Below are 55,337 nucleotides of genomic sequence, written 5' to 3' on the forward strand. Positions count from 1 at the left end.
TGTATTAATAAAAACGGCTATATTTGCATTTAACGAAGTTTTGTTCGTTTCATAATAAATATATAAAGCTTTTAAAAAAACGCGGAGCGTCTTTTTTTTATACAAATTCACTCTATTAAGAAAATCTTATCGTTAATTAAATAACCGGCCCCATGTTTGTGGTCCAACAATTCCATCAACAGTAATACCTTCACTTTGTTGGAATTCTCTGACCGCACGTTCAGTCACTGGACCATACAGCCCATCTACTGGAACCCCTAGTTCCCTTTGTACGCGTTTTACATCATCACCTTGCACAAAAGGTCTCCTTAATGTTAATAATCTCTCATATCGAGCAGCTGTGTTTCTTACACGGTCTAACGCTCTCCATGTTTGTGGACCTACTATCCCATCAACAGTTAAATTTTCCCGCCGTTGAAACTCTCTTACTCTACGATCTGTTTCTGGTCCGAATAAGCCATCGACCATTGCCCCTGTTTTCCGCTGAACTTCTTGAACATCCTCTCCACGCATAACAGGAATAACATAGCGAAGAAGTCTTCGCGATTCATTAGTAAAACTAGGTTCACGATAATCTGGCTCATCTGTAGGGGAGCCGTGCTCAATTTGGTCTATTGGTGTTTGTGCATCACGTAAAGCTGCTCTCGTTTCTGGACCAACAATACCATCTACGCCGATATTCGCGCTTCGTTGAAATCGAACAACACCATCATAAGTAAGCGGTCCAAAAATGCCATCAATCGGCCCTGCATCAAATCCTAACTCTGTTAATCGCTCTTGAAGCGCCCTCACATCATCGCCTTGGTCTCCTCTAGATAAAAAACTCCGTTGTCTTGCCCCTGCGACATATGTTCGTGAAGGAATCGCCCCTTGTGGCAAGTCTCCTCGACGATTGTATAAAGCATTACGAAATCCGTTCATGCTAACAGACGGACAAGGCTTCCATGAATATCCAGGAAATTCAATATGTCCTAACACATCTTCAATCGCTAAGTTTAATTCATCAATTAAAGACAATGTTAAATCAAGGGTTGCATTTCGTTGAGCAGCTTCTAATGATTGAGTACGAAAGTCTCCAACCATACAAATCCCAACCGCTCTTCCATTACTATTTCCGACGTGATAACTGACAACTTCTAAATCATGACATTTGCTAATCGAGCCATCTTTATCAACAACATAATGATATCCAATACCAGGCCAGCCAAGTTGATTTACATGGTATCTGGCAAAAGCTTCAGCACTTCCAGATGTTGTCGCACTATGGTGAATGGCTATGTTTGTAATAGCTGAACGTGAACGACGACGATAATTACGGCTATTATGACGAGCTAATGAATTTCGCTTATCGATTATATTCATATTATCACCTCATACTATATATATAGGCGATGCCCCAAAGAGGTGATAATGAAAAAGAAAAAAGTACAAACTCTAGCCCTACTTTTTAAAATCCCTCACTACTTCAATATTGTAAACATTAAAAAAAGGAGTGCTATTCAACTATGGATAGCATTCCTTTTCTCTTACTTCGTATTACCAATATTATTCTTTAATTCCTAATACACGGTTCACACGTTTCGTTAACATTTTCATTCCGCCACCACCTGCTTGAAAATGGCGTAATTGACCTTCTTCATCAAACACATAGTATGCTGGTACATATTCATTTTCAAACGCATCGGTGATTTTATGTTGATTATCAACCGCAATCGTTTGGGTAATATCATGTTCAGCGGCCACAGCTTTAATTTGTTCAAGGTCTAAATCTTTTTCTGAACGTGGCATATGAATCGCAATGACATTCAACTTATCTTGATATGCATCACGAAATTCATTTACATTTGGCATTGCTTCTTTACAAAGTCCACAAGACACAGACCAAAAGTGGATAAGTGTCGGCTTATTCCCGATTAACTCTTCTCGTTTCACTTCTCCATTAAGCCATTCTGTTGCTCCAGATAGTTCAGGTAATTGTGAGCGTAATTTAAGTGCCATTTCTAGTCCCTCCATTGTTCAATTAGCAAAAAAGGTCTAACAAAATGCTAGACCCTCATTCGCTTTAATTTCAATTATTCTAGATTATACGTTTAATGTTTCTTGACCAGGTTTCCAGTTTGCTGGGCAAAGTCCACCTGTTTGTAGTGCTTGAAGAACTCGAAGTGTCTCATCCACATCACGACCGATGTTATTATGATTAACAACGGAATACATTAATTCGCCTTCTGGACTAATGATGAATAATCCACGAAGAGCAATACCTTCTTCTTCAATTAATACACCATAATCACGAGAAACTTGGTGGTTCGTATCTGCAGCTAATGGATACGCTAAATCACCTAGACCATTTTCGTCACGAGCTGTGTTAATCCATGCTTTGTGCGTATGAACCGTATCTGTAGAAACCCCAATTACTTCTGCATCTAAATCTTCAAACTCATCATAACGATCGCTTAAAGACGTAATTTCAGTTGGACAAACAAAAGTAAAATCCATTGGGTAAAAAAATAATACCGTCCACTTTTCATTTTTCATGTTTTCCTCGAGACTTACTTTACCAAATTCCTTGTTTGGTAACACTGCTTCCATTTCAAAACGAGGAGCTTGCTTTGCAACCATTCGCTTATCTGACATATGTACATACCTCCTAAAAAAACTTGTCATATTACATTGATATTATAAGAGAAGGGTTTTTGTTAGTCAATGATAGTTAAAATTGTCTGAATGTGCTAATGATGCCCAATTTTATAATTATCACTATATAATTATATCCAGTAACAACAGTTATAAACAGTAATCTAGTAGTATATTCGCATTTTTTTCTCTTAAAGATTTAACTTGAGATTTTTTCATTTTTAATGTGTTACAATTTTTTTAACTTTGTTTTAGTTTAGTAAAAGTCGAACCGTTTGAAAACAAAAAAAATTGGGTAATGTTTTAAAGTAGATTGGAGTGGATACCTATGTTTGAAAGTGAAATTGTTATTAATTTTCTTAGTGGAGCCGTCCTAATTATTGGACAACTCCTATTAACGATTATTGTCTTTTTTATTGCAAGATCTATCGGAAACAAAGTGATTTCACGTGCGTTTTCAAAGATGGCAGAACAACGAAATGTAACACAAGGTCGGATTATTACCCTTGAAAAATTATCAAAAAACGCCTTGTCTTATACGTTATTTTTTGTATTTGTCACTATCGTATTAACGATATTCGATTTAAATCCTGCTGGTTTAATTGCCGGTGCTGGTGTTATTGGATTGGCTGTTGGTTTTGGAGCCCAAGGATTAGTGAGCGATGTAGTAACCGGATTTTTTCTATTATTAGAACGTCAAGTTGATGTAGAAGATTATGTTACGATTGGTGGATTAGACGGGATTGTTGAAGAGGTCGGGATCCGAACGACCAAAATTCGTGGGTTTGATGGCACTCTCCATTATATTCCTAACCGTGAAATAGGAAGTGTCAGTAATCACTCTCGAGGAAATATGCGAGCCCTTGTTGATATTAGCATTTCTTATGATGATGACATTACAAAGGCGATGGACGTATTGCAAACGGTTTGTGATAAGCTCGCTTTAGAAATGGAAGAAATTGTTGAAGGGCCAGATGTTGTTGGTGTTCAAGCTCTCGGTAGTTCAGATGTAGTATTACGAATCGTATCAAAAACAACAAATATGAACCAATGGGCCGTTGAAAGGCGATTACGGAAAGAAATTAAAGAAGCATTCGATGCAAATGGGATCGAAATTCCTTTTCCGCATCAAGTTAATATTACGAAAAGTCAATAAAAGTCAGGATGTCACAAAGAGTTATCTCTTTGTGGCACTTTTTTTTTAAAAGAGTTTCTAATTGGATTTCAGGTGAAATGCCTACACATCTACAATTTCATTTCATATTGTATACTATATTGGGACAATTTCAGGGAGGAATTGATATGGAAATCAATCAATCAAGTCAACAAAAATTAATTGAAATGGTCGTAGACAATGTATTGAAAAAGCATGATGTAAAAACAAAGTCTGTGAATTTAGATGATGAAGAAAAGGAAAAAATTAAAGGCATCGTATTTGATATACAAAAAGAAGTAGAAGGTTTCTTAGAGAATCAACAAAAAGCAAAAACAGAAAAGGATTTTGAACAACAAATAGATTCGACACCTACTTTAGAGCAACCACAACCAGAAGCTCCAGTCCGAAAGCAATTTATGAGTGACAATGACGTTAGTTCAGTTAAGACATTTGTAAACAAAAAAGATAATTAAATGTCTATGGCCATTCTCAGAGTTGAGAATGGTCATTCTTTATTCTTTCATTAAAAATGTGCATTTACACTAGGGTATATGTCCACTCCGTCTCACCTATCCCTACATATGCTGAATTAGAAACTGAAAGGAGGAATTTAAAAAAATGAACCAAGAAGTATATCGCTCATCTGACCGAAAAGAAAAAAAATGGTCTGCATTAGATCCAAAAACTTCTCATCCACTATGCCCTTCTCCAAAAGAGGAGGACGTTGCGCAAGAAGCTACTCAAGCAAATAAAACACTACAGCTCTCTGAAGAATATATTTTAATTAAAGATTCTTGTGATGTAACGGTGACAACAACAGATACAAAAGCCGCTGTTTCACTCCAAGCATCATTACAAGCGGCGATTGCGATTGTCATTAGCATTTCAATTGCAGACAGTGCGACTGCAGAACGCATTACACAAGAGCTTTTACAAACAGCAAAAGTAAAACAAATGACGTACCAAAAAACAATTATCGAAAATTCTCGTAACGTTGATGTAACGACAACAGACACACAAGCAGCTATCAACATCCAACTATTACTTCAACTTTTACTCGCATTACTTGTTAAACTTGATATTTTATAAACAAGTAATGTAAATGTTTGGTTGCTTCTTTCACAAAAACATAAGCAGGCTTTTTTCGCCTGCTTATGTTTCATTTTTCGGTCATTATTGGCTTTGTTGAATGCGAGCTTCAACCGTTTGACAAATCTCTTCAGCTGTTTTTCCATCTGCTGTAATAACAGAACCATTTGTAACTGTATTTTGGATTCCCATCACATTTTGGTCTTGTCCAGTTATGACGCAGCAGTCACAACCTTGCGCATCTTGTTCTTGTTTTAATTGAATAACATCATACCCTCTAGCTTGAAGTTCTTGTTGAACGTCAGTTAATGATTGCTCGACACCGATTCGTGGCATCAAAAACACCTCCAAATGTATAAGTAAATATCTTGTATGTTACACTGTTAGTATGGATTATTGAAAGTAAACTATACAATTTTTACATATGAATGAGAAAAAGAAAAGTCCGTTAAGAAAGGACGAATAACCTTTTTAATGGACTTAGAACGTTTTACATATTAGACTGCTTATACGTAATATAAGAAATTAAATGTTCAATGGCTGTTTCAATTGCCTTTTCATCAGGGTTTAATTTTGCATCATGTAAACCGTATGCACTATTCACACCTAACCAAAACATAAACCCTGGTATCTCTTCTAGAAAATACCCAAAATCTTCGCCTGTCATTGCTTCTTGACACTCGATAACAGTTATATTTTCCGCCTTTTTACTAAACTCGATAAACTCTCTGGTTAACGTAGTATCATTATACACTTGACAGTAGTTAGCTCCATAGTCAATTGTTGCTTTACAAGAAAAACCAACTTCGACACCCGATACTAACGCTTCTATTCTGGCTTTTACTTTTTCCATAGACTGAAGCGAAAGAGTACGGATCGTCCCTTCAATCCTAGATTTTTCAGCGATAATATTTTGCTTTGTTCCCCCACTAATCTTTCCAATTGTGACCACGGCAGAGTCTAGCGGGTCGATATTTCTTGAAACAATCGTTTGGAGTTGGGTTACTAAGTGTGCCGCACAAACGACCATGTCATTTGCTGTATGCGGATAGGCAGCATGCCCTCCTTTCCCATGGAGGTCAATAAATAACTCGGACGTATTCGCAAAGAGTAGCCCTTCTTTTGTTGCTATTGTACCAACAGGATATTCTGGTGCGATATGCAAAGCAATCATTTGAGTCGGTCGCCATTTGGCGAACTCTTCACTCTCTAACATCGGCTTGGCACCACCTGGGCCTTCTTCTGCTGGCTGGAAAATAAATAATAAGCTTTCTTTCGGACGATGCTTAGCAAAATGAGTTAATAACCCAAGTGCAATACTCATATGAAAATCATGCCCACAAGCATGCATATTCCCTGGATGATGAGAAGTGAAGGCATACCCTGTTTCTTCTTCAATTGGTAACCCATCAATATCTGCACGATAGCCAATGACACCAGTCGGTTCAGTTCCCTCCACCTTTACAAGTATTCCTGTTTTCCATGTATTCACTTCAATAAATTGTTGTGGAAGCTGTTTAATATAGTTTAATAAATATTGTTGAGTTTTCACTTCCTGGAACCCTAATTCAGGAATTTCGTGAAGTTGTCTTCGAATTTGGACAAATTGCTCAAATCGGCCCATTATACAGTCTCCTTTTGAATTGTCTCGACATTGGCAAGGAATCTATCAATAAACTCGTCGACTTCTTCCCTTTTTAATGTTAGAGGAGGCAATAATCGCATAATCGTTTGTTGCGTCACATCTACTAAGAACCCATCAGCTAGCATTTGTTTTTGTAACTGTTTCGTTTTTTCTGGAGAAAGTCGTGTAACAACCCCTAACATCATCCCTTTTCCACGAATACTGTCAATAACTTCAGGATACGTATCTTTTATCACTTGAAGCTTATCCCATAAATATTCACTTTGTACATTTGCTTCTTCTAATAGCCCTTTTTCTAGTAAAACGCGAAAAACAGTATTTCCTAACGCTGCGCTTAACGGAGACGGAGCAAACGTAGTTCCGTGATCACCCGGCTGAAACAAGTGAGCTAACGACTCAGAGACAATAATTCCTCCTAAAGGAAGACCACCGCCTATCCCTTTAGCAAACAATATTAGATCTGGTGAAACATTCGCATACTGATAAGCAAATAACTTTCCTGTTCGACCAATCCCAGTTTGGATTTCATCCATACAAAACAGAACCCCATATTGTTTGCATAACTGAGCTACATCCGTTAAATATTTAACATCAAGAGGAACAATTCCACCAGAACCGAGAACAGGCTCCATTATAATTGCGGCCGGCTGTTCTTTTTCCATAACCATTTCAAGCTGCTTTAAATCATGTGGTGGTACTTCATATACTGGTGTTGAAGTCACCGGAAAGTCCTGATATACACCTGGCTGTCTCGTCAGTTTCAACGCTCCTAATGTTCGGCCATGGAAACTTTTTTCTAATACGATGACACCAGCTTTCGGTTCTTTTTGTTCTTTTGTCCACTTATGTACAAGCTTTATAGCTGCTTCTGTCGCTTCTGCACCGGAATTTGTAAAAAACACTTTGCCATTTGGTAATGTATGCGTCACTAAACGTTCTGCTAACTCAATCGCTGGCTTGTTCAAAAAAACATTTGAGATATGTAAAAACTTTTCTGCTTGTTCTTTTATCGTTTGAACGATGTCAGGGTGAGAATGGCCAAGCACATTAACAGCAAGTCCTGTAAACAAGTCTAAATATTGATTTCCCTCTGTATCAAATAAATAATTTCCTTCACCTTTTTCTATCGCAATTGGCATTCGATTATATGTTGCCATCATATACGTCGCATCACGCTCTTGCCAGTTCGTCAATTCATTACACCTTCCTTTTCTATTTAATAAGAGGATGTCCCAAAAGGTTCTTTCACCCTTTGGGACATCCTTAATTGTTTAGTTATCTTCGTTTAAACGGCGTAATTCTTGTTTAATTTCAGTTTTGCCTTTTGTTTTTTCATCAATTTCTTTAATGACACGTGCTGGCGTACCCGCTACAACAGTGTTTGGAGGTACATCTTCTGTTACAATAGCGCCTGCTGCAACAACAGCGCCTGCTCCAACGGTTACTCCTTCTAAAATAACAGCATTTGCTCCAACTACGACATTGTCTTCAATGACAACTGGCTTTGCAGAAGGTGGTTCAATTACACCAGCTAAAACAGAGCCTGCACCAATATGACAATTTTTCCCTACTGTTGCACGTCCACCAAGAACAACATTCATGTCAATCATTGTGCCTTCTCCAATGACAGAGCCAATATTAATACTTGCCCCCATCATAATAACGGCATTATTTCCAATTTCTACTTGGTCACGAATAATTGCACCAGGCTCAATTCTCGCTTGAATATTTTTCATATCAAGAAGAGGAATCGCAGAATTGCGTCGGTCATTTTCCACAACATAGTCTTCAATTTTTGCTTCATTTGCTTTTATAGCAGCTTCAATTTCTTTCCACTCACCAAACAATACGCCCGTATTTCCATTTATGAACGATTTTGTTTCTGCTCCAAAGTCAATTCCTTGTAATTCACCTTTAATATGTACTTTTACAGGAGTTTTCTTTTCACTATTCGAAATAAATTGAATAATTTCGTTTGCATCCATCATTTTCATCTGTTTGTTCCTCCAATGTCAATATTTATTCTCTTCTTATAATAGTGATAGATTAGAAAAAATGCAATCCGTAAGCCGTATTATGACCGAAAAACTTCTAAGTCATCCTAGTGAAGAAAAAAAGCTGTTTTCACAGCTCGTAATGGACATCTTTTCCGCTATTTTTCGAATCAATCACGTTTGTCATGTGCTATCGGACATCTTTTCCGTTACATAAGTCATTTGACATATCTTTCCCTTTATTTCAGCTCATTAACGGAACAGATGTCCGTTAAAAATAGAAAACATTCCTTTTTTAATGATATAACGGAATAAATGTCCGTAATGATAACAGACAATTTCGTTATAATAGAAAAGTGTCTGAAAGCAGAATGCCATCTTCATCTGCATATACATAGTGGCCCGGTTCCCAACAGACACCAGCAAAAGACAGAGGGACTTGAGTTTCTCCTTCTCCTTTTTTTATACTTTTAAATGGGTTCGTACCAATCGCAAATAGACTAGTATCCATGTTATTAATCATCGCACTATCCCGGATACAACCATATATAATAACACCTGCTAGCTTCCTTTTAACCGCAATATCAGCTAAATTATCTCCCATTAAAGCACAACGCGTCGACCCACCACCATCAACAACAAGGACACTATGTTCTGGAATTGCTTCAAGTGCTCGTTTCACTAACACATTGTCTTCATATACTTTTACGGTATAAATTGGCCCGAAAAAAGCCGATTTCTTTCCATATTGTCGAAAAAGTGGATCAGCCACTTTCAGTTTATCACGAAACTCATCACAAAGATCCGCTGTTTGAAATTGCCTACTCATTTTTTATTCCTCCTTATACTAAAACTTGCCTTTTTTGGCATAGTTGTTATTCACACAGTCGCAAAAAAGAAAGTAGGGAAAATTAATCCCCTACTTTTCCCGCTTATTTTTGAAACTGAGCTTCTTCTGTTGATCCTTTTAATGCAGTTGTTGATGATGTACCACCAGAAACAACTTGTGCTACTTCATCAAAATAACCTGTTCCAACTTCACGTTGGTGGCGAGTCGCTGTATATCCATTTACTTCACTAGCAAATTCCGCTTGTTGTAGCTCTGAATATGCACCCATTCCTCTTTCTTTATAACCACGCGCAAGCTCAAACATGCTATGGTTTAACGCATGGAATCCTGCTAACGTTACAAACTGGAACTTATAACCCATTTTCCCTAGTTCAACTTGATATTTCTCAATCGTTTCTTTATCAAGATTTGCTTCCCAGTTAAATGATGGTGAGCAATTGTAGGCTAACATTTTTCCAGGGAATTTAGCGTGAATCGCATCTGCAAATTGTTTTGCTTCTTCTAAGCTTGGTTTTGACGTTTCGCACCAGATTAAGTCAGCATATGGTGCATAAGCTAATCCACGAGCAATCGCTTGGTCAATTCCCGCATTTGTACGGTAGAATCCTTCTGCTGTTCGCTCACCTGTAATAAATGGAGCATCAACAGGGTCAATATCACTTGTAATTAAATCAGCTGCATCCGCATCTGTTCGAGCAATAAGAACAGTAGGAACACCACTAACATCAGCAGCTAGACGAGCTGATACTAAATTACGAATAGCCGTTTGTGTTGGGATTAATACTTTTCCACCTAAATGTCCACACTTTTTCTCAGAAGCTAATTGGTCTTCAAAGTGAACGCCTGAAGCACCGCCTTCAATCATTCCTTTCATTAATTCAAAAACATTTAACTGACCACCAAAACCAGCTTCAGCATCAGCAACAATTGGAGCAAAATAATCAACATCACCATTGCCTTCCATATGTTGAATTTGGTCAGCACGTTGCAATGAGTTATTAATTCTTTTGACAACTTGAGGAACACTATTTGCCGGATATAAACTTTGGTCTGGATACATTTGTCCTGCAATGTTAGCATCTGCTGCAACTTGCCATCCGCTTAAGTAAATCGCTTTTAGGCCTGCCTTTACTTGTTGAACAGCCTGCCCCCCTGTTAGGGCACCTAACGCATTAATATAAGGCTCATTATTGATTAAGTTCCAAAGTTTTTCAGACCCTCTTCTAGCTAACGTATGTTCAATTTGAACAGAACCACGAAGTCGTACAACGTCATCAGCACTATAAGGTCTTTCAATCCCTAACCATCTTTCATTCGTATCCCAATCAAATTGCAATTCTTTCACTTGTTCTTCTCTTGTCGTATTGTTTGTCATATACTCCATCTCCCTTTTCATCTTTTTTATTATTGAATACACTCATAACCAGGAACTGTTAAAAACTCTTCAAACTCATCATTTTCAATAAGTGAGATAAATAATTGACTTGCCTCATCAAATCTTCCGCTCTGGTAGACCCCAACCCCCAGATTTTCTTTGATTTTTTCCAATTCTTCTTTTTGTAATTGGTGTACAAGTTCTAATGTCACTTTTTCTCCTGTATTTAAAACACCTTTAGGATGACGAATCCATTGCCATACTTGCGCTCTTGATATTTCCGCTGTTGCTGCGTCTTCCATTAAGTTATTGATTGGAGCAGCCCCGTGCCCGCGCAACCAATATTCGATATATTGAATTCCAACACTAATGTTTGTTCTAAGTCCGTCCTCTGTAATCGTGCCTTCAGGTATTTCAATTAAATCTTCGGCACTTACATTGACATCCTCACGTTTTTTATCAATTTGATTTGGTGTTGGCATATACTTGTCGAATACTTCTTTCGCTACAGGAACTAACGCGGGATGTGCAACCCATGTTCCATCATGTCCGTTTGTTGCTTCTCTTTCTTTATCTGCGCGAACTTTTGCAAACGCTTCTTCATTCGCTTTCTCATCATTTTTCACTGGGATTTGCGCAGCCATCCCCCCTATAGCTGGAGCGTTTCTTCTATGACATGTTTTAATCGCTAATGTCGAATACGCTTTCATAAAAGGGACAGTCATAGTCACTTGTGAACGGTCTGGTAAAATGACGTCCGGATGATTTCGAAATCTCTTTAAGTAACTAAAAATATAATCCCATCTTCCACAATTTAACCCTGCTGAATGTTCTTTTAATTCGTATAAAATTTCATCCATTTCAAACGCTGCCATAATCGTTTCGATTAATACAGTTGCTTTAATTGTTCCTTCAGGGATAGAAAGCTCTCGTTGAGCATATACAAAAATGTCATTCCACAATCTAGCTTCTAGGTGACTTTCAAGTTTCGGCAAGTAAAAGTAAGGTCCTGAACCATTTTCAATCAATGTTTTTGCATTATGATAAAAATAAAGTCCAAAATCTACTAAACTACCTGAAATCGGTATTCCATCAAACGTAATTTGCTTTTCTACTAAGTGCAATCCTCTAGGACGAACAACTAAAGTCGCAATTTCATCTTTAAGTTTGTATTCTTTCTGAGTTGCTTCATTAACAAAACGAATGTTTTTTCGAATCGCATCACGCAAATTGATTTGTCCATTCATATTGTTGTCCCATGTTGGTGAGTTGGCATCTTCAAAATCCGCCATAAACACTTTTGCACCAGAGTTTAAAGCGTTAATAATCATTTTGCGGTCCACTGGTCCTGTAATTTCCACACGGCGATCTAGCAAATCCGATGGCAATGGAGCAATTTCCCACTCACTTTTTCTGATCGTCTCTGTTTCGGGCAAAAAGTTTGGCATGATCCCTTTATCAATTTCTAGCTGTCGTACTTGCCTTCTCTTTAGGAGTTCAACTCGTCTTTTATCAAATCTCCGAACCAATTTTTCTACGAACAAAAGAGCTTCTGGCGTCAAAACCTCTTCATAACGATTCACATGGTTTATTTCCAAACTCGTTTTTATCTGATTCACACTTTCCTCTCCCTCCATTTTAGTTACTGTAGTAATACAGTTTTTATTTTATAAATTTATAATATAACAGTATTTTAGTAATATCAACCACTTTTTTATACTTTTTTCTAATTTTTAAAAAAATATTGAAAAAATACCGTCTTTTCAACGTAATAAACCTTCAATTGTTTCATTACTTAATACCACTCACTACCCCTGTGTTATAATACATAAAAACAATATGTTAATGATTTTTAAGAAGAATAGTCCTTTTGGTTGAGTTTTCCTTTTATCTGTGATAGTTTTTATCATAGATAGTTACAGTCTAATATGGATTACCACTAGGGGTGCTTATATAGCTGAGAAAGGTTAACAACCTAAACCCTATGAACCTGATCTAGGTAACACTAGCGGAGGGAAGTGGATGGACGGTCGTTGTACTGACATGCGATATTGTGCCCAAGCTACTTCTTTTCAATGAAGTAGCTTTTTTTATTTTTCTAATAAAAGGAGGTTAGAAATGACAAACTCAAAAGAGCTTATGAATCTATTACATACGGTGGAAACAAATAAAGAAGAATTACTTTCCCTTATCAAAACACTCATTGCCTTTGAAACACCAAGTCCACCTGCTAGAAATACAAAAGAAGCCCAACAATTTATCGCCGATTATTTACAATCACTCGGCTTCACCATTGATATGTGGGATGTTTATCGCAACGATCCGAATGTTGTTGGCGTCCTAAAAGGAAAACAACCTGCTAGCGCAAATAGCTTGCTAATTAATGGACATATTGATGTTGCGGAAGTCCATGAAGATGAACCATGGGAAGAACCACCGTTTTCACCTATTGTGAAAGATGGTATTTTGTATGGTCGCGGTGCAGCTGATATGAAAGGCGGCTTAGGTTGTGCCTTGTTTGCCTTATCCTTGCTTCATCGTCATAACATTTCCTTACCTGGGGATCTCATTGTAGAGTCTGTTATAGGAGAAGAAGTCGGGGAAGCTGGAACATTAGAATGTTGTAAAAAAGGATATGCAGCTGACTTTGCGGTTGTCGTTGATACAAGCGATTGCCAAATTCAAGGCCAAGGTGGTGTCATTACAGGTTGGATAACAATTCAAAGTCCAAACACCTATCATGATGCAACAAGGAGAAATATGATTCATGCAGGTGGTGGGATGTTTGCCGCTAGTGCGATCGAAAAAATGATGAAAGTCATTTCTAGCTTAAATGAACTTGAACAACATTGGGCCATTACAAAATCATATCCAGGGTTTCCACCCGGCATGACGACGATTAACCCGGCCGTCATTGAAGGTGGCAGACATGCTGCATTTATCGCTGATAAATGCGCGTTATGGATTACAGTTCACTTTTATCCAAACGAAAACCATGATGATATCGCAAAAGAAGTGGAAAACCATATATTACAAATGGCAAAAGCTGATCCATGGTTACGTGAACACCCACCTATTTTTCAATGGGGTGGCACATCGATGATTGAAGAACGAGGCGAAATTTTTCCTTCTTTAGAAATCGACCCTACACACCCAGGTGTCCAACAGCTTGCACAAGCCCACCAGCATGTGTTCCAGGAAAACGTACAAATTAGCATGTCCCCTACTGTAACTGACGGTGGATGGTTAGGTGAAGCTGGAATTCCTACGGTTATTTATGGTCCTGGAAAACTCCAACATGCTCATGCTGTAAATGAACAAGTGTCAGTTGAAGAGTTAGTTCATTTCACTAAAGTTCTATTAACTTTTATTTACGAATGGTGTCATTCAAAAAAGGAGTGTATTAAATGAAATTTACAGAGCGCTTACATAAAAAAGCAACACCAATATGGAGAAAAAGTCATGACCATCCTTTTGTACAAGGAATTGGTCAAGGTACACTTGAACTTGATAAATTTCAATTTTTCATGTGCCAAGATTACCTTTATTTAATTGACTATGCTCGTCTCTTTGCTTTAGGAAGCTTAAAAGCTCAAGATTTAAAAACGATGTCAACCTTCGCAAACTTATTAGACTCTACGTTAAATGTGGAAATGGATTTACACCGACAATATGCAAAACGTCTCGGTATCTCGATAGAACAACTAGAAGCGACGAAAGCGGCTCCAACGACATTAGCTTATAGTGGCTATATGTTAAATGTGGCCCAACGAGGGTCGCTTGCAGAACTTGTTGCTGCCGTCCTTCCTTGCACATGGAGTTATTATGAAATTGGAAAAGAGCTTTCGCAACTTCCAGGGGCAACCGAACATGAAACTTACGGGGAATGGGTTGCCATGTATTGCTCTGAAGAGTTTGGTCAATTAGCGGATTGGCTAATTGACCTCTTAGATGAATTAGCAACTGGTCTTCCAGAATCTCAATTAGAGAAACTTGAAGAAATCTTTTTAAATACTAGCCGGTATGAGTATATGTTTTGGGATATGTCCTATAACAAAGACATGTGGCCTACAGATGAATAACACACCCCTATTATCATTTCATCAGCTTTCTTTTTCTTATCCACAGAAAAAGGCAGAACAATCACAAATCGTTTTAAAAGATTTATCCTTTACGATTCAGCAAGGTGAATTTGTTAGCATCCTTGGCCCAAGCGGTTCTGGCAAAAGTACGATTTTTCGGTTAATTACCGGTTTAGAAAAACAGATTGCGGGAGATATCACCTTCCAAAAAGAAACAAATGGAAATCGGTTAGGGAAAGTGGGACTTATGCCGCAACAAGATATGCTATTGGAATGGCGAACCGTCCTAGATAATGTAATTCTTCCACTCGAAGTGAGTGGAAAAAGCAAAAAAGAAGCAAATGAAATTGCCCTTTCTTTCTTTCCATCTTTCGGTTTGCAAGGAACAGAAAAAAAGTACCCTCATCAATTATCGGGTGGTATGAAGCAACGGGCATCTTTTTTACGGGCTATGCTCGGTGGAAGCGAGTTATTACTCCTTGATGAACCGTTTAGCTCTCTTGATGCGATGACAAAACTGACAATGCAAGAATGGTTGCTTGCAAAATGGGACGAATTAAATAGTACGATTTTATTTATTACTCATGATGTAGATGAAGCGCTTTTTTTATCTGATCGAATCATTTTATTTACAGAAACACCGTTAACGACGTTTGAGGAAATTTCACTGCCACTTCGTCGACCACGGTCCATTGATGATTTATTGACACAAGAGTTGACCGAATTAAAACGGTCCATTTTAAATCGGCTAAGACAGAAGGTGTCAGTATGAAGTTACGCTATTCGGTTTATTCCTTACTGTTCCTAAGCATGATTGGAATAGGATGGGAGCTGTGGGCTAAATATTATAACAAACCGTATTTACTCCCTGCTCCCTCTCATATTGGACAAAAAATGGTGGAATTACATGATATTCTCTTTTTTGTCCACCTTCCAGCGACATTGCAAATTGTAGTTATCGGGCTAACAATTTCGATTGTTTTTGGTGTAGGGTTAGCGATTTGGATGAACACAAATGTAACAGCAGAAAAAACATTTTTTCCGATTGTTATCGCTTCACAAACAATTCCCATAATCGCTTTAGCCCCTATATTTGTTTTATGGTTTGGCTATACGATTTGGAGCAAAGTCGTTGTGACCGTACTTATCACGTTTTTTCCGATTACAGTAAGTACGTTTGATGGGTTACGTTCAACGAAAAGCGAACATTTAGATTTATTAAAAACGATGGGAGCTAGTCGGTTTCAGCTTTTTACAAAAATTCAACTGCCAACCGCTCTGCCTTATTTTTATTCTGGGTTAAAAGTTGCTGTCACATTAAGTGTAATTGGAGCAGCGATTGGAGAATGGTTAGGAGCCGATGCAGGGTTAGGATATTTCAGTAGAAGAATGATGACCCAATTTGACGGGCCCGGTGTTTTCGCACCAATTGTTTGGTTATCCATACTTGGCATTACACTTTTTTTACTCGTAAAACTTCTAGAAACAATAACATTAAAATGGAGGAATTTATCTTGAAACACTATTTTCTATTTGCAATATGCTCACTATTATTATTAAGTGCTTGTGGTGCCGAACAACCAACTGAAGGTGAAAGTCAACCTGAAGCGGGAGAAGACGACTTACAAGAAACGGTAGAACCCGCTGATTTAACAAGTATGGATATAATGCTAGATTGGTATCCAAATGCTGTTCATTCATATTTATATGCAGCATTAGAAGAAGGTTATTTTGAAGAAGAAGGATTGGATGTCAATATTCGCTTTCCGGCAAACCCAACTGACCCGATTAATTTAGCAGCAACAGGCGGTGTCACTCTTGGAATCACATACCAACCAGATGTTATAATGGCAAGAGAAAAAGGGGTTCCTGTTGTGTCTGTCGCAGCGATTGTACGCTCACCTTTAAACCATTTAATGGTCATGGCAGATAGTGACATCCAATCTCCTCAAGACTTAGTTGGCAAAAGTGTTGGATACCCTGGGATTCCTGTTAATGAACCTCTATTAAAGACAATGGTGGAGTCTGATGGTGGGAACATTGAAGATGTTTCCCTTGTTGATGTTGGTTTTGAACTAGGATCTTCGATTGTAAGTAACAGAGTCGATGCCGTCATTGGCACTTATATTAATCATGAATACCCCGTTTTAGTAGAACAAGGTCATGATATTCGTTATTTTAACCCAACGGATTACGGTGTCCCTTCTTATTATGAGCTTGTCATTGTTACAAATGAAGAAACTCTGGAAAATGAGCGAGAAAATATTGAAGCGTTTTGGCGTGCTGCAACAAAAGGTTATGAACTAATGAAAGAAAATCCTTCTGAAAGTCTTGATATTCTATTTGCAAACCAAGACCAAGTCAATTTCCCGTTAAGTCGTGCCGTTGAAGACCAATCGATTGAGATTTTACTTTCAAAGATGGAAGAAGAAGGAGAACCATTTGGTAGTCAGTCTCTTGAGTCATGGCAGGAAGTTATTAATTGGCTTAAAGAAGAAGGGCTCATTGAAAATCCACCAGAAGCAGAAGAGATTTTTACAACGTTAAACTAAAAAGGCAAAGGTGAGACCAGATGTGTTTTTACACTGTGGTCTCACCTTTAATTTAGACGCAGTTGTCTAAAGGTCTATCTAGCTTAAACATTATCTTCAATCGGCTCATTAAAATTTAATCGAATCCAAGCATAATGAATCGTTCCTTCTTTCTCTTTTGTCTCAAATAAAAGGATATGCTTTCCGACATGATACTCATACGACCAAAAATCTTCCATTTCATTATATTCAACAATATCTGGTGTGCCAAGCGCATGATACAAATCACTAACCACCTTTTCATGTTCTTCAAAAGGGATTGCAATCGCACTTGTTTGATTTGTTTCTGGATTTATAAAAAAAGTGACATGAGTATAATCTAGAAATTGTCCACCATTATAATACCCTTCTTCTATGGGGTCACCATATTGTGTAATCACCTGTTCTTTTTCCGTTCCAATGGCTAGTGGAATGTCGGCTAAATATCCTTCATACGCTTTTTCAATCCAGTTAAAATCTAACGTCTCTTCTTTCCCCTCTACTGACACCGTTTTGCTAGCAATATTAATTGTCTTTACTTCTTGTTCCTTTATTTGCACTTTTTCCTTATCAGCTAGTCCATTTGCCTGTCCACAACCGCCTAGTAAAATGAGTACTAACAACAATATCACCCAGTTCACTTTTTTCATTTTGCCTCACCTCTCCAAAAATTAAGACAAATCCATTTATACTCTCTGTTTACCCAATATCCTATGTCTCTATTCAATAAACACAAATATATCAGTATCTAGTCATTTGTATTCTATGTTTCTATTCTTTATATTAGACGTAATAAGGAGCCTTTTCGTTTCATTTTTTTAGTACTCGTGAAGCAGCGACCTCCCGTGTAACCAACAGAGAATCGAAAATATAACGAAAAAACGCTTTTGAGAATCGTTTCTCAAAAGCGTTTTGTAGCAATGATTACCTTTCTATTTATCAACTTACTTTTCTTTTCTACTTGTTAACCATTCTTCAAACTCCGGTGCAAACAAAGGTTTACAATAATAATATCCTTGAATCACATGACAATCCTTTTGTTGCAAAAACTGAAGTTGTTCTTTCTTTTCTACACCTTCAGCAATTAAATCGATTTGTAAGCTTTTTGCTAACGCAATAATAGCTGTCACAACTTCACCTCCTTTTTCTTGCCCACAATCTTTAATAAACTCGCGATCAATTTTCAATGTATCAACCGGAAATGATTTTAAATATCGTAGAGAGGAGTGCCCTGTTCCAAAATCATCTATAGCAATATGTACTCCTAACAATTTCAAATCTGCCATTTTTCTAGCATTTGTTACGGTATTATCCATTGCCGTACTTTCAGTAATTTCAATCGTAACATAGTTTGGGTCTAATTCAGATTCTTGTAATGCCTGATCAATGACAGCAACAATATTTTCTTGTTGGAATTGTTTAGCTGATACATTGATAGAAACATTCATTGGCGGATAGCCAGCATCTTGCCAAGCTTTATTTTGCTTACACGCTTCGTGAATGACCCAATTTCCAATTTGATGAATTAAATTTGTCTTTTCGATAATCGGAATAAATTTCCCAGGTGGTACCATACCAAACTCTTCATCATACCAGCGCAATAGTACTTCTACACCAACAATTTCATTTGTTCTAGCATCAATTTGCGGTTGATACGCTAACATTAATTGATTTTGCTCAAAAGCTCGTCTTATATGTTTTTCAATTTCTGCTCGTTCTAACACAATATCACTCATATGTGGTTGATAATAGATATATTGCTTTTTCCCAAGACTTTTTGCTGTATTCATAGCCACATCAGCATTTCTTAATAAAGTATCGTGCTTCAACCCATCTTTAGGATACATTGAGATCCCAATGCTAACCGAGAGTGAAATCTCATTTTTATCTATTTCAAATTCTTTCGTACAAGCTTCGATAATCGCTTTACAAAGCCTATTCACATTCTCTTGTTGACTCATCCTTTCATCTGTAATTAAAACAGTGAACTCATCGCCACCAAGTCTAGCAAGAATTCCTGAATCTTCTATTGTATCTTGAAGACGCTCTGCCATTTTGATAAGCAGTTGATCTCCAAAAGAATGTCCGAGTGTATCGTTTACAGTTTTAAAACCATCAACATCAATATATAAAACAACAAATCCACTATTATCTTTTTCAGCATTATAAATTTGTTGACTAATTAACTCTCGAAACAATCGACGGTTTGGTAGATTTGTTAATCCATCATGGAAGGACATATACTCGACTTGATTATCTGCTTTCTTTCTCACTTCATGCACTAATTCATGAATATGACTAACCATTTCATTTATCCTATCAACTAGCCATTGAAAGTGCTGATTATGACCTATCTCTAACTTTTTCGAGAAATCCCCTTTTGCGACATTTCCTAAATAGGATTCTATTACACCTAATGGTCTTAGCTTTCTTTTGGCAATAAAAAGAACGATACAATACACGAGTAAAAATGCAAACAACGTCACAACGACATCAACTATGATAATTCGATTTTCAATCGCACGGTGTCTTTCATAATTAAGACCAATGAGTAACACTGTATTATCCATGAGTTGAACTCCATAATAATTAGCCTCTTTATCTAGTTGTTCACCTTCAATTAAAATAGAGTCTACGTGTTGCTGTATTATATTATCGCGTTGTTCTACTTGACCAACGACTATCATATCAGAGTCAGTGTACAGGACAAAATGGTTAAAATCCTGTTCATTCATAAGGAGCTCTTCAAAAGTTGCTTCCAAATAAAGAGTATCATCCACATGACCTTTTGTTAATTGAACGACGACATCTATTTTTTCTTTTAGTGTGTCATTCATGTATGCTTGTAACGGTGCCTTCAAAAACAAATGGGATAAACTAAAATTAACGAGAGCAACCGCAAAAAGAATAATGCCTATATATATTAATATACTTTTCATGACTAGCCGGTATTTCATGAATGTACTCCTCAATTTGACATAACAGCAAAAAGTCGTTGAATTACGCCACATCTTTTTTCTTTATTTTACACAATAGGAGAGAGAAACGACTAGCTTTTTTTGTTTGGCTTTTCACATTCACTTTTGTAATATCTTACGAATTTGTTTCATGACTTGCCATTCCCAAATCTTCCATGGCAAAACGCTTTTTAAGAAAAGTAATGGCTTTACACCTCGTCCAATTGGAAAACGAAAACTTGGATGGGGAGAAGTAGCAATGCTAACTAATAGTTTCCCGACCTCTTTTTTATCGCCATATGTTTCAACTTTATTTTCCATATAGTGTTCTAGCGCGATAACTTTGTTATAGTTCGGTGACATAGTGTCTTTCGCTTTGTTAGCCATCCGTTTTCCTCTGCTCCATATATTTGTTTTATATGACCCTGGTTCTATGAAACAAACATCGATTCCCTCATCTACTAATTCTAACCGTAAGCTTTCACTGTAGCCCTTTATAGCATGCTTAGAAGCAACATATGGGCCAATCCCAGGAAAAGCAATACTACTACTAATACTTCCTATCATGAGTATTTTTCCTTTGTTCTGTTTTCTCATATATGGAAGCACCGCATTTGTTACTGCAATAAGCCCGAAAACATTCGTTTCGAACTGTTCTTTCCATTCTTCAATCGTGACATCTTCACAAAAGCCAGACATGGCAAACCCTGCGTTATTGATGAGAATGTCAATTCGACGGCTGTTTTCAATGACTTCCTCTATCACTTGAGGGATGCTATTGAAATTTGTAACATCTAATTCTTTTATCGTCACGCGTTGTTCAAGTTGCTTTTCTTTAATAACAAGCCGTAAAGGTTCAGACCGCTCTATACTTCTTACCGTGGCAATCACATCATACCCTTTCAATGCAAATTGAATCACAGCTTCCATTCCAAAGCCACTTCCTGCACCTGTAATGAACACAACTTCTCTTTCCATCTCCGTCTCCTATTCCCGTTGCTTTTTATTTATTATATTTGATATTTATAATGAAAGCTCGTGAAAACGTCTTTGAGAACCTTGTCTCAAAGACGTTTTTCTGTTGACTATTTTAACTTATGCTTCATTCGATTTGTCTTCATTTTGTAATAATGTGTGACCTGTGTCTGGTTTTTCAATATATAAGCTGCGAGATGGAAACGCGACAGACACCCCTTCTTCTTCCAATATTCTCATAATAGTAAAGTTAATGTCTTCTTTTACCCGAAGCCATTCTCCCCACATAATTGTATTTGTGAAAAAATAAATAAAAATATCTAAACTTGAACTATTAAATTCACTAAATCGAACTAATATTAAATCTTGGTGAACTTCCTCGTGTTCCCGCAATGCTTTTTCAATTTTTCTCGCAACAGTTTCAAGTTTTTCTTTCGGCGTTGAATACGTTACACCAAGGGAAAAAGTGATTCGCCGCTTGCCCATTTGAGCCCAGTTTGTAATTGGCTCATTCGCTAACGTAGAATTCGGAACAGTCACAACCGAATCCGCAAACGTTCGGATTTTCGTACTTCGAAACGTAATATCTTCTACAACCCCTGTAACAGTTGGGGTTTCAATCCAATCCCCTTTTTGGAAAGGCTTTTCCGTAATAATAATGACACCACCAAAAAAATTACTCACTGTATCTTGGGCTGCTAAGGCAAACGCAAGACCACCTAGACCTAACCCAGCAACTAACCCTGTAATTTGAATATCCCACACACCTAGTACGATTGTTAATGTTAGTGCAATAACTAGGAAACGAAGTCCTTTTGATAAAAAAGGAATAAGCATACTTTTTTCTTCATCTTCATCAATATGATTAAACATCCTCATAAATAATGATGAATTTTCAGCAGTGAAATTATAAAGGCCCCATCCGACTAGTAAAATGATGGACGATCCGTACACTTTTTCTAAAGTTAGCATAACATCGGGCCGGACCGGCAAATAAATTAGTGCAACATACGTTCCTACTATGATAAAAAACGTCCGTAATGGTTTTTCAAATGCTAATAACACATTTGTAAATATGTCAGTCGGTGTTTTCTTTGAAAACCGAACAATTAGTTTGAAAATATAACGTGTAAACACTTTTCTAAAAATATGAAACAACAGAAAAATCGCAAGCGCTATTCCTATATCAACCCATTTGATACGATAAAAATAGTCAGTTATATTCACCCAATCCCAATCCATAACATCCACACCTTCATTAAACTTCCCGACCATTTTATCATATTTTGCATTTTATGCTCTATAAATTTCTGCTCGAATCATGCTTCGGACATGTATTCCACTATTACATACAAAACCACCATTTTTCATTTTCTACCGGACATACGTTCCTTTATCCTTCAAAATAACATTGCTTTACAGTCGTTTTTACTAAAGTAACGGAACATATGTCCGATAGCATCTACATTCCCGTCTTTTTTCTTTACTTAGCGGAACCCCTGTCCGATTAAAACGTGACACTAAGAGGAACGCAAGCGAAGTGCGGAGCCTTCGCTCTGATAGAACCAAAATTTTTATGCTTTCTTATCTGTCCAAAAGAACAAGCTGCCGAGAAGTTCTCGACAGCCTGATTCAAAGAATTACTCTTTTGTGTTGTTCGTTGCTTCTTCATTTGACCCATCTTCAACAACTTCTTGAATAAGATGACCAATATCTCCACCGTCATGGGTAGAATCTTGTTCTTGTTGATTTTGGTTTTCGGACGTAGATTGAGAGTTGGACTCTGTTTGTTCTCCTTTATTGTCATCAAATAAATCTGCGGTCCATTCGCTTCCCATCTCAAGTAGCATATGAGAAATTTTTCCGCCTTCTCTTTCTGTTTGGTCAAATTGCTTCATAATATCTTGACGAAGTTCTTGTCCTTTTTTAGGGGCTAATAAAAGCGCTCCCGTTGCACCGATTACACCACCAATTAAAGTTCCTACAAGCATCGTGTTACCCGAACGTCGTTTTCTCATAAACAAAATCACCATCCCCTTCCATCAATGGTTATAAAAGTCCTCATCATTAGCATTCACTTTCATACCCATTTTTTATTCGAATGAAACAAGGTTTTTGGTGATTTTTCTATCCGTGATACACCATTTCTCCATTTATGAAGGTGGATTCCACTTTCGTTTCTACTGCAAAAGGATGACCTGTCCATATAACAAAGTCAGCATCTTTTCCTTTTTCTAATGAGCCAACTCGGTCCTCAACACCAAGGTGTTTTGCTGCATTGGACGTGACCATTTTCCATGCTTCTTCTTCGGGTACACCGTGTTTGACTGCATTCGCCAATGAAGTAAGTAAATACTCAATTCCAACGACAGGATGATCTGTCGTTACAGAAACAGAAATCCCTTTTTCCATTAATTCTTTCACCGTATGCCACCCTTTATCAGCAAGCTCCACTTTTGAACGTGTCGACATCGTAGGTCCTACAGAGACACGAATATTTTGTTTTGCTAAAAAGTCAGAAATTTGATGTCCTTCTGTACAATGTTCAATTGTGAGATCAAATCCAAATTCTTGTTTTAAACGAATGATTGTGACGATATCATCAGCACGGTGAGCGTGTACTCTCAGTGGAATTTCTTTTTTTAATACTTTTGCTAACTGTTCAAGCCCTAAATCTCTTGCATGGTGTTTATCTTTTTCTATTGCGTTTAAATAATTTTGAGCTTTTATAAACTCTTGTCTAAAAAGAGCCGCTACGCCCATTCGTGTCACAGGTGCTTTTCCTTTCGAGCCATAAACGCGTTTTGGATTTTCTCCAAGAGCGGCTTTCATCCCAGAAGGATTTCGGATTACCATTTCATCAACAATGGTCCCAACTGTTTTTAACACAACCATCTCACCACCAATGACATTTGCACTGCCTGGCATGATTTGAACTGTAGTTACACCTGAACGTCTAGCATCTTCAAAGCCTTTTTCAACAGGATTAATGCCATCTAATGCTCTTACAAACGGAGTAACGGGATCACTCGTTTCATTAAAATCGGCTCCCGCTGGTCCAACCCCTTCTTCATGAACGCCAAGATGAGTATGTACATCGATAATACCCGGTGTAATAAATTTTCCTGTAACATCGATTAATTCAGCATCACTTGGAATTTCCACTTGTTCTCCAACAGCAACTATTTTATCGTTTTCCACAAGTAATGTACCTTTTGTTAACATCGTACCTTCTCCCGTTATCATCGTTGCATTTGTATAAGCTCTCATTCCATCACTCCTCGTAAATAATAATATATCATGATAATTTTAGTAAAAAAGAAGTGTCGTTGTCCAACTATCTGACTTTTCATTTTATTCTCATTTTTTAAAGCACTCAAAAAAGGTGTCCAAAAGAGATTACATACCTTTAAGACACCAAAACTATGAAATGGCTTTTATTACGATTGTGTTCTTGTTCTTTTTTCTGTTCGATTAACAGCAGCAGCCATAAATTTATGGAAAAACCACTCTCCTACACTAATGACTAGTGCGGAAATAAAAGCGACAGAAAGTGGTACTCCAACACCATAAAGAAATGGCCCGATTAACCAAATTGCAAATGTTGTTAACCCTAAATCAGCAATAGTGGCAACCGTATTATTTGTGATTCTTAAAATTCCCACATCACCAATAATATAACTAATCCCCACAATTAAAAGCGATAATCCAAACGTTGAACCTGCAGGATAATTATAAACACCAGTTAAAATCAGTAGCAACACAATGGTGACCATTAACGTTTTCACAATAATAGCTGATAAATGTCGAATGAATATCACTCCTTTTATTTTAGTTTTATTATTTACTTATCAAAAGCAAATTACATTGACGCTTTTTTGTTTTAAAGGCAGCAATAAGTGAAAGGAAGAAGGAAATGGCAATTTTTCAACATTTTAAACACCTTCTTGTTATAATCATGGAGAGTTGGTTTAATCTATGTAAGACATACTTGAAGAGGGAAAAAAATGACACTCATTTATCTTATTATTATTGTTGCTTTTCTTGATACCTTTTCTCAATTGCCGATTATCTCCCCGTTTGCGATGAGCCTAGGGGCAACTCCGCTACTGACAGGTGTAATTATTGGCATGTATTCGTTCACTAATATTATTGGAAACCTTCTTGCCGGGTTTTGGATTGATAAACGAGGGGCCAAACCTATTCTTTTTATAGGAATGCTCCTAGTCAGTGTGATGATGTTTTTTTATACCGTCACAACAAACGCCGAACAACTCATTGTCGTTCGCTTTTTTCACGGTTTAGCAGGGGGACTAATCGTTCCCGCTGCCTTTACGATTCTTAGTGCCAAAAAAGTAGAAACACGAAAAGGAAAAGTTATGGCTTTTTCAGGGGCTGCTGTTGGTATTTCTGCGATTATTGGTCCTCCGATCGGCGCTATCATTAGTAGTTCCTTTGGTTATGACAGCTTATTTTATTTTCTTAGTGGTCTTATGCTCATTTTTTCTCTTTGTGCTTTGTTTTTTTTACATCCTAGTCAAAAGCAAAACCAACTCCAATTGCAGAACAAAACACCGCATGGATTTCGACTATCTAAAACTTTACTATATTCTTACTTATCCATATTTTTATTATTATGTACACTAGGGATTTTAACGTATGCTCTGCCATTACAAGTAAGTGAACTTCACTTGCACTTTGCATTGACGGGACCACTATTAAGTACATTTGGTATTATTGCTATCCTCATCTTTTTGTTGCCGACAAATAAATTATTTGACATTGAAAATAAGGAGACAATAACTTCCATTGGCCTTTGTTTCATTTCTATTGCCTTACTTTTATTATCCTTATCCACAAATGCTCTCGGTTTATTTACTGCGATGGTCGTGTATGGAATCGGCTTTGCCTTCATTTTTCCAACGACAAGTGCGATTGTCCTTGATCATTCTGGAAACGAAAGACGTGGAATAGCCTTTGGGATTTATTATGCTTGCTTTTCGTTTGGTGTCATTTGTGGATCAATTCTTTCTGGCATACTTCCACTTTCTCCATCAACTTTATTCTTGTTCGGAACAATCACAACCTTACTTACTCTTGGATTTTTTAAGGTCGTCATGTTTCTTAAAAAAGTATAAACTTTTAACAATATCTACTAATTAGTAAGAAATTTGCTTCCATTGCATTCTGTTCTTTTTCTTACATTGCTATGATTCTTTATAGCGAGTTTTTTTACAATGGGGGACATATTTGTGAAGAAAGAAAAAGAACAGATGAAAAAACTATCTTTATTTGCTATCTCGTGGCCCATCTTTATTGAGCTTTCCCTTCATATGTTAATGGGAAATGCTGATACATTTATGCTTAGTCAATATTCAGATGATGCAGTTGCAGCCGTTGGCGTTTCAAATCAAATATTGTCTGTTATGATTGTCATGTTCGGGTTTATTGCAACTGGAACAAGTGTCCTCATTGCCCAGTTTTTAGGAGCCAAACAGGAGAAAGAAGCAAGTCATATTGCCGTCGTTTCGATTATATCCAATCTCATAATAGGTCTTATCATCGGTATTGTGCTACTCTTTTTCTCACAATCATTATTACAACTAATCGGTGTTTCACCTTCTATTCTTTCTGAAGCTACGATTTATCTTCAAATTGTAGGGCTGTCATTGCTCGCTCAATCTGGAATTATGACCATTGGTGCAACATTGCGTAGTTATCGATTTACAAAAGACGTGATGTACGTAACGATTGGAATGAATATCCTTAATGTTATTGGGAATTATTTATTTATCTTTGGGCCTTTTGGGATTCCTGTTCTCGGTGTTCAAGGTGTTGCCCTTTCAACTGCATTGAGTAGAACTATCGGTATTATAGTTATGTTACTTGTATTATATAAGCGTGTAAATGGAAAGCTTCCCTTTTCAAATGTTTTTAAACGATTCCCAGCATTTGAATTAAAAAAAATCTTAAAAATCGGCATTCCTTCCGCAGGAGAACATTTATCCTTTAATGGCTCACAATTAGTTATTACATCATTTATCGTTTTACTCGGAACAGAAGCGTTAACAACACGAGTTTATGCACAAAATATTGGGATGTTTGTGTTGCTTTTTTCCATCGCTATTGGGCAAGGAACCCAAATTATCATCGGACACCAAATTGGGGCAAAACAGTTAGAAGAAGCTTATAAGCGCTGTATCACTAGCTTACAAATCGCCATTGGCTTAGCTGCCTTTGTCGGGTTTGTCATCTTTTTATGCAGTGAGCCCATTTTGCGTATTTTCACTGATAATACGGACATCGTAAAAACTGGGGGACTCTTACTTTTACTTACAGTCCTCGTTGAACCAGGACGCGCTTTTAATGCAGTTGTAATAAATTCGTTACGTGCTGCAGGTGATGTGAATTTTCCTGTCCTTATTGGGATAATTTCAATGTGGGGTGTGAGTGTTCCGATTGCGTATTTGCTTGGGATTCATCTTGGTTATGGGTTAATCGGGATTTGGATTGCTTTTATTATAGATGAATGGCTTCGTGGAATATTGATGTTATGGCGGTGGCGTCAAGGGAAATGGCGTGAGATGGCTTTTGTTCACAACCAAAAATCACATGTGTCTTAGTGTTTCATTTTGTCCAATTCGCTACTGAAATATGATAAATTAGATTACATCAATATAATTTCGTTCCTGTTGAGGAGTTGGACTTTATGTTTGAACTTTTACTCGTTATGATCGAGCGTCTCGGTATTATTATCGCTGTCGCCTTTCTTATGACTCGGTTGAAGTTTATTCGTTTCTTAATTGAAAAAAGAGAGATCACCTTTACACATAAAATGAGCATCATCATCATTTTTGGATTATTTGGGATTGTTGGAACGTACACGGGATTAACCGTAAATGTTCAAGATAGTTCTTACAGTAGAAGTGTTCTTCATTTAGCGGAAGGAGAAGCTATTGCCAACTCTCGGGTTATCGGTGTTGTAATCGCTGGTATTCTTGGTGGATGGAAAGTTGGTCTTGGAGCTGGACTCATCGCTGGCATCCATCGCTATTTGCTAGGTGGCTTTACCGGATTTGCCTGTGGTTTATCGGCGGTAATTGCTGGTTTATTAGCTGGCTATTTTCACAAAAAACAAAACACCACCCAATCCACCATCCCCATTCAAACCGCCTTTCTTGTTGGTGCGCTAGCTGAAGCGGTCCAGATGAGTTTAATTTTATTACTTTCGCGTCCGTTTGACGATGCTGTCACATTAGTAGGCAATATTGGCTTACCAATGATTATTGCGAATGGGATTGGTGTTGCTATCTTCATCCTCATTATTCGAAATGTTTTCCATGAAGAAGAAAAACGCGGGTCCCTACAGGCTCAAAAAGCGTTAAAATTAGCAGATTTAACATTAAATTTTTTACGAACCGGATTAAAAGAAAAGTCAGCGAAATCAACTTGTGACATTTTATTAAAAGAAGTGCAAGTGGATGCCGTATCGATAACAAATAAAGAAAAGGTCTTGGCTTTTTCAGGTATCGGTGAAGACCATCATGTCACAGATGATACGATAAAAACAGAAGTGACAAAGCGTGTACTCCATGAAGGAAATCTTATTATAGCGAAAGCGGGTGAAATCGGCTGTACTCATAATCATTGTTTATTAAAAGCCGCTGTCATCGCCCCTCTTAAAATTAAAGATGATACCATTGGGACTTTGAAATTTTATTTTACATCAGAAGACGATATTTCCCCTATGACGCTTGAACTTAGCAAAGGACTTTCAACCCTTCTCAGTCACCAACTGGAATTATCTGAAGTAGATCGACATTTAGAACTAGCGAAACAAGCTGAGATTAAAGCTTTACAAGCTCAAGTGAGTCCCCATTTTTTATTTAATGCATTAAATACAATCATTGCACTAATTCGGATTGACCCGATGAAAGCCCGAAAATTACTTGTTTCTCTTTCTCACTTTTTCAGGCAAAACTTAGCGGGGACAACGACAACAAAGACAACATTAGAAACAGAGTTAAAACATGTTCAAGCTTATCTTGAAATTGAAGAAGCAAGATTTTCTGATAAATTAAAAGTGACATATGACATAGACGACGAAGCGATTTCATGTATACTCCCTCCTATGACACTACAGCCGATCGTCGAAAATGCGATAAAGCATGGTGTCAAAACATTAACAGACGATAGCTTTATTGAGATCAAAGTAAAAAAAGAAACAGATTGTGTAAAAATTTCAGTTATAGATAATGGTATAGGAATTGAGGAAGAACGGATTCACAGCCTCATGAAAGAAAAAGTTCCTTCCCATACAGGAACAGGAATTGGCCTTTATAATGTGAATCGACGATTACAAATGATGTATGATGAAAGGGCAAGCTTACAAGTAACGAGCAATAAAAAGGGAACTTGTATTTCATTTACGCTTCAACATAGGGAGATAACAAATGAAAAATAAAATCCGTACAATTATTATTGACGATGAACCATTAAGTAGAGACGAACTGAAATTTTTATTAAAAGAATATGAAGATATTGACCTTATCGGTGAAGCTGAATCTGGAGAAAAAGGGTTAACGCTTATTATGACACAAAAACCAGATGTTGTGTTTTTAGATATTGAAATGCCACAAATGTCTGGGATTGACTTGGCCAATACATTGCACAATATGCGAAAAGTTCCTCTGATTATTTTTGCAACGGCTTATCCTGATTATGCAGCTTTAGCCTTTCGCGTTCATGCGCTCGACTATTTATTAAAACCATTTGATGAAACACAATTACAGGAGACAATCAGTCGAGTGAGAGCTCGATTAACAACAACCGAACGAAATGGTACATCGACAGCTGGACGTATAGCTAAACTGGCTGTAGAACATGACGGGCGAATTGTGTATCTTCACCCGTCAGACATTTCGTATTTATTTCGGGAAGAGCGAGAAACAATCCTTTGCACAAATGACGTTAAATATAGTTCAAAAATGACTTTAAAAGAATTAGAAGAAAAATTAAGTGGCTACCCTTTTTTTCGTACACATAAAAGTTATCTTGTAAACCTTGACAAAGTTGAACAGCTCATTCCTTGGTTTAATGGAGCATACCAAGTGAAGATGGTGGGAAAAAAAGAGGAAATTCCAGTAAGTCGTAATTATGTTAAAGCATTACGCGAACAACTCGAACTTTAAATAAAGCATTATAAACCTAACAAACAACATGTTAGGTTTTTCTTTTTACATGTTAGACACAACTTCGTCACATTTATTAATTACGGTGATAAAATGAAAGCGTATTCAACAAAGTGAAAAGGGGTGTCTACACATGGTTACTTTTTTAGTTGCTATTGCACTTTTAATTATCGGTTATTACACGTATGGTAAATTCATTGAAAAGATTTTTGGTGTGAAAGAAGCGAGAATGACTCCTGCTTATAGTATGAAAGATGGCGTCGATTATATCCCAATGGGAACAAACCGCAATTCATTAATTCAGCTCTTAAATATAGCGGGCGTTGGTCCAATCTTTGGTCCTATTATGGGTGCGTTATATGGTCCAGTCGCTTTTATTTGGATTGTCGTCGGGGCTATTTTTGCCGGAGCTGTCCATGATTATTTGACTGGGATGATTTCGATTCGAAATAAAGGAGCCCATTTACCACAGTTAGCCGGTCAATTTTTAGGAAAGTCGATGAAACATGTTGTTAATGCCGTAGCTGTCCTTCTTTTATTACTCGTAGGTACAGTTTTTGTAACTGCACCTGCAGGACTTCTATTTAACTTAATGAATGGTGCCGTTGCTTTAGGTATTATTGTTGGTGCTATTTTTGTTTATTATATCTTTGCTACATTACTCCCTGTAGATAAAATTATCGGTCGCATTTATCCAATCTTAGGAGCTCTTTTATTAATTAGTGCGATTGGTGTTGGGGGAATGTTAATTTTCACAGGAGCCCCAATTCCTGAATTAACATTTGAAAATATGCATCCTGCTGGTGCTGCTATCTTTCCATTGCTCATGATTACGATTGCTTGTGGTGCGATTTCAGGATTCCACGCAACACAGTCTCCGATCATTTCTAGAACATTACAGAACGAACAAAATGGTCGTAAAGTGTTTTATGGCATGATGATTGTAGAAGGTATTATTGCAATGATTTGGGCGGCTGCCGCAATGAGCTTATTCTATGGAACAGATTTAAGCGAACTTCTCGCAAATGGAGGGGCTGGTCTTGTTGTTAGTGAGGTTGCCTTTACATTACTTGGCGCGATTGGTGGTACTTTAGCAGTACTTGGGGTTATCGTTCTTCCGATTACATCTGGAGATACTGCGTTCCGTTCCGCACGTATGATAATCGCTGAATATATTAACGTTGGCCAAGTGAAGCTATTAAGTCGATTATGGATTGCTCTTCCTTTGTTTGGTCTTTCATATATGCTAACAAATATGGACTTCCAAATTTTATGGAGATATTTCGGTGTAACCAATGCTTCCATCAGTGCAATTGCTCTATTTGTCGGGGCTATGTATCTAGCTATCCAGTATAAACTTCATTGGGTTGCAACCATTCCAGCTACATTTATGACGATGGTATCATTAACGTTTATCTTTAATGCACCAATTGGCTTTGGCTTACCAATGACAACGTCGTATATAGCTGCTGCAATTGGAACTGTTATTATTTTAGCTTTATTCGCTTACAAAGTAAGATTAAACCGAGCAGAATCAAACTTCAAGCTTGATGCCGATGAGGGCCATAAAGCCGCATAATGACATGAAAGGCTGAGACATACAAGGAGGGTTTAACAGAGATTTAATCTCGTTAATCAAACTCCTTCGTCTCAGCCTCTTATTGTATAAAAACTAGAAATCTATTACTCTTTCGATGCAAGTTCATTTACATCGTCAGAAGACAATGCCTTGTCATTATACACAATTACTTCATCCATTAACCCTTTGAAAGGAACATCCCAATGGTTAACACCTAAACCAAAATATCCATTTGTTGTCGTAAATACATTCGGGAAACCTGGTCCACTAAACCGTTCTTCTCCATTAATATAAATCGTAATATCGCCTTCATCGACCGTAATAGCAACATGAGACCATTCTCCAACTTGAAGTTTTGTCCCTGTTCCTGCATCATACCATGGCGAACTTCCTGACCATACCATCGTATCTTGGTTTACGCCATCATGCCCTTTAGGCACAAAACTAATCCAACTATTTTCATTTCTTGCCCCAAAGAACGCTGTTGTGTAGTCTGTTACTTGTTCGGGTTTTAACCAAAATGCAACAGAATACGTATGACTTGTTATTAATCCATTTGGCAAACGAATTCCAGATGCACCATCAAATACAGCGGCTTGACCAAATACTCCATCGGCAAACGTAATCGTACCACCATCATTCGTAATCCGGTTTCCAGTTACTTTACCGTCTCCGAATTGCTCATAACCAGCACTATTTTTTAAGTTGCCATCGAATTTATAGTGGGCAACAAGTTGGCCATCTTTCCGTTCTAGAACCGTTACATGAAATTCTTTTGTTTTCGTCGTTTTTCCATTTTTTATTGTTGCTGTTAATGAGACAGAAGCATCTCCGTCTCCTGGGTTCGGTCTTGTTACTTGCCCTGAGTTTGAGATGACATTTTCATTTGAAGATTTCCATGTAATTTCTGTTTGACGCATTGCTTCAGTTGGTAAGTCGAGATGACTAATGACAGTATCATCTAGCTGTAAATCGTGAAATACCGCTTCTACGATTTCTTTTTCTGTTTTTGTTTCCACTTGACTTCCCCATACAGCTACTCCTTCTTTTGATAAAGCTGAAAAGGTCATTACATACGTTTCAGACGTTGGATCCCATTGTCTCAAGAACACGCCATCATAAGTAGAACCTGCAATCTTTAATTCAACCGCATTATGCCCAGTCGTTTTCCAAGTTCCTGTGACGGCTCCTGATATTTTATTGTTTTTTTCTAGTGTAATTAATGATGACTTTTTAATGTCAGCAGTAATCTCTTTTCCGTGATTAATAAACTTATATTCTCCTATTACATCTTGGCGATTGATTTTTGAAATCGTTTCTCCTGTATAACGATACGGAGCAATGACTGGCCAGCCATGTTTATTCATAAACATTTGATGTACTCGAATTTGATGCATTTCTCCTTGCTCAGGGAAACGAGTATGGAAAATTAAATAATGCTTTCCTGTTTCTTCATCGTAATAAACAGAATTATGTCCTGGTGAAACATAACCTGTACCAATTCCTGTCCCTTTTTCACCGATTTCACGCTCAAACAAAAAGTTCCCCATTTGTTTTACACCATAAGGCTCGATCGAACGGTCATCAAAAAGTGGTAAACTTGGGTCAGATTTAACTTCTGTCATTTTGTTTCCTTCAGCATCATAATAAGGTCCATCTGGATTTTCTGATCGAGCGACTCGCATATTATAACCACCGATTGCATCTAAGCCACCGAAAGTTACATACAAGTAGTAATAATCCGTTTCAGGACTATAAGAGATGTAAGGAGCTTCGATTCGACTATGATTACCTCCCATTAAATGAGTACCATATCCTTGATCTGGTAAAGGGAATCCTGTTTCACGATCTAATTCTAAAATAAATAATCCACCTGAATATGAACCATATACCATCCATAAACGACCTTCTTTATCAAAGAAAACATCTGGATCAATCGCATTTGGATGAATTGTTGCATCGTAGATTGTCCCATCTGGACTTTCTTCTCCCCACATTCCTGATTTTAAGAAGATTCCTAAATTTTCATATGGCCCTTCGATATTATCGGCAACCGCAATACCTAATGCTGATCTTGGCGCATCACCTTGACAAGCATTGTAATACATATAAAACTTACCGTCTTCTAATTGAATTACGTCTGCTGCCCATAATGTATCCGAATTTGCCCACTCAAACGCTTCCGCAAGCTCTTCATATACATTAGGGATTAATGGATTTCCATTATGGACATGAGTTGAGATCTGTTCCCAGTTCATAAAATCCTTCGTTTTCGCAGAAGCGAGGTGTGAACCAAATACATAAAAAGTATCCTCTACTTTAATGACAGCTGGATCATGAACAGAAGCCTCTGTAAAACTTGGAATCTCTCCTTCATATGGAACATGAGGTCGATTGCTATTGCTATTATTACTATTTCCTTTGTTCGATTTGTCTGATGCGCCTTGTGCAAACACTGTAGCTGGAATTAACAGCGCTATTACGAGACACATCAAAATCATTTTTCTTACTCTACTTTTCTTCATTTTCTTACCCCTTCCTTTGAAAGCCTTTTCATATATTTTGTTTTATAAAAAGCTAGCTTGAACACTAGCTTTTTATAAAAGTTATACCTATGTTATTTATTTACATAGAACCATTTCTCTTCTCCTGGATAAGGACAGCTTTTTTCTTTGAATAGCGCACGATATGTGATGATGTCACCAGAATGTTTGCACGTCATTCCGCGTTGAAGTGAAGGGCAATCCATACAAATCGCAACTCTACTTTCATATATCTCATCAGACACTGCTTTTGACTTATCTTCTAGAACATAGTCAAAGTTTAGTTCCTCTGAGATTCCACAGCTCCTACACAATCGTTGTGATTGCATTTTTCTCTTATCCTAGTGAAATGATAGCAACAGAAGTTGGTGGTAACGTAACTGTCAATTGCTCACCTTCAACTTCGATTGTATCAAGAGTTGTTGGTTTTACATTTTCCGGATTGTCAAATGTATTGTGGGCATTTCTTTCCGATGCTGTCAGCACTCTACCTGAAACATGTTGAATCGTCTCTTTTAAACCACGAAGCTCAAGCGTAATGTTCGACTCTTCTTTATGGTTTAAATTACATAAGCTAATGTTTACTTTTCCTTCTTTATCTTTTGAAGCCGACACACTAATTTCTGGTAATTGCTCACCATTTAACTCATATGTCTCACTTGTAATATTCAAATCTAACTTCGTTGCATCTTGATGAACTTTAAACATTTCAAACACATGATAGGTTGGCGTTAATATCATTTTTTCCCCTTCAGTTAAAATCATCGCTTGAAGAACATTAACTGTTTGTGCGATATTTGCCATTTGAACACGGTCATTATGATCATGGAAAATATGAAAATGAACACCAGCTACAAGCGCATCTCGAATTGTATTTTGTTGATATAAAAACCCTGGGTTTGTTCCTGGCTCAACGTCAAACCACGTTCCCCATTCGTCAATAATCATACCGATTCGCTTTTCTGGGTCATATTTATCCATTATCGTCGCATGTTTTGTAATGAGTTCATCGATATGAAGGGCTTTTTTCATGGTGATAAACCACTCTTGTTCAGTCGGGTCTAATGCAGCCCCTTTTCCTTTCCAGAAATCACCTGGAATCGTGTAATAATGAAGGCTTAATCCATCCATTAACCAATGAGCTTCACGCATTAATACTTCTGTCCAGCGGTAGTCATCAACGTTTGCCCCACCAGCAATTTTATAAATTTTGTTGTCGCCATAATTTCTTACATACGTTTGGTAACGGCGATATAAATCTGCATAATACTCAGGACGCATGTTTCCACCGCAACCCCAGTTTTCATTACCAACTCCAAAATATTTTAAAGCCCATGGTTTTTCACGACCATTTTCTTTGCGCCAATCGGCCATTGGAGATTCTCCGTCAAAAGTCATATACTCGACCCATTCAGACATTTCTTGAACTGTACCACTTCCAACATTTCCACAAATATACGGTTCTGTTTCTAACATGTCGCATAGCATCATAAACTCGTGCGTTCCAAAATGGTTATTTTCGACAACGCCACCCCAGTGCGTATTGACCATTCGTTTACGAGATTCTCGTGGGCCAATCCCATCTTTCCAATGATACTCATCAGCAAAACATCCCCCTGGCCAACGTAACACTGGAATCTTAATGTTCTTTAAAGCAGCTACTACATCATTACGGATCCCATTGGTGTTTGGAATGGGAGAATCTTCTCCCACCCAAAACCCTTCATAAATACATCTCCCAAGATGTTCTGCAAAGTGACCATATATGTTTTTGTTAATCGTGCCTTTTTCAATGTCGGTATTTACAACAACTTTATTTGCCATGATACATCCTCCTTTTTATTTTTCAGTAACAAAAAGTTTTTCTACATGGGCTATAACATTATCAACATGGAACCCAAATTCTTTTACAATGGTGTTCCCATTTCCAGAAGCTCCAAAAGTATTGATTCCAATAATGGCTCCTTTATCTCCAACATATCGTTCCCAACCTAATGGGTATGCCATTTCAATCGCAACTCGTGCTTTAATATGAGAAGGAAGTACAGATTCTTTGTACTCAGGAGTTTGCTGTTCAAATAATTCCCAACTTGGCATACTTACAACTCTAACAGCGACGTCTTTTTTCTTAAGCTGTTCTTTTGCTTCAACAGCTAGGCTCACTTCTGAACCTGTAGCAAGTAAAATGACATCTGCATCTCCTTCACAATCAGACAACACATATGCCCCTTTTTGAACACCTTCTTTTGCTAACTTTGCTGACCCTTCTAATACTGGTAAGGCTTGACGTGTTAACACCATGGCCACTGGGCTTTCATTTTGGCTAAATGCATAACGATACGCTTCTGTCGTTTCATTTGCGTCTGCTGGGCGAATGACCGTTAACCCAGGAATAACTCGTAATGAAGGAAGCTGCTCAACAGGCTCATGAGTTGGTCCATCTTCACCTACTGCAATACTATCATGTGTAAACACATAAACAACAGGTTGCTTCATCATGGCTGCTAATCGAATAGAAGGACGAAGATAATCTGAGAATACAAAGAATGTTCCTCCGAATGGGCGAACCCCTCCATGAAGGGCTAATCCATTTAAAGCTGCTCCCATCGCATGTTCACGAACACCAAACCAAATATTTTTCCCAGCAAAATTTTCTTTACTAAAGTTTGGCAACCCTTTTAAAGTCGTATTGTTTGAACCAGCTAAATCAGCAGATCCTCCAAACAAAGTCGGTAAATGTGTGGCAATCGCATTTAAAGCCGCTCCAGATGATTGTCTTGTTGCCATCTTTGGAGACTCTGGACCATACACTGGTAGCTCTTTATCCCATCCTTCAGGAAGTTCACCATTTATCGCTTGTTTAAATTGCTTTGCTAGTTCTGGAAATTGTTGTTCATAGTTTTCAAACAATTCATTCCAACTCGCTTCCGCCTTTGCACCATTTTCTTTTATTTGAGCAAAATGGTGACGAACTTCATCAGGAACGAAAAATGGTTCATGCTCCCATCCGTATTGTTCTTTTGTTAATTTCACCTCATCACTTCCAAGTGGCGCACCATGAGAGGCTGATTTTCCAGACTTATTTGGACTTCCATGACCAATTACTGTTTTAATTTCTATTAAAGTCGGGCGATTTTTTTCTGCTTTTGCTGCTGCAATTGCTGCTCCAATAGAAACTGTATCTGTCCCATCTTCAACTCGAGTATAATGCCAGCCATACGCTTTAAATCTTTGTTCAACATTTTCAGAAAAAGACATATGAAGGTCGCCATCTAAAGAAATATCATTTGAATCATATAGAACGATTAATTTTCCAAGTCCCATATGCCCCGCCATTGATGCTGCTTCTGATGCGATCCCTTCCATTAAATCGCCATCTCCACAAATCGTGTATGTATAATGATCAACAAGAGAATATCCTTCCTGATTGTAAGTTGCTGCTAAGTGGGCTTCGGCCATCGCCATACCAACTGCTGTTGAAATTCCTTGACCTAATGGTCCTGTTGTAGCTTCAACTCCAACAGTATGACCATACTCAGGGTGTCCTGGTGTTTCGCTTCCTAGTTGACGAAAGTTTTTTATTTCTTCCAATGAAAGGTCATACCCTGTAAGGTGAAGTAAGCTGTACAAAAGTGCTGAACCATGACCAGCAGAGAGTACAAAACGATCTCGGTCGAAAAATTGAGGATTATTAGGATTGTGTTTCATATGATTTGTCCAAAGTTCATAAGCCATCGGTGCAGCTCCCATTGGCATTCCCGGATGACCTGAATTCGCTTTTTCTACCATATCAATCGATAAAGTGCGAATGCTATTAATTGCTTTTAGCTCAATACTCATCTTTTTTACTCCTTCTTGGTTATATTTTCGGGACACTTTCCCAATCACTTAAAAATTGTTCAATTCCTTTATCTGTTAACGGATGTTTCCATAGTTTAGGAAGAAGTGAACCTGGTATGGTGGCAATATCTGCTCCTGCAAGCGCTGTTTTCTCCACATGTTCAATATTACGAATACTAGCTGCAATGATTTCCGTTTCAAACTGATAGTTTGTTAGAATCGTTTTTAAATCTCTTACTAACGCCATTCCTTCTGTTCCAATATCATCTAATCTTCCTACAAATGGGCTAATATACGTTGCTCCTGCTTTGGCAGCCATTAATCCTTGTGCGGCTGAAAACACTAACGTCACATTTGTTTTTATCCCACGTTTTGTTAACTCATATGTAGCTTCTAATCCATCCTCTGTCATTGGAAGCTTAATAACGACATTTGGTGCCCAAGTCGCTAGTTCCTCTGCTTCTTTTACCATTTCTTCTGCTTTTAACCCAATAACTTCAGCACTGACTGGACCATCCACTACAGCACATATGTCTTGAATAATATCTTTAAAAGGACGACCTTCTTTTGCAATTAATGTTGGGTTTGTTGTAACCCCATCAACAAGTCCTAATTTTGTAATTCGTTTGATTTCCTCAAGGTTACCAGTATCTAAGAAAAACTTCATCTAACCATTCCACTCCTTCTCTTTTATTAAAAGGGATTCTCCTTAACACGTACGAACCTATAATTGTTATTATATTTTTTAATTATAGTTGTACGTACATTTCAATTGTAAACGTAGTCACTTTTTTTGACAAGAGCTAATATTACGTTTTCTAAACATTTCTAATTTAGTCACAACTAAAAAAGCAGAGCTTTTATGATTCATAGAAGCTCTGCTTTGGCAGTAATTTGCTATTAAAATTTACGTGCAATATCATTCCAACGTAATTCATTTTGGAATTGCATTACATTTGTAGACTCATTTATAAACACACACTCAATATCTGTCATTGTTGCCCAGTCATATAGTTGCTCTGGTGTTACTTCAAACGAGAAGACCGTATGATGCGCACCACCGGCATGAATCCACGCTTCAGCTGATTCACTTAACGATGGTTGTGGTTTCCATAAAATTTGAGCCACCGGTAGCTTCGGCATTTCTTGAACTGGCTTTACTGCATCAACTTCATTCACAACTAGGCGGAAACGATTTCCTAAGTCAATTAATGATGCATTTAATGCGCGCCCTTCAGCACCATTAAACACCATACGAGCAGGGTCTTCTTTTCCACCAATCCCTAAAGGATGAACTTCAATTTTCGGTTTTGTTGCTGCAATTGTAGGACAAACTTCTAACATATGCGAACCTAAAACAAGCTCATTTCCTTTTTCTAAGTGATACGTATAATCTTCCATAAAGGATGTTCCTTTACCATCTGCAATAATCTTCATCATGCGAGTTAAAGCCGCTGTTTTCCAGTCGCCTTCCCCACCGAAACCATACCCTTGCTCCATTAACCGTTGCACCGCAAGTCCAGGTAATTGCTTCATGCCATGTAAGTCTTCAAAATTCGTTGTAAACGCCGTAAATCCACCTTCTTCTAAGAAAGACTTCATCCCTAATTCAATTCGTGCTTGATATAAAATGGAATTACGATATTCTTCAGACGTTGATGCTGCTGCATTGATATCATACAATTCTTCATATTCTTTATATAGAGCTTCTACAGCTTCATCAGAAATTTCGTTCATTCGTTCAACTAAATCTCCAATTCCAAAAGCAGATGTTGTCCACCCAAATTTAATTTGAGCTTCAACTTTATCTCCTTCTGTTACAGCTACGTTTCTCATATTGTCACCAAAACGAGCAACTTTTAATTGCAGGCCATCGGTTACTGCTACGGCTGTTTTCATCCAGCTTGCTGTACGAGTTCTTACCGTTTCATCTTCCCAATGACCGACGATAACTTTTCGAGCTAATTTCATACGAGCACCAATAAATCCATATTCACGGTCTCCGTGAGCGGATTGGTTTGTGTTCATGAAGTCCATATCAATTGAATCCCAAGGAATTTCACGATTAAATTGTGTGTGTAAGTGTAACAACGGTCTTTTCAGTTCAGATAACCCAGCAATCCACATTTTAGCTGGAGAAAATGTATGCATCCATGTAATGAGACCTGCACAATTTTCACTTGTATTTGCTTCAATACATAATTTATGAATCGCTTCTGCAGTTGTTAAAACAGGCTTTAAAACAATGTTAAATGGAATCGTTTCATCTGCATTTAACCCTGCAACAATTTGGCGTGAATGTTCTTGAACTTCCTCAATTGTTTCTGGTCCGTATAAATGCTGACTTCCTGTAACAAACCAAAATTCATAGTTTTTTGTTTTTAACATCTTTTGTTCCTCCTAATATGTTTGTATCTTATTTTTAATTATTTTTGGCCATAGTAAGCGTTTGCACCATGTTTACGAAGAAAATGACGATCTAGTAATTCTTGGTCCATTGGTTCTGTAGTTGGATTAATCGTTATCATATTAATCGCCATTTTAGCTACTTCTTCTAGTACAACAGCATTATGAACAGCATTGTCTGGGTCTTTTCCCCACACAAACGGTGCATGAGAATGAACGAGTACTCCTGGCATTTGTGCTGGGTTAATTTGTTTCTTTTCAAACGTCTCCACAATCACATTTCCTGTTTCAAGTTCATATTCTCCTTTTATTTCAGCTTCTGACATTGGGCGTGTGCATGGAATTTCTCCATAAAAGTAATCAGCATGTGTCGTGCCAAAAGCAGCAAGTGATTTTCCAGCTTGTGCCCAGCTTGTTGCAAAGGAAGAGTGAGTATGGACAATCCCACCAATGTCTTGAAATGCTTTATATAAAACAAGGTGAGTAGCTGTGTCAGAAGATGGTCGCAAATGGCCTTCAACAACATTTCCGTCTAAATCTACAACAACCATATCCTCGACGCGCATTTCGTCATACTCGACTCCACTTGGTTTAATGACGACAAGACCTTTTTCTCGGTCAATTCCACTTACATTTCCCCAAGTAAAAGTAACAAGTTTATGTTTCGGTAAAGCTAAATTTGCTTGGAATACTTTTTCTTTCAGTTGTTCTAACATTGACATCTCTCCTTTCCCCAATACCATACTTATAATCTATAATTCCATTATACACTTGTACGTACATATTTCAAATTATTTTTTTATAAAATTATTTACTCCTTCTATCACCTTTAACATTTAGTTATAAAAGCTTGTTATTACAGAGTTTTACATACTCTTTCTCTGTACGTATAACTTGTATATAATCTCCTACAACCGTATCTATTTTCATTTGTTTTGTATATGAAATTCGATAAAACATATACTAATTTAGCTAACTTCACTACATAAGAAGGAGAGATTCAGAATGAGCAACAAAGAAAAATATATGAATGACTCAAATGAAAAAAACAAACAAACTCCTGAAAAAACAACAACAAACACCGATGCCCAATCTGATGGGTTTCGCTATGATTACGATGACTCTTCTGATTTAAAGAACTAAGAACCAATCCATTTAGGTTTGGTTCTTTTTTGGAATCTCTTTTGTTTGACAAACGTCACTTTCATCTTTTATACTGACAATTGTAGTTTTAGTTGCTATAGCAACAAAAGGAATATACTTATATGGAGGTCATACAACATGGCAAAAGTTTTATTTATTAAAGCAAATTCAAGACCAGTGGAGCAGTCAGTCAGTGTTAAACTCTACTATTCTTTCATAGAAAGCTATAAACAATCACACCCTAACGACGACATTACTGAACTTGATTTGTTTGCAGAAAACCTACCGTACTACGATACGGACAAAATCAATGGAATGTTTAAATTAGCAAAAGGAATGGAGTTAACGCCTGCTGAAAAAGAAGCTACTGACATCGTTACAAAATATTTAAATCAATTTTTAGAAGCAGAAAAAATCGTCATTGCCTTCCCATTATGGAACTTTACTGTTCCCGCTGTGTTACACACGTATTTAGATTATTTAGCGCAAGCAGGCAAAACATTCCGCTACACAGCTGAAGGACCAGAAGGATTATTAACAGATAAAAAAGTGGTCTTGTTAAATGCAAGAGGAGGCGTCTATTCAGAAGGTCCTGCTCAATCAGCAGAAATGGCAGTCAACTTTGTCGAAACTATGCTGAATTTCTGGGGGGTTCAAGAGATTCAATCTGTCATCATTGAAGGACATAATCAATTCCCTGATAAAGCAGAAAGCATTATAGAAGAAGGATTACAAAAAGCAGCAACATTAGCAACGAAGTTTTAATAAATAGCCAGCTATGATTTTTATTCATAGCTGGCTTTCTATTTGCAGAACGTAGCGGACATGCGTTCCGCTATTTCACGCAAAACCTTTGTTTCTCAGAACCTATCGGACATGTGTTCCGCTATCTCTTTGTATTTTCGGAGTTTCACTTTTTTACTTCTTCATTAACGGAATAGATGTCCGGTAGCATCAAGATTTCATTGAAAATATGTATAATAGCGGAAAACATGTCCGTTATCCAATTTGATATCCTCGCCTTCAATCATGAAAACAAAAAAGGAGGATCAATCTCTTTGTCCTCCTACTTTCTTCTTTAGTAAACCTCTTTCCACTCATCAATATTACTTGCATCAAAGCGGAATGGGTCGCCTAACATAATTTGTGTCCCTTCTCCATCTTCAACGACTTCTTTTTGCCCAAGCCTTCCTAATTCTAGACTCTCTCCAACAACCCCTTTTATTTCCCCTTCCACTAATGCATAAGCAGCCATACCTGCCCCATATCCAACATCAATTGGATTCCATAAAAACATCGCTGGTGACACACCGTTTTCTATATAGGAAGCCATTTCACTAGGAAGTCCAAGACCAGTTAGTGCGATTTCACCTTGTAGCCCTTTATCCGTCAGAACTTTACCTGCTGCTGCAATCCCTACGGTAGTAGGGGAGATTATTGCTTTTAAATCAGGATATTGTAATAATAATGCTTCGGTTTCAGATGTACTTTTATCACGTAAATCATCACCATATGCTATTTTCACTAATTCCATATTTTCATACTTTGGATCTTCTAATTCTTTTTTCATCCATTCGATCCAAATGTTTTGATTTGTCGCTTGAGATGTTGCGCTTAATACAGCAATTTCTCCTTCATACTCTATCATTTCAGCTACAGCTTCAATTTGGGAACGACCAATTCTTTCCGGGTCAGCCTGATTCACATGAACGATTCGACTGTTGGCGTTTACAGAAGAATCAACAGAAAGAACTTTAATGCCTGCATCCATTGCTTTCTGTAATACTGGTTGCAAAGCATCCTCATCATTTCCAGCAATCGCAATCGCATCGACTTGCTGTGTAATTAATTGTTCAATAATTTGAATTTGCCCTTCCGCCGTTGGTTGGTCCGGGGAACGGAGAATGACATTTCCACCAACTTCATTTATTGCTTCTTCAAACCCATCCATCATTTTTTCACCATATGGATTTCCAGTATTTTTAAAGACCATCGCGTATGTTCTATCTCCATCATTAGAGCTTGAACCACCCTCAGAAGGTTGTTCACCCTGATTTGTTGCTTCACTTCCACAAGCGGTAAGCATCACAGCTGCTAATCCAATAGTAGCCCATTTCACAAAAAACTTTTTCATCCTTTTCTCCCCTTTTTTAATGTTTTATACATAATCAGCCAAACTGCCGAAACAGCCGGACCGTTAGTAACTACTTCATTTTTTTGCGTTTCCACTCTTGAATCTTTTGACTAATTGATAGCTTTGGAATGGCGACAGCTACGAGTAACAACAAACCAACAATAACGAGCATCATTTGTGAAGGAATATTAATAAGCCCTAATCCATATTGGAGATATCCAATAATAAAAACGGCAATTATCGCACCTATCATTCTACCTTTACCACCAGCCGTACTAATTCCGCCTAGCGCGACCATTGCAATTACATCTAATTCATACATCGTTGCAATATTTGGTCTAGTACTCCCCATTCTTGAAGCTAAAAAAATAGCAGTAATTGCAGCCATTAAGCCAGCTAGTGTAAACACAATGATTTTTACTTTATCAACTTGAACTCCTGAAAAACGACTAGCTGTATCATTATTACCCATCGCATAAACTTGCCGTCCAAATGTTGATTTATGAAGCAATATTGTAAAAGCAACTGCAAAAATAACAAACATAATGAGGATAAAGGGAATGCCTCCTATATTCCCCCAACCAAAAAAGCTGAACCAACTCGGAAATTGACCAGAGGCTTGGTCTTCTAAAATGACATAAGCAATGCCTCGATATAAAATCATCGTTCCTAACGTGACAATGACAGCAGAAAGTTCTTTAAATTTAACAATTAACAATCCATTAACTAGGCCACATACTGCCCCAACAACAAGGCATAAAACTATTGCCAATTCCATTGGAACACCTAAACTGTTGTAAAGAGTAGCCATAATAACCGATGATAAAGCCACCGTTGAGCCTACAGAAATGTCAATGTCACGCAATATCATAATCAATACCATCGGCAACACAATAAATGCTTTATCGAGAAAAATAGCAGTCGCATCTCGTAATCCTGTTGCACTTAAGAAATATGGTGATAAATTTGTATTAATAATGAGTACTAAAATAAAAACTAAAACTAACACCCATTCCCACTGGAAGAAAAATGTTTTAAGAGAAAATGATTGATTGCTTCCAAGTGTGCGTTGTACATATTTGGTTTGATTTGCAACTCTAGGTTCCATCTATATTTTCCTCCTCAGCAGATGATTGCGGTTCACTCCACGCTTAACGAGAGTATTCATAATGACCGCGATTAAAATAATCGATCCTTGAATCGCCATTTGCCAAAATGGAGAAACATTCATTAAAGGGAGAGCATTATTTAATATACCTAATAATACAGCTCCTAAAATCACACCAGATATTTTCCCAGATCCGCCCGCAATACTTACGCCCCCAAGGATACATGCGGCAATGACCGTTAGCTCGTATCCAGAAGCAGTATCTCCTTGAGCAGATGCAAATTTAGAAACCCACAACACTCCTGATAATCCCGCTAATCCACCCATAATCGAATACACAATAAGTAAAATTTTCGTTTGATTAATTCCACTCACTTTGGCTGATTCTGGGTTGCTTCCAACAGCATAAATTTGTCTCCCTGTTCTCGTATGATTAATAAAATAAAATGCGACGAGGTAAATGACAATGGCAATAAACACAAGAGTGTTCACACCAACTATTTTGCTTGTCGCAATCGAAACAAATTGTTCAGACATTTGATATGAACTTACCCATTGTCCACCACTTACTGTAAACGTTAAACCGCGGAAAATATTCATCATTGCTAATGTTGCAATAATCGGGAGAATCCCTATTTTAGCAACTAAAAACCCAATCGTGATACCACACACTATTCCAATTCCTATTCCTAGCAAAATTGCAATAATAGGATGCATGCCGTGATACATGCTTACAACTTGTGCCACTACCATTCCTGATAAAGCAAGGGTCGAGCCTACCGATAAGTCAATTCCTCGTGTTATTAACACAAGCATCATTCCTAACGCAAGGATACTCAATATAGCTGTATTCGTAATCATATCGGTTAAATTGCCCACGGTGAAAAAACTAGAATTTCGTGTTTGAACAAATATACAAAGGAGAATAATAAAGACCAATAATCCTAGCTCACGAAACCTTGAAACCCCCGCTAAAAACGATGCTTTCTTATCCACATTCTCATTTGTCTGTTCAATAGCTGCCTCAGCCAACTCCATCACCTCTTCCTTCCATTGTCTTAGCTGATTTCTTTTTTTGAACTATCCGTCATTGCTGCTTCTAGGATTTCTTCTTGAGTCACAGCATCTTTATCAAATATTTTTGCAATTCTCCCCGCACGCATAACAGCAATACGATCGCTCATGCCAATAACTTCAGGCATTTCTGATGAAACGATAATAATGCCATATCCTTTGGCAGCTAAGTTCTGGATAATTTCATATATGGCAGACTTTGCCCCAACATCGACACCTTTTGTAGGTTCATCCATGATAATAATATCTAATTTCGCAGTAAGTAATTTTGCAACAGCAACCTTCTGTTGGTTTCCTCCAGATAATGAGCTAACTAAATCGAATATGCTATTTGCTTTAACCTGTACCTTTTCAGCTAATTCTTTTGCAAGCGCATTTTCACTTTTTTCACGTAACCACCCTTTTTTGGAAAGTTGAGAAAGCGCCGGCAACGTTATATTTTTTCCAATTCCCCATTGCAGCACCAAACCTTGTAATTGACGGTCCTCAGGTAAATAGCCGATTCCAAGTTTCATTGCCTGTTTTGGGCTTTTTATCATTACTTTTTTTCCGTTTAATCGAATTTGCCCTTTGTCATAAGGCATAATGCCAAATAGCGATTGGCAAACTTCTGTCCTTCCCGCCCCAACAAGACCTGTTATAGCTAAAATTTCGCCTTTCCGTACATGAAATGAAATATCAGCAAAATATCCCGTTTTACTTAGCCCTTGCACTTCGAATAGGACATCACCAATAACCGTATTTTTAGTTGGAAATACTTGTGTAATTTCTCTTCCAACCATCGCTACAACTAATTCCTCATTTGTAATCTCATGAATACCCCAAGAACCTATATATTTAGAATCTCGGAGTACTGTCACTTGTGAGGCTAGTCGATACATATCTTCAAATCGATGCGAAATAAAAATAATAGAAGCTCCATTTTCTCGTAAACTTTCAGTAATTTTGTATAGTTCCTCACTTTCCCTTGCTGTTAAGGCCGCTGTTGGTTCATCCATAATAATAATTTTCGCTTTAGTAGAAATCGCTTTTGCAATTTCTACAATTTGCTGCTGAGCAACACTAAGCGATCCCATTTCTGCTCTTGGATCAATGGAAGACCCAAGTGACTTTAATATGGCTCTAGCTTCTTCATGCATTTGTTTCCATAGAAGCCGTTTTGTGATTTTTTCTATTTTTTCATGTCCCATAAATATATTTTCAGTGACGGTCAAATCAGGATAATTCGTAACGTGCTGATAAATGGCGGCAATTCCTTTGGCTTGAGCTTCATTTGGGTTAGAGAACTCTACTTTTTCCCCTCTGACAAACATTTCCCCTTCATTCGGAGCGTGGACGCCCGTAATGACTTTAATAAAAGTCGACTTTCCGGCCCCGTTTTCTCCCATTAACGCATGAATTTCTCCTGGTTTTAGTTTAAAGTGGACATTGTCTAGAGCCGTTACTCCAGGGAATCTTTTCGTAATCCCTTTCATTTCTAGTACGTATTCAGTCATTTTCTCACTCCCTACCATTTCTATTTCTAATAAACACTTACTTGATAACGCTTACAAATAATGATAATCCATCCACTCTTTTCTCAAAAGGTGACAACTTTCGGTTATAGTGAGAGAATTTTCTGAAAATAAGAAAAGAAAGATGCTTTAACCACATCTTTCTTTTCTTATTTTTGTATACGTGTTTGTATGTTTACCTTATATTTTGATGGAATTTCCCCATAATATTTTTTAAACAACTTACTAAAGTATTTTGAATCAGAATATCCGACTTCGTTAGAGATTTCATATACTTTCAAATTTGTTGTGAGTAGTAACTCTCTCGCTTTCGCCATACGAACTTTTGTTACATAGTCTAACACCGTTTCTCCAGTTTGCTGTTTAAAGTATTCGCAAAAATAGGTTGGATTCATATACACTTCATTTGCTACCTTTTCAATCGTAATATTATTGGCAATATTTTCTGAAACCCATCTTTTTACGATGCGAATATTATCAAACAACCTCGTTTCGTCACTCTTCTCCAGCTCGGCAAACCTATCATAAATCCAATTCGTGATTTCAGTTGTTAACTCCGAAAAATTACTCATTGTGTTTATAAAAGGAAAGCTTTCAAACTCTAACGTTCGTGTATGGCTCATTACAAAGCTACTAATTTGTATGACGCAAGAACGGATAATATCGGAAATGTTTGTGGGTGATTGGATTTGTTGAATTATTTCATTAAATTGTAGGATATGAACTTGTAAACTTGCTTTATCTATTCTTTCAAAGTCTTCGAGTATTTTTTGAATGATAGGCTGTACTTGCGCTAAATACTGATTGTCTGTCACAGAATATTGTCGTGTCTGCCCGTGGAAAAAAGTTTGATTTCCCCCATAAATGACTCGAAAAGGCAATAGCCGGGTCAGGTCTTTTTTCACGCTAGGTAACGAAGTAATATCTGTGAACGGTTTGCTAATGATTATCGTGTTAGAAAGGGGCGTATAGTGAGTAATTGCTTGTTGCAGTTTTCTTGAAAAGGTGTCTACATCCTGTTTTAATCCGTTTAGACTTTCCCCTTCGGAAGAATGAAATAACATCATCGTACAAGCATTAGCTAATTTCCATTTCCACCAGTTTCCTTTAATAGAGGACGCTTGCTCTTGTAAAATATTTTCATGAGCAAATGTCCACAATTTCGAGTCTTCCTCAGACAATACCTTTGAATGTTCTACTTTTTGATCGACACTGATAAGGACAGAAATAAATATGCCACTTGGAAAGTCTATAAGTTGGTCAAATACAGAAACATCTTTCTCTTCATAAGCTGTCAATTCAAGTAATTTTTCTTGTTGTTTCGTTTTTGTTACTAGCGAGGCTTGTTTCACCATTATCTCGAACTGTCTTTTCTCCATTCTTTCATTTTGAATCTTTTGTTTTACTGCCTCAAGTTGTATGTTAAACTCATTTCGGTCGATTGGCTTCAGTAAATAATCTAGAGCACCTTCCCTGATAGCTGTTTGCAAATAGGAGAAATCGTCGTATCCACTTATGACAAGTGGATAAAAATGAGTTCGCTTTTTCATTTCTTTTATTAACGTTAGGCCATCCATTAATGCCATTCGAATATCTGTAATTAACACGTCAAATTCAAATGGATGTTCATCATAGGAAGAAACAAGTTCTTGACCATCACTATACGCTGCTTCCACGCTCCAATCGGGCCCACATGCGATTACCATTTTTTCAATGCCACGTCTAATGCGTTTTTCATCATCAACAATGACTGCTCTAATGCAGTGACTCATTATAATGAACCTCCTCTCTTTTTATTAAAGGAATTTGAATTGTCACTTCTGTACCGCTAGTATCGCTTGTAATCGTCAACCCATAGCCTTCCCCGAATTGAAGGGCAATTCTAGCATGTACATTCACTAACCCAAAGCGTGAATCTCGTTTTTTCATCGGATCAGCCAAAAGTAATTGTTCGATATTATACAACACTTCTTCATTCATACCAGAGCCATTATCTTTAATCGTAAACAAAACACCTTCCTGTTTTCTACATTTTTCTGTATATGTTTCAATCCCTATCTCAACAGTGGTAACCTTTCCTGGGATAATCGCATATTTGATGACGTTTTCAACAATGGGTTGAAGAATAAATTTTGGAGTGAACACATCTTTCGCATTTAATTTTTCAGTTATATAAAAGTCCAAACTTTCCTCAAAGCGAATTTTTTGAATCGTTAAGTAGTCCTTAACATGAGCTACTTCATCCGCAATCGGAATAAGATCATCTTTATTACTAATCGAAAATCTCAGCATACGCCCTAATATCGTTACCATTTGAACCACCGTTTCTTTTTCATCATCTTCAACCGCCATTGCTATCGTTTCTAACGTATTGTACATAAAGTGAGGGTTAATTTGAGATTGTAGTGCATATAATTCTGCATCTTTTTGTTTTAATTGAATATGATATTTCTCTCGAATTAACTCTCTTATTTCTTTTATCATTTTATTAGTACTGTTCGCAATCATCCCCACTTCATCTTGTCGTTCAACAGATAGGTCCACATTAAAATTCCCTTTCTCTACCAGTTTCATAGATCGTGCTAATCTTTGTAATGGGCTCGATACATTCCATGATAATAAAATCGCTAAACCCGTGCTGATCAGAACGAGGATGATAAAAATCATCACAGTAATATTGCGTACCAAATCCGTCCTTTCCGTTAAATGTCTAACATATACACTATGAACTAACACCCAATTTTCTTGTTCCAAATGGTCAATACTAATTAACCTCGTTTTTTCTTCTTTTTTCGTTCTAAAGCTTCCATTGATTTTAGGATAATCATATGAATGTACATCAATGGTTCCAATTAAATCTGGATTTGTATGATAAATAATTCGACCTGTATGATCCATCATCCATATTGATGCTTTTTCATCGGCATTTAATTTATGCACTACATCTTTTAAGAAAGATACTTCAATCGCAATAGCAATAGTCCCTAAGTTTTTTCGATTTTCTAAATCTGTCAGTTGCTTCATCAATAATATATAAGGAGGGTTTCCTTCAAACTGAAGTGCTGTTTGATGTGGTAATAAAAAAACAGTTTCATTACCCTCAATCTCAAAATTTTCACCATAATAAAGGGAAGGAAATTGAAAATCAATTTGGTCATACGGTACTTTCACACTTTGAAACTGTCGATTATTTGAAAAAATAAAGACACCTAAAATATCAGGATTCGCGCCATTTATATAGTGTCTCGTTAAATAATTATTAATGAAAAATTGGTCTTGTAACAATGAAGAGCGGTTTTGATACACGTCTTTTCGCAATATGCTCATAACTTGGCTCGAGTTATAAATCGTATCTGGTAATTCCTTGATTTCTCTTAACTGATTTTTTATGTTTTCATTCGCTTGTTCTAGTAATTTTGGAATATATTCACCGACTTGCTCTTCAATTGACGTTGTATAATGACTATATGCCACATAACCTAAAAGCGCCATTGGGAGAACGGTAAGGATAAAATACATGACAACTAACTTTGTTCGAAGACGATAATTCTTAAAACTTATGATTTTAGAAATCATATTGGTCTACATTGTCCTTTGTATAATCTATCGGTTCTCCCATAATGACTGTATCTCCTATCATACGAATTTTTCCAACTTTCGGAATATCTTGTCTATCATACGGTTCTTTTCCTTCTACTACATTTTTTGATATCGCTACGGTTAAATATCCGAGCTTTTTCGGGCTCCATAACGTTACCGCTTGAGCAGTTCCATCCTTCAAGTACTCATTCATTTGACTAGGAGAGGCTAATCCAACAACCGCTACTTCTCCACTTTTTCCTAGCTCTTTCACCGCCTTTGCTATAGCCGGAGGTCCTTCAGAAGCACTCCCAATTATCCCATCTAAATCAGGGTGTTCTTTAAGCAACTCCTTTGCCAATATATAAGCTTGATGTGGGTCTTCATCATTGGCAACGATATCTACTAACGTCATTTGTGAATAATATTCTTCATGTTGAATATTAATCCAATGAACCCATTCGTTTAAGTTAGCTGCTGTAAATGAACCGGTCATAATAGCAAATTTTCCTTGCTCATTTGTATTCCACGCTAGTAAATCCATTAAATGCCGACCTAATGTTTCCGGGTCAACCATGTTAATAAACAAGTCACGTGAGCCAGGAAGCGTATCGGAGTCCCATGTAATCACTTTAATCTCAAGTTGCCTTGCTTTTTGCAACACAGGTGCTAGTTTTTCAGGATCATTTGCCGATACAGCTAATAAATCTACGTTTTGCTTGATTAAGTCTTCAATAATCTCAATTTGTAAAGATGAATCAGCCAGTGGTGGACCTTTATATATGACATTCACATTTAAATCTTCTGCCGCTTCTCTTGCTCCTTTTTCTACTGCATTAAAATATGGGATGTTAACAAGTTTAGGAACAATAGCCACTGTTATTTGGTCCTCATCCGTGTTCTCTTGTTCAAATGAAGGTGCTTGCTCATTTTCATAAACAATCTCATAGGGAGAATCACTGTCACTCATTATGTTGCAACCGCTTACAATTAATAGAAAGATAATAGAACAAAATACTTTCATGAGTGCTCCCACCTCTTTTTTCATTTTCTCGTATTATACTCTTTTTTTATAAAAAGGTGTAGCTAGTAAAGTAATTCTTCTTACCTCATACTAACAAAAAGCCAGCTATGATTTTTATTCATAGCTGGCTTTCTATTTGCAGAACGTAGCGGACATGCGTTCCGCTATTTCACCCAAAACCTTTGTTTCTCAGAACCTATCGGACATGTGTTCCGCTATCTCTTTGTATTTTCGGAGTTTCACTTCTTTTTTTCTTCATTAACGGAATAGATGTCCGGTAGCATCAAGATTTCCTTGAATATGGGCACATTAACGGAACACGTGTCCGTTAATGTACTCCTGACATGTTTCTAAGACTTTTATCTTTTATTTTTCCAAAGTATTTATGATTCTTACACCATATACGCCACCCGCAACCTTTCCTTCTGTTGATTTAAATGTGACTTTTACTGTATGTTTGCCACTAGTTAGTTCTATTGGTATGTCGTAATAGGCAGTAATCAGTTCCTCAAAAGGTTCATTGGCATCAAGACGTTGCTCGGCAATAACTTTATCATCTACTAAAATGTGAAAATGTCTTTCATATGTTTTTCCATCGAGTATAAACGTTCGGTCGCCTCCAAAATACTGGACTTGTAAATACATTTGCTTTGTAGGGTCCACTTTCATCGTGTAACTGAAATAGCCATCATCACGACAATCACGCCACCCACGTTCCACCGTTGCAACATAACCAGACCTAGAATTCTTTTTCTCAATATGATGTTCGACTTCTGGCTGTTGTTCGTTCGGTTGAACTTCATCTACGGTAATCTTTCGTAATCGCTCAAGTTCTTTTTGTTCTTTATCTACAAATGTTTGGAACGCTTCTTCATCCATGACATTCCAATACAAAGAATAACGCTCATGATGCAAAGCAAAAAAAGGTATAAGGCGGACTCGACTATGACCTGGTTGTCCTACTGGATCTGTTATAAATGTCAATGGCTCATCTTCACTTTTTTTGATCCATTCTTTAATATTCATTTTATCCGCAACAAGGACAGGAACGTCAATAAGTGGATGATTATTTAATGCTAAGTGGTCCCCCAGAATATCTGTTTCAGGGAAGTTTTCTTTTCCTAAAGCTCCGGCTAAAACGACAGGTCCATACATAAATCCAACTTTATTTGGCTCATCTTTCGCCTTATAGAGATGAAGGTCCATCGCCAACGTTACATCAATTTCATCTCCAGGTTTCCAGTTTCTTGTCATTACTGCATATCCACTCTCGACTGAATACTTTTGCTTTTCGCCATTTACAGAAATCATAACTTGATCAGCTACCCAATAAGGCAAGCGAACGTAAATGGAAGACATTGACTCATCAATGGTATCAATTGTAATTGTCGTCCTGTCATCATACGGGAAGTTCGTTTCTTGTTTTCCTTTTATTTTTTTATCCTCAGTTTCAAACTGAGAAGCAATAAACAAATTGACAAACAACTTCCCATCTTTTTGAGAATAGATATTTCTCGTATAACGTGCAGGGTTTTCCATTCCTGTTCCTGTACAACACCAAAAAGAATTATCCGGCGAACAATATACTTTGAAATGACCTGGTTGAGTCGAGACAAAATAAGTTTTCATCCCTGTTTCCGGATCTTGTGATGCTAATATATGGTTGTATAGAGCCGTTTCATAAAAATCAAAGTATTTTCCTTCTTGTGACCAATTAAAAAGATATTCTGTTAACTTCAACATATTATAAGTATTGCATGTTTCTGTCGTTTGGACGCCTAATTTTTCACTATTCGTTGGTCCAAAATGTTCATTAATACTGTTTCCACCAATAATATAGGATCGTTTTTTTGTGACTTCATTCCAAAAAAACAGCGCCATCCTTTTATACTTTTCTTCTCCAGTAATATCATAGAGTTTTGCTGCGCCAATGACTTTTGGAATTTGAGTGTTGGCATGTTTCCCCTCAAGGACATCTTTATTTTGAGCAAGAGGTTCAAGCACTAGCTGATGACAAAAGCGTTTTGCTAGATGTAAATAATCTTGATTTTTTGTAAGAACATATAAATCGGCCATCGCTTCATTCATGCCGCCATGCTCGCAAATTAACATCTTTTGAAATTGCTCTTCTGTTAAATTGTCCGACCCTCTTTTTGCCCAATTTGCAAGTTTAATTACAACATCTAATGCCAGTTGATGCCCTAGAAGTTGGTAAACATCGATTAAGCCAGCATAAATTTTATGGATGCTATACCATGGAACCCATTGACCAGCTAAACTAAAATGCTCAACTTCAAACTCTCCAGTAAAAACGGTATCAAAACATGTTCGGGCAAATCCACTCACATACCCATCCTTATCATAGCTTTGAACATGTGCTAGTTCATCTACTGCATAATTCACTTTTTCTTTCAGTTTCTCATCTTTTGTTACCGCATACATTTGTGCCGCTGCTGAAAGCCAGTGTCCGATAGAATGTCCACTTATTCCTGTTGATTCCCATCCACCATAACGTGGTTTTTTAGGTTCTTGTTCAACCGCTTCGTAACATGGCGCTATTAGCCTATCTACATCTAAATATAGTAAGTATTCTTTTCCTTTTTCTTGTGAGTCCTTGAATACACCTTCTCGTAAAATCGTTTCCACAAAAATCAGTCTCCCCTCAACAAAACGTTATGATTTTATTTATAATTAACGTTTATGTTATGATTTGTTGACACTATCTTATCATGAATTATTCGTTTATGGGTGAGATTTACTTAAAAATTGATAACTTTTACAATGAACTCTCATTGTTTTATCTAAAGGTGGTGGGTTCTGTAAATTTTGTAAGGAGTACAACTACAATAGGCTTATGAAGGACACTTCTTCTCTT

General features: G+C 37.3%; 47 protein-coding genes and 1 riboswitch. Of the genes, 15 read left to right on the forward strand and 32 right to left on the reverse strand.

What is annotated here, in order from left to right:
• Positions 1–132 precede the first annotated feature (132 nt).
• From T323_RS28090 to T323_RS0117605, 3 genes are all read right to left on the reverse strand, one after another.
• Positions 133–1,362, reverse strand: a complete 1,230-nt coding sequence (locus tag T323_RS28090) for a peptidoglycan recognition protein family protein (protein ID WP_051556585.1) — start codon at positions 1,360–1,362, stop codon at positions 133–135.
• A 183-nt stretch (positions 1,363–1,545) separates the two neighbouring features.
• Entirely contained in the window at positions 1,546–1,998 is a 453-nt protein-coding gene (locus T323_RS0117600) for a TlpA disulfide reductase family protein (RefSeq protein ID WP_026674459.1), read from the reverse strand.
• An 84-nt stretch (positions 1,999–2,082) separates the two neighbouring features.
• On the reverse strand, positions 2,083–2,634 hold the full coding sequence (locus T323_RS0117605) for a peroxiredoxin (protein WP_026674460.1): 552 nt from the start codon (positions 2,632–2,634) through the stop codon (positions 2,083–2,085).
• Positions 2,635–2,962: 328 nt separating this feature from the next.
• On the opposite strand from T323_RS0117605, the gene T323_RS0117610 reads away from it, so the two are divergent.
• The 3 genes from T323_RS0117610 to T323_RS0117620 all read left to right on the forward strand — a co-directional run bounded on the left by T323_RS0117610 (position 2,963) and on the right by T323_RS0117620 (position 4,879).
• On the forward strand, positions 2,963–3,790 hold the full coding sequence (locus T323_RS0117610) for a mechanosensitive ion channel family protein (RefSeq protein WP_026674461.1): 828 nt from the start codon (positions 2,963–2,965) through the stop codon (positions 3,788–3,790).
• Between the two features lie 146 nt (positions 3,791–3,936).
• On the forward strand, positions 3,937–4,263 hold the full coding sequence (locus T323_RS0117615) for a hypothetical protein (RefSeq protein ID WP_026674462.1): 327 nt from the start codon (positions 3,937–3,939) through the stop codon (positions 4,261–4,263).
• 145 nt (positions 4,264–4,408) lie between these two features.
• The gene (locus tag T323_RS0117620) at positions 4,409–4,879 is read left to right on the forward strand and encodes a spore coat protein (protein WP_026674463.1); all 471 of its coding nucleotides are present in this window, start codon (positions 4,409–4,411) and stop codon (positions 4,877–4,879) included.
• Positions 4,880–4,963: 84 nt separating this feature from the next.
• On the opposite strand, the gene T323_RS0117625 is transcribed toward T323_RS0117620, so the two are convergent.
• From T323_RS0117625 to aceB, 7 genes are all read right to left on the reverse strand, one after another.
• Positions 4,964–5,215 (reverse strand): YkuS family protein, encoded by a 252-nt coding sequence (locus T323_RS0117625; RefSeq protein ID WP_026674464.1) that lies wholly within the window; start codon positions 5,213–5,215, stop codon positions 4,964–4,966.
• 154 nt (positions 5,216–5,369) lie between these two features.
• Complete coding sequence (locus T323_RS0117630) at positions 5,370–6,503, reverse strand: N-acetyldiaminopimelate deacetylase (protein WP_026674465.1); 1,134 nt, start codon at positions 6,501–6,503, stop codon at positions 5,370–5,372.
• Positions 6,503–7,717, reverse strand: coding sequence for an aspartate aminotransferase family protein (locus tag T323_RS0117635; protein ID WP_026674466.1), 1,215 nt, complete (start codon positions 7,715–7,717; stop codon positions 6,503–6,505). Before T323_RS0117635 ends, T323_RS0117630 begins: the two co-directional genes overlap by 1 nt.
• A 78-nt stretch (positions 7,718–7,795) precedes the next feature.
• Complete coding sequence (dapD, locus tag T323_RS0117640; protein ID WP_026674467.1) at positions 7,796–8,518, reverse strand: 2,3,4,5-tetrahydropyridine-2,6-dicarboxylate N-acetyltransferase; 723 nt, start codon at positions 8,516–8,518, stop codon at positions 7,796–7,798.
• Positions 8,519–8,861: 343 nt separating this feature from the next.
• Positions 8,862–9,347, reverse strand: a complete 486-nt coding sequence (rraA, locus tag T323_RS0117645; RefSeq protein WP_026674468.1) for a ribonuclease E activity regulator RraA — start codon at positions 9,345–9,347, stop codon at positions 8,862–8,864.
• 103 nt (positions 9,348–9,450) lie between these two features.
• Entirely contained in the window at positions 9,451–10,743 is a 1,293-nt protein-coding gene (aceA, locus tag T323_RS0117650) for an isocitrate lyase (protein ID WP_026674469.1), read from the reverse strand.
• A gap of 29 nt (positions 10,744–10,772) precedes the next feature.
• On the reverse strand, positions 10,773–12,380 hold the full coding sequence (aceB, locus tag T323_RS0117655; RefSeq protein WP_084309313.1) for a malate synthase A: 1,608 nt from the start codon (positions 12,378–12,380) through the stop codon (positions 10,773–10,775).
• Positions 12,381–12,674: 294 nt separating this feature from the next.
• Positions 12,675–12,777, forward strand: a riboswitch (TPP riboswitch).
• Positions 12,778–12,861: 84 nt separating this feature from the next.
• On the opposite strand from aceB, the gene T323_RS0117660 reads away from it, so the two are divergent.
• Genes T323_RS0117660 through T323_RS0117680 form a run of 5 tightly spaced genes read left to right on the forward strand, consistent with a single transcriptional unit; the run spans position 12,862 to position 17,377 of the window.
• The gene (locus tag T323_RS0117660) at positions 12,862–14,154 is read left to right on the forward strand and encodes an acetylornithine deacetylase (protein WP_026674471.1); all 1,293 of its coding nucleotides are present in this window, start codon (positions 12,862–12,864) and stop codon (positions 14,152–14,154) included.
• On the forward strand, positions 14,151–14,825 hold the full coding sequence (gene tenA, locus T323_RS0117665; RefSeq protein WP_026674472.1) for a thiaminase II: 675 nt from the start codon (positions 14,151–14,153) through the stop codon (positions 14,823–14,825). Before T323_RS0117660 ends, tenA begins: the two co-directional genes overlap by 4 nt.
• Positions 14,818–15,597, forward strand: coding sequence for an ABC transporter ATP-binding protein (locus T323_RS0117670; protein WP_026674473.1), 780 nt, complete (start codon positions 14,818–14,820; stop codon positions 15,595–15,597). The genes tenA and T323_RS0117670 overlap by 8 nt, the downstream gene beginning before the upstream one ends.
• Entirely contained in the window at positions 15,594–16,343 is a 750-nt protein-coding gene (locus tag T323_RS0117675) for an ABC transporter permease (RefSeq protein ID WP_026674474.1), read from the forward strand. Before T323_RS0117670 ends, T323_RS0117675 begins: the two co-directional genes overlap by 4 nt.
• A complete protein-coding gene (locus T323_RS0117680; RefSeq protein WP_026674475.1) occupies positions 16,325–17,377 on the forward strand; it encodes an ABC transporter substrate-binding protein in 1,053 nt (350 codons plus the stop codon). The genes T323_RS0117675 and T323_RS0117680 overlap by 19 nt, the downstream gene beginning before the upstream one ends.
• Positions 17,378–17,460: 83 nt before the next feature.
• Here T323_RS0117680 and T323_RS0117685 read toward each other — a convergent pair whose 3' ends face one another.
• The 7 genes from T323_RS0117685 to T323_RS0117715 all read right to left on the reverse strand — a co-directional run bounded on the left by T323_RS0117685 (position 17,461) and on the right by T323_RS0117715 (position 25,148).
• Positions 17,461–18,045, reverse strand: a complete 585-nt coding sequence (locus tag T323_RS0117685; protein ID WP_026674476.1) for a DUF4309 domain-containing protein — start codon at positions 18,043–18,045, stop codon at positions 17,461–17,463.
• Between the two features lie 294 nt (positions 18,046–18,339).
• Positions 18,340–20,352 carry a putative bifunctional diguanylate cyclase/phosphodiesterase gene (locus T323_RS27020; RefSeq protein WP_051556587.1) on the reverse strand — a complete coding sequence of 671 codons (2,013 nt, stop codon included), beginning with the start codon at positions 20,350–20,352 and terminating at the stop codon, positions 18,340–18,342.
• A gap of 120 nt (positions 20,353–20,472) precedes the next feature.
• Positions 20,473–21,330, reverse strand: coding sequence for an SDR family oxidoreductase (locus tag T323_RS0117695; protein WP_026674477.1), 858 nt, complete (start codon positions 21,328–21,330; stop codon positions 20,473–20,475).
• Positions 21,331–21,447: 117 nt separating this feature from the next.
• Complete coding sequence (locus T323_RS0117700) at positions 21,448–22,569, reverse strand: mechanosensitive ion channel family protein (RefSeq protein WP_035179124.1); 1,122 nt, start codon at positions 22,567–22,569, stop codon at positions 21,448–21,450.
• A gap of 398 nt (positions 22,570–22,967) precedes the next feature.
• Positions 22,968–23,345 (reverse strand): YtxH domain-containing protein, encoded by a 378-nt coding sequence (locus T323_RS27025; RefSeq protein ID WP_084309325.1) that lies wholly within the window; start codon positions 23,343–23,345, stop codon positions 22,968–22,970.
• A gap of 109 nt (positions 23,346–23,454) precedes the next feature.
• Complete coding sequence (locus T323_RS0117710) at positions 23,455–24,597, reverse strand: amidohydrolase (protein ID WP_026674479.1); 1,143 nt, start codon at positions 24,595–24,597, stop codon at positions 23,455–23,457.
• Positions 24,598–24,767: 170 nt separating this feature from the next.
• Positions 24,768–25,148, reverse strand: a complete 381-nt coding sequence (locus T323_RS0117715; protein WP_245613744.1) for a DUF2512 family protein — start codon at positions 25,146–25,148, stop codon at positions 24,768–24,770.
• 186 nt (positions 25,149–25,334) lie between these two features.
• On the opposite strand from T323_RS0117715, the gene T323_RS0117720 reads away from it, so the two are divergent.
• The 5 genes from T323_RS0117720 (at position 25,335) to T323_RS0117740 (ending at position 32,097) form a co-directional block, all read left to right on the forward strand.
• Positions 25,335–26,465 carry an MFS transporter gene (locus tag T323_RS0117720; protein ID WP_026674481.1) on the forward strand — a complete coding sequence of 377 codons (1,131 nt, stop codon included), beginning with the start codon at positions 25,335–25,337 and terminating at the stop codon, positions 26,463–26,465.
• Positions 26,466–26,600: 135 nt separating this feature from the next.
• Positions 26,601–27,950, forward strand: coding sequence for an MATE family efflux transporter (locus T323_RS0117725; protein ID WP_035179223.1), 1,350 nt, complete (start codon positions 26,601–26,603; stop codon positions 27,948–27,950).
• Between the two features lie 86 nt (positions 27,951–28,036).
• A complete protein-coding gene (locus T323_RS0117730) occupies positions 28,037–29,791 on the forward strand; it encodes a sensor histidine kinase (RefSeq protein WP_026674483.1) in 1,755 nt (584 codons plus the stop codon).
• Positions 29,781–30,518, forward strand: coding sequence for a LytR/AlgR family response regulator transcription factor (locus T323_RS0117735; protein WP_026674484.1), 738 nt, complete (start codon positions 29,781–29,783; stop codon positions 30,516–30,518). Before T323_RS0117730 ends, T323_RS0117735 begins: the two co-directional genes overlap by 11 nt.
• Before the next feature lie 133 nt (positions 30,519–30,651).
• Complete coding sequence (locus T323_RS0117740) at positions 30,652–32,097, forward strand: carbon starvation CstA family protein (protein ID WP_026674485.1); 1,446 nt, start codon at positions 30,652–30,654, stop codon at positions 32,095–32,097.
• 104 nt (positions 32,098–32,201) lie between these two features.
• On the opposite strand, the gene abnB is transcribed toward T323_RS0117740, so the two are convergent.
• The 7 genes from abnB to araD form a co-directional block, all read right to left on the reverse strand.
• Positions 32,202–34,622, reverse strand: a complete 2,421-nt coding sequence (gene abnB, locus T323_RS0117745; protein WP_026674486.1) for an arabinan endo-1,5-alpha-L-arabinosidase AbnB — start codon at positions 34,620–34,622, stop codon at positions 32,202–32,204.
• A gap of 92 nt (positions 34,623–34,714) precedes the next feature.
• Entirely contained in the window at positions 34,715–34,969 is a 255-nt protein-coding gene (locus T323_RS27030; RefSeq protein ID WP_035179127.1) for a DUF6171 family protein, read from the reverse strand.
• A 7-nt stretch (positions 34,970–34,976) separates the two neighbouring features.
• Positions 34,977–36,464: an alpha-N-arabinofuranosidase gene (locus T323_RS0117755; protein WP_026674487.1), complete on the reverse strand. Its 1,488-nt coding sequence runs from the start codon at positions 36,462–36,464 to the stop codon at positions 34,977–34,979.
• Positions 36,465–36,479: 15 nt separating this feature from the next.
• Positions 36,480–38,480, reverse strand: a complete 2,001-nt coding sequence (gene tkt / locus T323_RS0117760; RefSeq protein ID WP_026674488.1) for a transketolase — start codon at positions 38,478–38,480, stop codon at positions 36,480–36,482.
• 19 nt (positions 38,481–38,499) lie between these two features.
• Positions 38,500–39,147: a fructose-6-phosphate aldolase gene (fsa, locus tag T323_RS0117765; RefSeq protein ID WP_026674489.1), complete on the reverse strand. Its 648-nt coding sequence runs from the start codon at positions 39,145–39,147 to the stop codon at positions 38,500–38,502.
• Positions 39,148–39,380: 233 nt separating this feature from the next.
• Complete coding sequence (gene araA, locus T323_RS0117770; protein ID WP_026674490.1) at positions 39,381–40,868, reverse strand: L-arabinose isomerase; 1,488 nt, start codon at positions 40,866–40,868, stop codon at positions 39,381–39,383.
• Positions 40,869–40,906: 38 nt separating this feature from the next.
• Positions 40,907–41,602, reverse strand: a complete 696-nt coding sequence (gene araD / locus T323_RS0117775) for an L-ribulose-5-phosphate 4-epimerase (protein ID WP_026674491.1) — start codon at positions 41,600–41,602, stop codon at positions 40,907–40,909.
• A 289-nt stretch (positions 41,603–41,891) separates the two neighbouring features.
• Between araD and T323_RS28925 the strand changes: the two genes are divergently transcribed.
• Together T323_RS28925 and T323_RS0117785 are read left to right on the forward strand one after the other, a co-directional pair.
• Positions 41,892–42,029, forward strand: a complete 138-nt coding sequence (locus tag T323_RS28925) for a hypothetical protein (protein WP_156942471.1) — start codon at positions 41,892–41,894, stop codon at positions 42,027–42,029.
• A 138-nt stretch (positions 42,030–42,167) separates the two neighbouring features.
• On the forward strand, positions 42,168–42,794 hold the full coding sequence (locus T323_RS0117785) for an FMN-dependent NADH-azoreductase (protein ID WP_026674492.1): 627 nt from the start codon (positions 42,168–42,170) through the stop codon (positions 42,792–42,794).
• Positions 42,795–43,107: 313 nt separating this feature from the next.
• Here the strand turns inward: T323_RS0117785 and rhaS are convergent, their stop codons facing one another.
• From rhaS to T323_RS0117825, 8 genes are all read right to left on the reverse strand, one after another.
• Positions 43,108–44,163, reverse strand: coding sequence for a rhamnose ABC transporter substrate-binding protein (gene rhaS, locus T323_RS0117790; protein ID WP_026674493.1), 1,056 nt, complete (start codon positions 44,161–44,163; stop codon positions 43,108–43,110).
• A 70-nt stretch (positions 44,164–44,233) separates the two neighbouring features.
• Positions 44,234–45,271, reverse strand: a complete 1,038-nt coding sequence (locus tag T323_RS27035) for an ABC transporter permease (protein WP_051556589.1) — start codon at positions 45,269–45,271, stop codon at positions 44,234–44,236.
• Positions 45,272–46,309 (reverse strand): ABC transporter permease, encoded by a 1,038-nt coding sequence (locus T323_RS0117800; RefSeq protein ID WP_051556590.1) that lies wholly within the window; start codon positions 46,307–46,309, stop codon positions 45,272–45,274. It lies immediately after the preceding gene.
• Positions 46,310–46,329: 20 nt separating this feature from the next.
• Positions 46,330–47,841 carry a sugar ABC transporter ATP-binding protein gene (locus T323_RS0117805; protein WP_026674495.1) on the reverse strand — a complete coding sequence of 504 codons (1,512 nt, stop codon included), beginning with the start codon at positions 47,839–47,841 and terminating at the stop codon, positions 46,330–46,332.
• Between the two features lie 167 nt (positions 47,842–48,008).
• A complete protein-coding gene (locus T323_RS0117810; RefSeq protein ID WP_026674496.1) occupies positions 48,009–49,631 on the reverse strand; it encodes a helix-turn-helix domain-containing protein in 1,623 nt (540 codons plus the stop codon).
• Entirely contained in the window at positions 49,615–51,435 is a 1,821-nt protein-coding gene (locus T323_RS0117815) for a cache domain-containing sensor histidine kinase (RefSeq protein WP_026674497.1), read from the reverse strand. Before T323_RS0117815 ends, T323_RS0117810 begins: the two co-directional genes overlap by 17 nt.
• Positions 51,425–52,462 (reverse strand): autoinducer 2 ABC transporter substrate-binding protein, encoded by a 1,038-nt coding sequence (locus T323_RS0117820; protein WP_156942472.1) that lies wholly within the window; start codon positions 52,460–52,462, stop codon positions 51,425–51,427. The genes T323_RS0117815 and T323_RS0117820 overlap by 11 nt, the downstream gene beginning before the upstream one ends.
• Before the next feature lie 366 nt (positions 52,463–52,828).
• Positions 52,829–55,108 carry a beta-L-arabinofuranosidase domain-containing protein gene (locus T323_RS0117825; RefSeq protein WP_026674499.1) on the reverse strand — a complete coding sequence of 760 codons (2,280 nt, stop codon included), beginning with the start codon at positions 55,106–55,108 and terminating at the stop codon, positions 52,829–52,831.
• Positions 55,109–55,337: the final 229 nt, after the last annotated feature.

It is taken from the genome of Alkalihalobacillus bogoriensis ATCC BAA-922 (assembly GCF_000621445.1).
GTDB classification, from domain to species: Bacteria; Bacillota; Bacilli; order Bacillales; family Bacillaceae_F; genus Bacillus_AO; species Bacillus_AO bogoriense.

Excerpts from the sequence above, each read along its gene's own strand:
- T323_RS0117610 (WP_026674461.1), top strand. The coding sequence starts at position 2,963 with ATGTTTGAAAGTGAAATTGTTATTAATTTTCTTAGTGGAGCCGTCCTA.
- T323_RS0117805 (WP_026674495.1), bottom strand. The coding sequence starts at position 47,841 with ATGACTGAATACGTACTAGAAATGAAAGGGATTACGAAAAGATTCCCT.
- dapD (WP_026674467.1), bottom strand. The coding sequence starts at position 8,518 with ATGAAAATGATGGATGCAAACGAAATTATTCAATTTATTTCGAATAGT.
- T323_RS0117660 (WP_026674471.1), top strand. The coding sequence starts at position 12,862 with ATGACAAACTCAAAAGAGCTTATGAATCTATTACATACGGTGGAAACA.
- T323_RS0117820 (WP_156942472.1), bottom strand. The coding sequence starts at position 52,462 with ATGAAAGTATTTTGTTCTATTATCTTTCTATTAATTGTAAGCGGTTGC.
- T323_RS0117685 (WP_026674476.1), bottom strand. The coding sequence starts at position 18,045 with ATGAAAAAAGTGAACTGGGTGATATTGTTGTTAGTACTCATTTTACTA.
- T323_RS27025 (WP_084309325.1), bottom strand. The coding sequence starts at position 23,345 with ATGAGAAAACGACGTTCGGGTAACACGATGCTTGTAGGAACTTTAATT.
- T323_RS0117625 (WP_026674464.1), bottom strand. The coding sequence starts at position 5,215 with ATGCCACGAATCGGTGTCGAGCAATCATTAACTGACGTTCAACAAGAA.
- araD (WP_026674491.1), bottom strand. The coding sequence starts at position 41,602 with ATGTTAGAACAACTGAAAGAAAAAGTATTCCAAGCAAATTTAGCTTTA.
- T323_RS0117670 (WP_026674473.1), top strand. The coding sequence starts at position 14,818 with ATGAATAACACACCCCTATTATCATTTCATCAGCTTTCTTTTTCTTAT.
- T323_RS27020 (WP_051556587.1), bottom strand. The coding sequence starts at position 20,352 with ATGAAATACCGGCTAGTCATGAAAAGTATATTAATATATATAGGCATT.
- tkt (WP_026674488.1), bottom strand. The coding sequence starts at position 38,480 with ATGAGTATTGAGCTAAAAGCAATTAATAGCATTCGCACTTTATCGATT.
- T323_RS0117800 (WP_051556590.1), bottom strand. The coding sequence starts at position 46,309 with ATGGAGTTGGCTGAGGCAGCTATTGAACAGACAAATGAGAATGTGGAT.
- T323_RS0117630 (WP_026674465.1), bottom strand. The coding sequence starts at position 6,503 with ATGGGCCGATTTGAGCAATTTGTCCAAATTCGAAGACAACTTCACGAA.
- T323_RS0117730 (WP_026674483.1), top strand. The coding sequence starts at position 28,037 with ATGTTTGAACTTTTACTCGTTATGATCGAGCGTCTCGGTATTATTATC.
- T323_RS0117605 (WP_026674460.1), bottom strand. The coding sequence starts at position 2,634 with ATGTCAGATAAGCGAATGGTTGCAAAGCAAGCTCCTCGTTTTGAAATG.
- T323_RS27035 (WP_051556589.1), bottom strand. The coding sequence starts at position 45,271 with ATGGAACCTAGAGTTGCAAATCAAACCAAATATGTACAACGCACACTT.
- rhaS (WP_026674493.1), bottom strand. The coding sequence starts at position 44,163 with ATGAAAAAGTTTTTTGTGAAATGGGCTACTATTGGATTAGCAGCTGTG.
- T323_RS0117720 (WP_026674481.1), top strand. The coding sequence starts at position 25,335 with ATGACACTCATTTATCTTATTATTATTGTTGCTTTTCTTGATACCTTT.
- T323_RS0117810 (WP_026674496.1), bottom strand. The coding sequence starts at position 49,631 with ATGAGTCACTGCATTAGAGCAGTCATTGTTGATGATGAAAAACGCATT.
- rraA (WP_026674468.1), bottom strand. The coding sequence starts at position 9,347 with ATGAGTAGGCAATTTCAAACAGCGGATCTTTGTGATGAGTTTCGTGAT.
- T323_RS0117695 (WP_026674477.1), bottom strand. The coding sequence starts at position 21,330 with ATGGAAAGAGAAGTTGTGTTCATTACAGGTGCAGGAAGTGGCTTTGGA.
- T323_RS0117615 (WP_026674462.1), top strand. The coding sequence starts at position 3,937 with ATGGAAATCAATCAATCAAGTCAACAAAAATTAATTGAAATGGTCGTA.
- T323_RS0117815 (WP_026674497.1), bottom strand. The coding sequence starts at position 51,435 with ATGATTTCTAAAATCATAAGTTTTAAGAATTATCGTCTTCGAACAAAG.
- T323_RS0117740 (WP_026674485.1), top strand. The coding sequence starts at position 30,652 with ATGGTTACTTTTTTAGTTGCTATTGCACTTTTAATTATCGGTTATTAC.
- T323_RS0117700 (WP_035179124.1), bottom strand. The coding sequence starts at position 22,569 with ATGGATTGGGATTGGGTGAATATAACTGACTATTTTTATCGTATCAAA.
- T323_RS0117600 (WP_026674459.1), bottom strand. The coding sequence starts at position 1,998 with ATGGCACTTAAATTACGCTCACAATTACCTGAACTATCTGGAGCAACA.
- araA (WP_026674490.1), bottom strand. The coding sequence starts at position 40,868 with ATGTTAAAAACAAAAAACTATGAATTTTGGTTTGTTACAGGAAGTCAG.
- T323_RS0117735 (WP_026674484.1), top strand. The coding sequence starts at position 29,781 with ATGAAAAATAAAATCCGTACAATTATTATTGACGATGAACCATTAAGT.
- T323_RS0117785 (WP_026674492.1), top strand. The coding sequence starts at position 42,168 with ATGGCAAAAGTTTTATTTATTAAAGCAAATTCAAGACCAGTGGAGCAG.
- T323_RS28925 (WP_156942471.1), top strand. The coding sequence starts at position 41,892 with ATGAGCAACAAAGAAAAATATATGAATGACTCAAATGAAAAAAACAAA.
- T323_RS0117620 (WP_026674463.1), top strand. The coding sequence starts at position 4,409 with ATGAACCAAGAAGTATATCGCTCATCTGACCGAAAAGAAAAAAAATGG.
- T323_RS0117710 (WP_026674479.1), bottom strand. The coding sequence starts at position 24,597 with ATGAGAGCTTATACAAATGCAACGATGATAACGGGAGAAGGTACGATG.
- T323_RS27030 (WP_035179127.1), bottom strand. The coding sequence starts at position 34,969 with ATGCAATCACAACGATTGTGTAGGAGCTGTGGAATCTCAGAGGAACTA.
- T323_RS0117680 (WP_026674475.1), top strand. The coding sequence starts at position 16,325 with ATGGAGGAATTTATCTTGAAACACTATTTTCTATTTGCAATATGCTCA.
- fsa (WP_026674489.1), bottom strand. The coding sequence starts at position 39,147 with ATGAAGTTTTTCTTAGATACTGGTAACCTTGAGGAAATCAAACGAATT.
- tenA (WP_026674472.1), top strand. The coding sequence starts at position 14,151 with ATGAAATTTACAGAGCGCTTACATAAAAAAGCAACACCAATATGGAGA.
- T323_RS0117755 (WP_026674487.1), bottom strand. The coding sequence starts at position 36,464 with ATGGCAAATAAAGTTGTTGTAAATACCGACATTGAAAAAGGCACGATT.
- T323_RS28090 (WP_051556585.1), bottom strand. The coding sequence starts at position 1,362 with ATGAATATAATCGATAAGCGAAATTCATTAGCTCGTCATAATAGCCGT.
- T323_RS0117675 (WP_026674474.1), top strand. The coding sequence starts at position 15,594 with ATGAAGTTACGCTATTCGGTTTATTCCTTACTGTTCCTAAGCATGATT.
- T323_RS0117725 (WP_035179223.1), top strand. The coding sequence starts at position 26,601 with ATGAAAAAACTATCTTTATTTGCTATCTCGTGGCCCATCTTTATTGAG.
- aceA (WP_026674469.1), bottom strand. The coding sequence starts at position 10,743 with ATGACAAACAATACGACAAGAGAAGAACAAGTGAAAGAATTGCAATTT.
- aceB (WP_084309313.1), bottom strand. The coding sequence starts at position 12,380 with ATGGAGGGAGAGGAAAGTGTGAATCAGATAAAAACGAGTTTGGAAATA.
- abnB (WP_026674486.1), bottom strand. The coding sequence starts at position 34,622 with ATGAAGAAAAGTAGAGTAAGAAAAATGATTTTGATGTGTCTCGTAATA.